Here is a 55,234-nt window from a genome sequence, read left to right on the forward strand (position 1 = left end):
GACTGGGACTGGGACTGGGACTGGGACTGGGACTGGGACTGGGACTGGGACTGGGACTGGGACTGGGACTGGGACTGCGACTGCGACTGCCAGGGCGGGAGGCAGGCAGCGGCAAAAGTCCCCTTCCGCCGCTGCCCCCTCTATCTATCATGCTTAGCTAAATAACCAGGGTTCCTGTTCCCGGCGCAGTTGTTCGTAAGCCTGGATCTGATCCATTTTTTGCTCTGTCACGCTGATATCGTCCAGCGCCAGCAGCAGGCGGTGGCGGCGTTCAGGCTCCACCTGGAAACGGATGTGCTGGTTGGGACCGATCAACATGCAGGCCTCCAGATTTACCGTCCATTCACCCCACGGATTTTGTGTAGCTGTGGTGAATAAACCATCAATTTGCTCCGTAGCCAGCTGGATGGGCAATATGCCGTTTTTAAAGCAGTTATTGCGGAAGATGTCGGCAAATGAAGGGGCGATCAGTACGGCAATGCCCAAGTCCTTCAAGGCCCATACTGCGTGTTCACGGCTGGACCCGCAGCCGAAGTTCTCGCGTCCGAGCAGAATCTGGGCTCCCTGGGCGTGCGGCTGATGCAGGCAGAAACTGTTGATTGGCTTACGCTCGTCCAGTGGTTTGCCGGGGTAGCCAATGTCCGCGTACCGCCAGTTGTCGAAGGCATATTGTCCAAAGCCAGTGCGCGACAAGGATGTCATGTACTGCTTGGGCAAGATAGCGTCGGTGTCTACATTGGCGCGGTCCAGCGCAATCAGGCGCGAGCGCACGGAAGTAAAAGGTGTGTTCATGCGGCGTCCCAGTTGCGGATATCGACAAGATGGCCCGCAATTGCAGCGGCAGCAGCCATGGCGGGGCTCATCAGGTGTGTACGCCCCAAGGCACCCTGCCTGCCTTCGAAATTACGGTTGGAGGTGGAGGCGCAGCGCTCGCCCGGGTTCAGGCGGTCTTCGTTCATGCCCAGGCACATGGAGCAGCCCGGCTCGCGCCATTCAAAGCCAGCTTGCGTGAATATCTGGTCCAGGCCTTCCTGCTCGGCCTGACGGCGTACCAGTCCCGAGCCGGGTACAACCAAAGCTTGCAGCACTGTGCTGGCCACGCGTTTGCCTTTGATCATGGCAGCGGCGCTGCGCAGGTCTTCAATACGGGCATTGGTACAGGAACCGATGAAAACCCGGTCTATGGTGATGCCTGCCAGCGGCTGGCCAGCCTGCAAAGCCATATAGTTCAAGGCGCGTTGGGAATCAGCTTGTTTGCCCGTGGCAGCGGCTAATGGATCAGGTACAAGCTGGTCGATGGCCGCCGCCATATCGGGCGATGTGCCCCAAGTGACTGTGGGGGCAACCTGCGTGGCGTCGATCAGCAAATGCTGATCGTATTGGCAGCCTTCATCGCTGATCAGCGTGCGCCAGTACTGCTCTGCCTTGTCCCATGCCTCTCCTTTTGGTGCCAAGGGGCGGCCGCGCACATAGTCCAGGGTCTTGTCGTCCACAGCGACCAGACCAATACGGGCCCCCGCTTCGATCGCCATATTGCACAAGGTCATGCGCCCTTCCATGGATAAGGCCCGGATGGCGGGGCCGGTAAATTCGATGGCACAGTCTCGCCCGCCATCCGCACCCAGGCGGGCAATGATGTGCAGGATCAGATCCTTGGCGGTGCTGGTGGCAGGCAATTCACCTTGCACGTCTACTTGCAGGCTGCGCATGCGTTTTGCGGCCAAGCATTGCGTGGCCAGAACATGCTCCACTTCGGAGGTGCCAATACCAAAGGCCAAGGCCGCAAACGCGCCATGCGTGCTGGTATGGGAATCCCCCGCCACGATGCTGGAGCCGGGCAAGGTCATGCCCTGCTCGGGTCCGATCACGTGGATGATGCCCTGGCGCTCGTCATCCAGGCCAAAGTAGCGCAGGCCAAACTCCCGGCTATTGATCTCCATCTGGTCGATCTGAGCCTGCGCCAACGGATCTTCCAGACGCTGATTGCGGCGGCGCGTGGGCACGTTGTGGTCCACCGTGGTCAGTGCGGTGTCCGGGCGACGCACATGGCGTCCGGCCAAGCGCAAACTCTCGAAAGCTTGCGGACTGGTGACTTCGTACAACAACTGGCGGTCTATGTAGATCAGATCATGCTCATCGTCTACCGTCGCAACGCGATGTGCATCCCAGAGCTTTTGAAAAAGGGTGCGGGCCGTGCTCATGGTTGGCATACCTTCAAGGCGTAGGCTGGTCCTGCTTTGTGCAGGCGACTTTGAATGGGCTCTTGCGTCAGGGCTGCGATTTCTTCGGCCAAAGGCTGGAGCGCTTCCAGATTCAAGCCTGTTTCCACACCGCTGATCTGGAACATATGCGCCAGATCTTCCAGGCTGGCATTGCCGCTGGCACCGGGGGCGTAAGGGCAACCGCCCAAACCGGCCAAGGCTGCGTCGAACCGACGTCCTCCTTCGCGATACGCGGCCCAGGCATTGGCCAGAGCCAGCCCGCGGGTGTCATGGAAATGGCCGGTGACGCCTTGTTCACCATACAAGCTCAAGGCAGCCTGGGTCAGACGTTCCACATCGGCGGGCGAGCCCATGCCGGTGGTATCGCACAGGCTGACGGAGCTGGCTCCCATGCGTTGCACTTGTTGCATCAGTGCAATCACGTGCGCGGGGGCGACGGCGCCGGTAAAGGGGCAGCCAAAAGCGGTGGACAGGGACACGTTGACTGGCGTTTTGCCCGCCGCTTCCAGCACTTGCTCCAGCTGGGCCAGTGATTGTGCAATATTCATGCGCAGATTGGCCTGGTTATGCGCTTCAGAGGCTGAAAATACAAAGTTCAGCTCGTTCATATGGGCTGCCAAAGCGCGCTGCGCACCGCGCAGATTGGGGACCAGTGCGGTGTAGCAAACCTGAGGGTCGCGTGTGGTCAGGCTGGCCAGCTCATCGGCATCCGCCAGGGATGGGATGGCTTTGGGCGACGTAAAGGACGTGAGCTCGATCTTGCGCACGCCGCATTGAGGCAGTGCTTGCGCGATACGCAGCTTGTCCGGCGTAGGCACCCAGCGTGGCACAATTTGCAGGCCGTCACGCAAGGTGACATCAGTTAATAACACGGTACTCATTCCACGATTCCTTGTTCACGCAGAGCTTGGCGGCGCTCCGGGCTCATGCCCAGTTCTTGCAGGATGCTGTCTGTGTGTTCACCCAACTCCGGCCCCAACCATTGGGTGGCACCGGGGCTGCGGCTTAGCTTGGGGACGATGCCGGGTATGGTCAGTTCCTGGCCGTCCTCCAAGGTGTGTTTCTCCAGCATGCCGCGGGCCTGGTAATGCGGGTCATCAAGAATGTCGGCGGCGGTGTAGATGCTGCCGCTGGGGACTTCAGCCTGATCCAGCACGCTCAGTACCTCTTCCAGACTGCGGGCGCCTGTCCAGTCGCCAATAGTCTGGTCCAGCATGGCGCTGTGCTCCACACGTCCGGCGTTGTCGGACAAGCGCGGATCGCTGGCCAGATCAGGACGGTTCATGGCCTGCATCAGACGGATGAAAATCGCGTCACTATTGGCGGCAATCACTACCCATTTGCCGTCGCCGGTGGGATAGGTGTTGGAGGGGGAGATACCGGGCAGGCTGGCCCCGGTACGTTCGCGCTGATGACCGTTCAGTTGATAGTCTGGAATCAGACTTTCCATGATGGCAAAGACAGATTCATACAAGGCCACATCAATCATCTGTCCCTGCCCGCCTTCCTGACGTAGATGGTGCATGGCCAGCAGCGCGCCAATAGTGCCGTATAGCGAAGCCAGCGTATCGCCCAGGCTGACACCGGCTCGCACAGGGGGGCGATCCGGATAGCCGGTACCATAACGCAGGCCACCCATACATTCTGCGATGGCGGCAAAGCCGGGGCGACGGTGGTAGGGGCCGTCCTGCCCATAACCGGAGACGCGCACCATGATCAGGCGTGGGTTCAGTGCGTGCAGCGTTTCCCAGCCCAGGCCCCAGCGTTCCAGCACGCCGGGGCGGAAGTTTTCAATGACGATATCGCTTTGCAGGGCCAGTTCACGAGCAATCTCCTGGCCTTCGGGCTGGCGCAGATCCAGCGCAATGGAACGCTTGTTGCGACTTTGCACGCGCCACCACAGGGAGGTGTCTTTGTGCAACTGCCGCCAGCGGCGCAGCGGGTCGCCCTTGCCGGGCGGTTCGATCTTGATGACATCGGCCCCGAATTGGGCCAGCAGGCTGCCGGCATAGGGGCCGGCAATCAAGGAACCCAGCTCCAGGACTTTGATGCCTTTGAGCGGGGGTTCGGTAAAGCTGTTCTTATCCATTTCTGTTTCCTCCAGTTATTGATTCTGGGATAGAAAAAGAAAGTAGAAAAGCAATCAAATATTATGCTGCCATCGTAAAAAACGTGGATGGAAAATTAAAAAAACCCGCATGAAGCGGGTTTTATTTTTTAAAGCGTTCTGGGTAACCAAAGAATGATTTCGGGGAAGATTGTCAAAATAACAATCGCCAAAATTTCCAGTGCCACAAAGGGCAGAGCCCCGCGTGTAATCTGCTGTAGCGATATTTGTGGGGCAATGCCCTTGATCACATACAGGTTCAAACCCACCGGCGGCGTAATGACGGCCATTTCGCAGGCAATAATCATCACAATGCCAAACCATAATGGATCGTAGCCCAGCGCCACAATAACAGGCAGTAAAACAGGTGTGGTGATCAGGATAAGAGAAACAATATCCAGGAACATGCCCACGACAATCAGGAACAACAGCACAAACAGGAGAATGACCCAGGCTGGCTGAGACGATGCCGTAATCAGGGCCACCAGCTTTTGCGGAATCATCAAGCGGGTCATGATGTAGCCAAACAGCAGCGCTGCGGCCAGAATCAGCAAAATCATGCCACTGGTGACGGCGGTGGAGCGCAGGATCTGCAAGGCCGTGCGCCAGTTCATTTCCTTGTAGGCAATGGCAATGATGAATGCCCCTGCAGCACCAATACCAGCGGCTTCTGTCGGGGTAGCAATGCCCAGATAGATCGTGCCCAGCACCAGCAAAATCAGCAAGGAAGCAGCCCAGATGTCTTTCAGGGCGGCCAGTTTCTGTGCCCAGGTAACGACTTCCGAATTGCGCGGTGCGGACTCTGGCTTGAATATCGCAACCAGAGCGACATAGATCACCATCATGACGGTGACCATCAAGGCGGGTAGCAAGGCACCAATGAACAGCTTGCCGATGGATTGATCCGCCATTTCGCCATACAGCACAAAGCCAATGCTGGGTGGAATCAGCAAAGCCAGGGCACCGGCCGCAGCAATCGTGCCGCCAGACAGGCTGGGCGAGTAACCACGCTTGAGCATTTCTGGGATGGCAAAGCGACCAATCGTGGCGGCACCCGCCACGCTGACCCCGCTCATGGCACCGAAAACGGCCGAGCTGCCCACACTGGCTACAGCTAAACCACCGGGCAGGCGGTTCAGCCACAGATAGAACAGCTGATACAGCTTGCCGCCAATACTGGTGCGGGCAATGACCTCACCCATCAGAATGAACAGCGGAATGGCGATCAGGGAATAGCTGGCCATGCCTCGGTGCAAAGTGGCGGGAATGACGTCCAGGCCGCCCAGGCCGGATTTCATCAGAATGCCGGAAATACTGGCAACACCCAGTGCGGCAAAAATGGGGGTGCCGATAACCATCAGGATGGCAAAGCAGGCCATCATCAGGCTGAAAATGAGCATGGAATCCATGTCAGAACTCCTTGATGCTGTCGTTGGATTCCACACTGTTCGGGATGAACAGCTGGCGCAGAGTAGCCAGGCCCAGCAAGGTGCCGCCCAGCGGGATCATGCCGTAGGCAATCCACAGGGGGAAACGCAGCATGGAGGCCGAGCGGTAGTTACGGGCAATCGCTGTTTCCACCACGGAAATACCGGCCCACAACAGCACCAGGCAGAAGAACAAGATGCACAGCTGCGAAATGCAGGTGGCCAGGCGCTGGCCGCGTGGCGAGAAGCGCATGTGGAAGGCTTCAACACTGACGTGGCGGTTTTCCAGGTGAACCCAGCCGATGGACAGCCAGGAGCAGACCAGCAGCAAGTACACGCACACTTCGGTGATATAGATGCTGGGGCTATTAAAGACGTAGCGTGCAATGACGCCGTAGGTGCAGGCAATCATCAGAGCGGCCAGTGCAACTTCGGCCACCAGAATGGCGAGCCGATTGCTACCGCGCGCAAATGCGCCCAGAAAATGAATAAGTGGATTCATGGTGTCTCCACACGAGGGATGCGCGCCGGTTTGTGGTCCGGCGCGCAGTCACGCGTGATCAGGGCTGGCGGGTTTTTTCGATCAGTTCCAGATAAGCGGGACCGTTCTCAACCTGCTTGCTCCATTCATCAATGGCGGCTTGGGTTTGCTGACGCATTTCGGCCAGTTGAGCGGGCTCAACACGGTTGATGGTCACACCGGCTTGCTCGTAGCGTTGCAGGGCCTGGCCTACAAAGGCGTTCACGCGCTCAAACTGTTCTTCGTCGCGCTGGCGGGCGGCCTTGCTGATGATCTCTTGCAGATCAGGTGGCAGGGATTCCCACTTCTTGCGGTTGATGGTCAGCACGGACACATCGATACCGAAGTTGGCGATGGACAGGTACTTGGCCACTTCATACAGGTTGCGGCCAATGCCGGTCAGCAAGGGACGTGGGGTGGCGTCGATCACGCCACGGTCAAAGGCCAGGTACAGCTCGGAAGATGGCATGCCGGTAGGCGAGCCCCCCAGCAGTTGCAGGGCGCGTGCGTCCATGGAACTGGTGGATGCCCAGACTTTGCCCTTGATGTCCGCGGCGGAGTTGATGGGTGCCTTGCGGCTGTAGAACTCGTACGGATCCCAAGGAGCCAGGCCCAGTACCACGGCATCGTGGGTGTCGCGCAGTTCCTGCTCGGCACCCAGCTTGAACAGACCTTGATCCAGGGCACGCTTCAGGTGGGCCGTGCTGTCAAACAGGAATGGCAGGGTAAAGATGTTCAGCGCTGGCACGGTGCCGCTGGGGTACGTGCTGGTCATGTTGACGATATCCACGTCACCGCGCGACAAGGCTGGCAGCTCCTCGTAGCCATCGAACAGCTGACCGGAATGGAACACGTTGATCTTGATGCGACCCTGGCTTTCTTTTTCCACGGTCTGAACGAAGTTCTCGATGGGTTTCCAGGCGTATTCGTAGGCCGGAGGTAAATAGGTTGAGAAAGTCAGCTCAACTTCTTGGGCTTGGGCGGGCGAGATGCCCAGCGCCAGGGTGCAGGCGGCCATCGCCGCTGTCAGGGCTTTTTTCATGAGAGTCTCCTGTGGTTTCTTTTTTTGTTGCGCGTTTAAAGCGTGTGTAGATGAGCGATCAAGTCTGCCGAGGGCAGGACTTCGGCGTACTTGCTGGCCATATCGATCAGATTGCTGCGATGTTGGGCTGCCGAGCGGTCAGCCACCGCATCTTCAGCCACGAACGGGGCAAATCCCGACTGCAAGCTGTCCACCACGCTGGCACGCACGCAACCGCTGGTGGTGGCACCGGCCACAATCAGCATGTCGCAGCCCTGATGGGCCAGCAAGGCGGGCAGCGGCGTGCCGTAAAAGGCGGAAGCCTGGGTCTTGTACAGGATGATGTCTTGTTCGGGGTCGTAGTCCAGCCGCGGGTCCAGCTCACAGGCAGGCGAACCACGCAGCAGGCAGCGCAAGGACGAGGCCTTGGTCAGCCACAGATTGGCGTCGGCCAGATGGGCTTCGTAGCCGATGATGGTGAAAATAACGCGACCCTTGCCACGCATGGCGCGAATCAAGGTGTTGGTTTGTTCGATCTGGCTGTCGCAGTTCGAGGCCAGTGGCGTCAAGCCAGGCTCAGTAAAGCCGCGTTGAAAATCGATAACGACCAAAGCCGGTTGTTGCCCCATGGGCAGGGTGCCGTCAAAGCCCCCTTTCAGATTGTCGCTGTCGCGCATCTTGTTTCTCCCCTCACTCTCTATTTCTGACTTAAATAATCAGGTTCCGTATTATGTGCGTAGTCTGTCATCGCTAATGACGTGAGTACAGCGTCAAATTGCGATGGTGCTATCGCAATTGATGATGGCAGAGTGCTTGTCGACCCGCCCTTCCTAGGATGGAATACTGGCTTATGAACATCGATCCCAAATCTTTACGGCTGTTTTTATTGGTGCTGGAACGCGGCACCATCTCGGGGGCGGCCGAGCAGTTTCATATTGCGCCTGCCGCGGTCAGCAAGCGCCTGAGCGATCTGGAGCAGCAACTAGGCGCAGCCCTGATCGAGCGCAGCAACAAGGGTGTGTATCCGACGGCAGCGGGCAAATCATTGGCGGCCATGTCCCAGCGCCTGCTGGACGACATGGATGCCATGGGCGCGCTGATGCGCGACTTTGCCGGCGGGGCCACTGGGCATGTGCGGATTGCGGCCAACCTGTCGTCCATCACGCAGTTTTTGCCGCAGGCTTTGAGCTCCTTTATGGCGAGGCATCCCAAAGTGCGGGTGTCGCTGGAGGAACGTATCAGTGCGGGAGTGGCCCAGGCGGTGGCCGATAACAATGCCGATCTGGGCGTGCTGATACGCGGTGTAGGCAGTGCGGAGGTGGAGTACTACGACTATCGCCAGGACGAGCTGGTGTTGCTGGTGCCCGCTACCCATCCTTTGGCAGGACGGGGAGAACTGGCCTTTGCCGACACGCTGGATTTTGACTACGTAGGTATGCATACCGGCAGTCACCCCAATCTGTTGCTGTTACGCGCCGCCAGCGAGCTGGAGCGCACCTGGCGTTGCCGCGTGCAGGTGACCAGTTACGATGCCCAGTGCCGCATGATTGAGGCGGGGCTTGGAATTGGCGTGTTGCCGCGTTCTGTGGCCGAATCCTATGTACAAAGCCTGGGCCTGGCCTTGTGCGTGATCAAGGAGCCCTGGACCTCACGCCGCGTGGCCTTGTGCGTGCGTAGCCGCTATAGCTTGTCGCCCGCCGCGCGCTTGTTGATGGACCATCTACTGCAGAATTGATGCGACTGTCGTTTTCAGACCAAGACCGCAAGGGCAGGCTGCAAGCCGTTTCCAAGGCGTTATCGGTGTAATACAGTTCTTAATGAGAATGACTCTTGATATTTTCAAGATTCTTGATAATAATGGTTCTCATGTTTATCTGCATATGTAACGCGATCACCGAGCGTCAAGTACAAGAAGCAGTACGTGGCGGCGCTTCCAGCCTGGCAGACCTGCAAGGTCAGCTTGGCGTGGCGTCTTGCTGTGGCTGCTGCGCGGAGACGGCTCAGGACTATTTGCCCGGCGGACGCTATGCCAATCAGACCATGATTGCCAGTCTTGAAACCGCCCGGGTGGATTACGCTGCCAACGACAGCCTGATTCCTGCCCCTGAGTTCGGCCGTCTTGTTTGCCGCGCCTAAGCGCGTGTTTTTGATCAGGATTTTCCATTCCCGCTATTGCTAGTGGGAATGATTGTTATTGGTCCTGTTACTAACCCAAAAGTGCAACGCTTTCTGGGTGTTTAGCTGTTTTTTAAGCCATGGCACATGCGTGCATGGTAGCCTGTCACATTCATCCCCCACTGTGTTTTTGCCTGCATCGCGCCTGCGTGCGATCTGTGGCGTGAGCAGCATTTGTGGGGGCTCGGCGGCTCCTTGGGGGGAGCGCCGTCAGATTTACAGGAGAACAGCATGTTTGGCGATAAAGTGGTAATTCAGCATCTGAACAAGCAGCTAAAGAACGAACTAACAGCAATCAATCAATACTTCTTGCACGCTCGCATGTTGAACCATTGGGGCTTTAACAAGCTGGGCAAACACGAGTATGACGAGTCCATCGGCGAGATGAAGCACGCCGATATGCTGATCGAACGTATCTTCATGCTGGACGGCCTGCCCAACCTGCAGGACATGCACAAGATCATGATCGGTGAGAACGTGCCTGAACTGCTGGGCTGTGACCTGAAGCTGGAACAGGCTGCCCGTCAGACCGTGGTAGAGGCTATCGAGTACTGTGAGTCCACCCGCGACTACGTGTCGCGTGATTTGTTCTTGAAGATTCTGGACGACACCGAAGAGCACATCGATTGGCTGGGTACACAGCTGGAGCTGATCGAAAAAGTGGGCCTGCAAAACTACCTGCAATCGCAGATGGGCGACCACGAATAAGTCTTTGTTTGGTCAGACCAAAAAAAAGCACCCGTTAGTAACGGGTGCTTTTTTATTGTCCTTGGCAGCTTCCTGCTCTGGAAACGAAGCCTTCAATTGCAAAGGCAGCGTAGCCTGGGAAGCGACTACAGACAGCTTAGAAGGACTTGCTTGGGCAGCCAGGCACCTTGCCCCAGGCATTGTTCGGACCGCAGTACTTGTTGCGAGCATCCCAGGAACAACTTGGGCGATCGAAAAAGCCTTTTTGGCTACAGGCATTCAACTCTTGCTGCAGTTGTGCCTGCCAGGCGCCGTTATTGTTGCCGGCCACTTGAATATCTTGTGGGGGCGGTGGTGGGGGCGTGCCTACATCTACCGGCTGGATAGGCTCGGAGCCGCCCAGGTTCACACGAGCAATCCCTTGCAACTCCCGGTTCTGCTCGGTCATGGCAATTTGAATGGCCTGCTCCAACGAAATGGACGTGGTGGCCAAGGCAATAGGTGGCTTTTCTTCCGTCAGCGTAGACGTGTCAATTTCCCAAGCGATCGGTGTGGGTGCTTGCGGCACTCCCAGGCGACCATTGGGTAAAGGCTGCGGCGGTTGCGCGGTAAAGGGTTTGCCATCGGCATCAAGCGTAGGCAAGTCTGACGGGTCGGGGGTGCTGACCGCCATGGACTTTTCAGGGCCGTGCGCGATTAGCCAGTTCCCCAGTTCCAGGCCGCCCCACACTGAAGCACCTGCGGCCAGCAGCAAGACAGCAATGATAAAACGCCAGGGCATAAGCGATGTCTCGGTTGAATCAGGGGCAATCCGGTCGGCCGGATGCGCGTAATTAAAAGAAAAGAGCCGTCATTGTAGCGAAATGTCGGCCCTGCTCTTGTGACAGAATTAGACGGCATCCCCGAAAACGTGTCCACCATGTTCACGTAATGCGTGGAATTCAATGCCTGGATTCAGCTCCTGAGCCACGCGCAACTGCGCAGGCGAGGTTGCTAAAAAGGCAATGGCCTCGACCACGTCGTAAGCAATATTGCCCGCGTTGGTCTCGATAAACTTCTTCATGTCCTTTGGGTCTTTGGCTGTTACCCAGCGAGCCATATTGAAGCGGCTGGACGACAGGCGCGCTTCCACACCGTACTCCGTTTTCAGGCGGTGGGCCACCACTTCAAACTGCAGTTGGCCAACCGCGCCCAGCAGCATCATGCCGCCTGCCATATGGGGACGGAACACCTGAATGGCGCCCTCTTCACCCAGCTGGGTCAGGCCGGTACGCAATTGCTTGGTGCGCAATGGGTCTTTGACCTCAATGGACTGGAACAGTTCGGGGGCGAAGAAAGGCAGCCCGGTAAATTGCAGGTTTTCGCCTTCGGTCAGCACATCACCCAATTGCAGGATGCCGTGGTTGGGCACACCGATAATGTCGCCAGCAAAGGCATCGTCCAGAAGTTCACGGCGTTGCGACAGGAAGGACACCACGTTATTGGGGCGGATTTCCTTGCCGGTACGCGACACTTTCAGTTTCATCCCGCGCTTGAAATGGCCGGAGCTGACGCGCACAAAGGCCACACGGTCGCGGTGGGCGGGGTCCATATTGGCTTGCACCTTGAACACCACACCACTGAACTTGGGCTCATCGGGCTGTACTTCGCGCTGCAAGGCGGCGCGTGGGCCTGGAGCAGGCGCCAGGTCAACCAGTGCGTCCAGCACTTCCTGCACACCGAAGTTATTGATGGCCGAACCAAAGAACACAGGGGTTTGCTTGCCTTGCAAGAACAGGTCCAGGTCGAATTCGGGCGCTGCAGCATTGAGCAGCTCGATTTCTTCCTGAGCCTTTGCAAAGGGCTCGCCAAAGCGTTCGGCAATCACGGGATTGTCCAGGCCGGGGATGATTTCATCCTCGCCATGACGTTCCTGACCGGGCTTGAACACACGCATATGGTTGGCGCGCAGATTGAACACACCGCCAAAGCGACGTGCCATCCCGATAGGCCAGGAAAACGGCACCACTTCCATGCCCAGGTGCGATTCGATTTCCGACAGCACATCCAGCGGCTCTTGAACTTCGCGGTCCAGTTTGTTCACGAAAGTGATGATGGGCGTATTGCGGGCCCGGCACACTTGCAAGAGGCGAATGGTTTGCGGTTCCACACCGTTGGCCGCGTCAATCACCATCAAGGCGGCGTCCACGGCGGTCAGCACACGGTAGGTGTCTTCGGAGAAGTCCTGGTGACCGGGGGTGTCCAGCAAGTTGATCACGCAGTCGCGGTATTCCATCTGCATGACCGAGGAGGCCACCGAAATACCACGTTGCTTTTCAATTTCCATCCAGTCCGAGGAGGCGTGACGGCTGGCTTTACGGGCCTTGACGCTACCTGCAATCTGAATCGCACCCGCGAACAGCAGCAGTTTTTCAGTCAGTGTGGTCTTACCCGCGTCAGGGTGAGAAATGATGGCAAAGGTGCGGCGTTTCTTGACTTCAGAGCGTATGTCACCGGACGACATTGAAAATCCTTGTGGCAGCGCCAGTCTGGCGCGTGGAAAACAGTGAGCGAATTATCCGTAAAGCAGGGCTTGGGGGCAAGCTGATGCGTGCACAAGGCTAACGCGACACGCTGGCCAATACCGTCCCTGCCAGAATAAATAGCGAACCGAACACGCGGTTCAGCAGCCGTACATGGCTGGCCTGACGCAGCAAATGCAACATGCGAGCGGCCAGCGACGTGTAGCAACCCATGGCCACCAGATCCGTAAAGCACAGGGTCATGGCGATCAGCAGGTATTGCAGCGGCATGGGCCGATTCAAGTCCAGAAACTGGGGCATGATGGCCAGCAAAAATACCAGACCCTTGGGGTTGGTGATATTGATCAGGCAACCCCGTATCAACAAATCGCGAATACGAAAGTCGCTGGGTTCCTGACCTGTGACCTGCACCGGCATGGCGTCGGTGCGCAATTGCTTCCAGCCCAGATAAATCAGGTAGGCGGCACCCAACCATTTAAGCGTGGTGAACGCCAGTTCCGAGCGCGCCAGGACTTGGCCCAATCCCAGGCTGATGATGAATATCTGGATCATGATCCCGATATTCAGGCCTATCGCCATCCAGTAGCCACGCTTGAAGCCGTATTTCAGGCCGGAGGACATGGAGGAAATCGCACCTGGGCCAGGTGAAAACGAAATAACCCAGGAAGCCGCGAAAAAGGCGAGCCAGGTGCTCAGTGCCATGGTGTGCTCGGTTCAAAGGCGGGCGCTGTGCCCGCCTTTGGCAGGCACAGCCCCTTTTCAGGGTTTAGGCTTTGGCTTGGGCAGAACTGCGGTTGCTGCGGTTCGGGCCGCGGCTGTCCTGACGGCCACCGGGGCGACCTTGGCCAGCACGGGCTGCGCCACCGCCTGCACCGCCAGGAGCGGCGCTGCGACGTGGGCGGTTGTCGTTGCCAGGACGGCGCGGACGGCTTTCGCCATTGCCACCACGGCCTTCAGCGGAGCGACCTTGACCACCACCGTTAGGGCGACGGGCACCAGGAGCACGAGCGCCAGGAGCGCTGTTGAAGCGGCGCTCTGCGTAGGTGTCTTCCTTGGCTTCTTCAGCCAGAGCAGCGCGCGAAGGAGGCGTCCAGCCTTCCACCACGATGCGTTCGATAGGATTGCGGGTCATGCGCTCGATCTGCTTGAGCAAACGCATTTCGCTGCGATCTACCAGTGACAGGGCCACGCCTTCGCTACCGGCACGGCCAGTACGGCCAATGCGGTGAACGTAGTCTTCAGGAACGTTAGGCAGTTCGAAGTTGACCACGTAAGGCAGTTGATCAATGTCCAGACCACGTGCGGCGATGTCGGTGGCAACCAGTACCACAACCTTGCCGTTCTTGAAGCCGGCCAGCGCACGGGTACGAGCCGCCTGGCTCTTGTTGCCGTGCAGGGCTTCAGCGGCCATACCGTCCTTGGACAGTTTTTCGGCCAAACGGTTGGCACCGTGCTTGGTGCGGCAGAACACCAGAACCTGGTTCCAGCCGCTTTCGCGAATGATGTGGCTCAGCAGATCACGCTTGTGTGCCTGGTCAGCCAGAATCACTTGCTGGGTAATCAGTTCGTTGGTGGTGTTGCGGGCAGCAACGGCCACTTCGTCAGGGTTGTTCAGCGAACCACGGGCCAGTTCACGGATTTCGTCCGAGAAAGTCGCCGAGAACAGCAGAGTCTGACGATCAACCGGCATCAGGCTGATGATCTTGCGAATGTCGCGGATAAAGCCCATGTCCAGCATGCGGTCGGCTTCGTCCAGCACCAGGATTTCCACGCCGGTCAGGTCCACGGTGCGTTGACGCACGTGGTCCAGCAAACGGCCAGGAGTGGCTACCAGAATGTCCAGGGGCTTGCGCAGCGCATGGAACTGGGGGTTGATGTTCACGCCACCAAACATGACCATCGAGCGCAGACGGGTGTGCTGGCTGTACAAACGTACCGATTCTTCAACCTGGGCGGCCAGTTCACGGGTAGGGGCCAGGATCAGCGCACGTGGGCGGCCTGGTTTACGGTTTTGCTGAGGGTTGTTCAGCAGACGGTGCAAGATAGGCAGGGTAAAGCCTGCGGTCTTGCCGGTGCCGGTTTGAGCGGCAGCCAACAGGTCGCCACCTTCAATGACCTTGGGGATGGCCTGGGCTTGAATAGGCGTGGGGTGGGTATAGCCTGCGTCGGTTACAGCACGCAACAGAGGTTCTGCCAGCTCAAGAGAGGCAAAAGTGATTTGAGAGTCCAAGAATTTTCCAGTGACTAGCCCAAAAGCCCTCTTTGGGGCCCTACCAATCCAGGCTAAGGTGTTTTGTTATGGCGACAATGCCACGGCAGGGGCAAGAACGCCGCCTGCTGCAAGAGGCGCAGTGATTGGTGCGCTGCGCAATCTGCCATTATAGCGTGAAATTAGTAAAAATCCTCATTGACCATCTTGTATCATTTTGAGCGGTAGCGTTAAAACAACCTGCTTCAAACGTAAACGGTCAGGCGGATTGCCCTGTCGGATTTGACAGAAATTGTTAAGCGCCGCCATAGACGTACTTGTTATGCTGCGGTACGCGGTTTACGCTTGGCGTGCACGGACCGCCGGGCTCTGTTTGGCACGTGCCCGAGCAAATGGGTCGTAACCCGTTTTTGTTGTTTATCTGCTTATTTTTGCAGGAAAAAAATCATGACATCATGGATACGATGGGTCTTTATCAGCAGCGTGGCGGTTTTGCTGTCTGGTTGTGGGTATAACGAGATCCAGCGCCTGGACGAGCAGGTCAAGGCCGCTTGGTCGCAAACCTTGAATCAATACGAGCGCCGCGCCGAACTGGTGCCCAAGCTGGTCAGCTCGGTCAATGCCTATATGGTGAACGAGCGCGCGGTGCTGACGCAGGTTACCGAGGCGCGCGCCAAGGTCGGCACCATTCAGATGAAAGTGGATGATCTGGACAACCCCGAAGTGATGGCTCGCTTCCAGGAAGCCCAGAATCAGTTGTCTTCGGCACTATCGCGTCTGATCGCCGTGTCGGAAAACTACCCGCAACTGAAAAGCGATGGCCTGTTCCGCGACTTGATGACGCAGCTGGAAGGCACGGAAAACCGTATTGCCACCGAACGTGGCCGCTATGTACAGACGGTGCAGGAATACAACCTGTTCATCCGTCAGTTCCCTACCCTGATTACCGCCAAGCTGTTTGGCTACAAGGTCAAGGAAAACTACGGTGTGGATCGTCAAAGCGAAATCACGCGTGACCCCGAGGTCAAGTTTGATATTCCTGCGACCCCCGCTCCTGCTGGGTATTGATTAATTCTGGAGGTGGAGTCATGAACGTGCACGATCTTGCACTGACTGCTGGGCCTGGGTCTGCACGTTCTGGCAGGCTGGCCTGGGCCTGTGGTTTGTTGATGGCCTTGTTATTGCTGTGCTGGCCCTGGACGCAGGCGCAGGCCAAACCTGAACCTGTTCCTGCCATTGCAGGGTGGGTAACGGATACCACGGGCACCCTTAGCCCGGATCAAAAAGACGCTCTGAACCAGCAGCTCAAAGCCGTGGAACAGGAAAAGGGCGCGCAGGTCGTGATTCTGATGGTACCTACCACAGGCGAAGAAACCATCGAACAATACGCGTTGCGTGTCTTTGATCAGTGGGAAATTGGCCGCAAGAAAGTGGACGATGGCATCTTGCTGCTGGTGGCCAAGGATGACCGCCGCATGCGTATCCAGACCGGTTATGGGCTGGAAGGCGCGGTGACGGACTTGCAGGCAGGCCGCATCATCCGCGAGCAGATGACGCCTCGTTTTATCGAAGGCAACTTCTATGCCGGTATCCAGGCCGCAGCCGATAGTCTGGTGGGTCTGGTCAACGGCGAAGAGCTTCCCCCTCCTCCTAAAAATGCCCCTGTCACCTCGTCGGGTGAAGAAGGCGTGTTCTGGGAGCCGTTGCTGGCTGTAGGCGCGATTGTATTTTTTGCTTCGCCTTTGTTTGCCGCCTTTGCTGCTGGTGTGTTCACGCTGGTGGTGTCGGGCAGTATTGGCCTGGCCCTGCTTGCCGCTGTTGTCGGTGCAGGCTTGAGCATGATTGGCCGACTCTTTGGGGCAGGCGGCAAGTCCAGTTCCGGGCGTGCCTCGCGCCGGGGTGGTGTCATTGGCGGCTTGGGTGGTTATTCCTCCGGTGGTTTTGGCGGGAATGGCGGCAGCAGCGGTGGTGGCTTCGGCGGTTTTGGCGGAGGCAGCGGCGGCGGTGGTGGCGGTAGCGGAGGCGGTGGCGCTTCCGGTAGTTGGTAAGGCCACAGGGGAGCGACATGAGTGTGAATTGGAAAGAATTGTCGGGTTGGGCATCGGTACAAGGCCAATGGCTGCGCCGTCGTCATTTCAATGCCGAAATGTTGGGCCATCTGGCTGAGCAGATCCGCAAGGGTGAAGAGAACCATAGTGGTGAACTGGTCGTGGCGATTGAAGCGGTTTTGCCCGCCCATGAAGCCGATAGCGCCCAGCGTGCCCTTGAAGTCTTCGGTCGTTTACGTGTCTGGGACACACCCTTGAACTCCGGCGTCTTGCTGTATCTGGCCTTGGGTCAGCGCCGTATCCACATCATTGCAGACCGGGGCATCAAGGCCGATCAGGCTCAATGGACACAGATCTGTCAGCAGTTGGAAAAAGATCTGGCCTCGCGTGAGTACTTGTCTGGTTTGCTGGCTGCTGTCAGCGCGATTGAAACCGTCTTGCAGCAAGGCGCTCCGGCGCAGACTCCAGGCGTGGCGGCAGTCAATGCCTTGCCTGACGAACCTGTACTTCTTTAAGTGATGGCCAGTGCCATGAAACCGTCTGAATCCGTCGGCTCCTGGCAGCAGCAAACTCTGGTTGAAGCCATACGTTTGCGCGAGACCCTGTGGGGGCCTGTTGAAGACCTGTCTGAATCGCGCCGTGCGCGGGCGGCCGGCGGCTCCTTTGCCCAACGTGTGTCGGCTCGGGCCTTGGCGCTGGCACGACGCGATGGGCTGGAACAAGCCTGGACGCGCTGGTGGCGTGTTGCCCGCCTTCTATTGATTGCCATGGCGGTGCTGGCTTTGCTGGCCGGGGCCGGGACAGCCGCGGGTGCATTGGGCGATGGCAGTCGAGCCGTGAATGTAGTGACGGCTTTGGGTGCGTTGCTGGGTCTGCACCTACTGACTTTTATTTTCTGGTTGTTCAGCCTGGCCTGGTCGGGCAAAAGTAGCGGCACAGGCAGTTGGGCCGGTGATGCCTGGTGGTGGCTCAGTCGCCGCTTCGTCAAAGGCGACGCCAGTCTGGTTCCCCAGGCTTTTGCCGCCGTGCTGGCGCGCCGGGGCAGCCAATCCTGGTTGGCCGGTCTGATCAGCCACAGCTTGTGGGTGTTGGCCTTTTTGTCGGCCCTGAGTACCCTGCTGCTACTGCTGGCCTCACGCCGCTATCACTTCAATTGGGAAACCACGCTTTTGACGCCGGATACCTTTGTCTGGCTGGTTGAAGGCCTGGGCGCCCTGCCATCCTTGTTGGGCTTTGCCCTGCCCGATACCCTCACCATACGTAGCAGCGATGGCCTGCAAATGCTCGATGCCCAGGCTCAGGCCCTGTGGTCCAGCTGGCTATTGGGTGCCGTGGTGACTTACGGTTTGCTGCCTCGTGTGCTGGCTTTGGGCTGGAGCCTGTGGCAATGGCGTAAGCACACGGCTCGTCTGAGTCTGGACGACAGCTTGCCGGGTTTGGCAGAGCTGCGTCCTCGTTTGATGCCCGTTAGCGAGCCGACGGGTGTGGATGAATTGGCGTCGCCCGACAGAGTGGCGCGCATGCAAAACCAGCCAAGCACGCCTTTGGCGGCCAATGCACTGTGTGTGGTGGGGTTGGAGCTGCCACCAGAACATAGCTGGCCCCCTGCTTTCATGCAGGCGCAGATGCAGGATCTGGGGCGGGTGGACTCGCGGGCCGAGCGTCTGGATATTCTGGGCCGCTTGCAGTCTGCCAGCCCTCGTCATTTGTTGATGGTCTGTGATGCCGCTCAGACGCCGGATCGCGGGGTGGTGGCAACGCTGGTTGAATGGGCACAATTGGCCCAGCAGTCCGATGTGGTGTTGCTGGATGAAGCCATGGCCGATCCGGATCAAACGCGTCGTCGTAGCTGGCATGAACGTTTAGTGGCGGCAGGCTTTGCGCCTGGGCAGATTCACGATCAATGGCCTGACTTGTCTTTGAAGGAGCCATCATGAGTGCTGCGGCTTTGACGCTGGCGGTGGTGGGTCACACCAATACGGGCAAGACCTCTTTGCTGCGTACTCTCACGCGAGATACGGAGTTCGGCCAGGTCAGCAATAGCCCTGGCACCACACGGCATGTGGAAGGCGCCAGGCTGACGGTGGACGGCGAGGCTTTGGTGGAGTTGTTCGACACCCCTGGTCTGGAAGACAGCATGGCCTTGCTGGACTTCATGGATCAGCTCAGCCAAGCCGGTGAACGTATTGATGGGCCAGAGCGGGTACGTCGTTTTCTGGAATCCCCAGCGGCACAGGGCCGTTTCGAGCAAGAAGCGCGCGTGTTGCGCAAGCTGCAATCCTGCGATGCAGGCTTGTATGTGGTGGATGCGCGCGATCCGGTCTTGAGCAAGCATAAGGACGAGCTGACCTTGCTGGCCTATAGCGGGCGGCCTTTGCTGCCTGTACTCAATTTCGTTCGTAGTCCGCAGGCGCGGGTGCAGGAATGGCGCAGTGCCTTGGCACGCTTGGGCCTTCATGCCTTGGCGGAATTCGATACGGTGGCACCGGCTTTGGATGGCGAGGCCTTGCTGTACGACAAGCTGGCGGTGCTGCTGGAGACGCATGCTGGGGTGTTGCAGCAGTTGAAGGTGGATTTGGCGCAGCAGGCAGTATTGCGGCGTCGGGATGCCTTGCGCTTGCTGGCAGAGCTGTTGATTGATGTGGCGGCCTGGCGTGTCAGTACACCCTCGGACAAGGAGTCCATGGAGCTGGCGGCACAGCAGCTAAGGGAGCCGGTGTTGGCCCGCGAGGCCAAGAGTGTGCAGGCTTTGCTCAAGCGCTACAGCTTTGGCCGTCAGGATGTAGTGGCGGATTTGCTGCATTTCGAGGGCGGCCGTTGGGGCATGGACTTGTTTGATCCCCAGGCTTTGAAGGAATTTGGCGTGCAGTTGGGCAAGGGTGTGGCCGCAGGTGCCATGGCAGGCGCCACGCTGGATGTGATGACAGGTGGCCTGAGCCTGGGAACCGGGACGGTGCTGGGCGCCTTGGCCGGTGGTTTGTGGCAAGGCGCGGATAAGTGGGGCCAGCGTTTGATGGGCAAGTTGCGGGGCGAGACGGAACTTAGCGTGGATGATGCCGTGCTGCGTTTGCTGGCTGTGCGGCAGCTAAGCTTGATTGCGGCTTTGGAGCGGCGCGGTCATGCCGCACAGACGCCGATTCGCCTGGGCGAGATTGATGCCGAGAATTTCGATCAGGCCTTGCAGCGGGAATTGAATGTCTGGCGGGCGCAAGGCCTGCCGGAGGAACTGGCGCAGGCACGGATACATCCGACCTGGTCTACCTTGCGCTCAGACTATGCGCCGGATTCGCGGCGGGAGACCTGTGTGCAGAGCTTGGTGCAGCGTTTGCTGGGGGCGCGTAATGGGCCGAATGCTAACGCTGTCGGGCAGGCGCAGGAATAACAAACCCCGGATTATTTCTTTTCATCTTTCATTAAGTGCGCATAGCAAACCGGCGAGCTGGGTTCATTGCCGTCGTGTATGCGATCTTCTTCAAGCAAAGCCTGAATCACAGCCTGTTTGAGCACCGTCAGGTACGAGGTTTGCGGGTCGTGGGTGGCGGTTAGCAATTGCAGTTCGCCTTTGCGAGCCAGCTTCATCAAGGAGAGCAAGGAATCAGGGTCGTGCTTGAGCTGTTCCTGATAGCGACGCTGGAATTGCTCGGGCGAAATATCGCCCTTATGAAAGCTTTTGCGTAATTCACTTGTGGGGCTGGCCTCGTGCAGCCACTGGATGTCGCCCAATTCGTCTTTGCTCAGGCCGCGTGGCCAGAGGCGGTCTGTGAGTACACGGGCCGCTTTGCCGGCAGGCTCATGGACGGCGTCGTAAATGCGACTCAAGGTGATGGTGTAGGGCATGACTGGCTCCGGGAGCGTCAGGCTTTTTGTGTTCACGCGCTGGCGGTCAATGACTTATTGCCTATTTTTTCTGTGGGTCAGAGTCGCGTATCGACAGGTATCGGCGAATCGAGCCTCATGCAGACTAGCAAATTGTTGTGTAGCAGCCTTGCAGCCGTGTGTGGTGAGGTTTCGGATCGCCAATCACATAAGCTGCAAGGCTGCTGTTTTGTATTTATACGGCGTTTTACGCTTTCTTGCTGACCAGTCCGTAGACAAACAGGACGATGATGGCACCCACAATGGAACCGATCCAGCCTGCGCCTTCACCAGGCACGTACCAGCCCATGGTTTGTCCCAGGTAGCCTGCGACAAAGGAGCCGACAATACCCAGGATGGTGGTCATTATCCATCCCATTTTTTGATCGCCAGGCATGATGGCTCGTGCCAGCAAGCCTACGATAAAGCCCACAATAATCATGGAGATAATACCCATCGTGCTACTCCTGTTCTGTGTTTGCCGGTCTGGGATTCGGACCGCTCTGCTTATCTTAGGTATGGAGTTTTTAGGCGTCTATCGTTTTGCGTTTTTGAAACAGTTAAAAACGTCAGGTTTTGTAAATGGATGGTGTGTAATCAGCTTTGCTTAAGTCAGCAAGGCAGGTTTACGCTTTTGCACCCACTGTGTGGCCTGCTCATAGGCGTAGGACAACTGCAGCACCGCCATATCGGCCTGGGCAGGGCCCATGATCTGCAAGCCCATGGGCAATCCGGCTTCGTTAAAGCCCGCAGGCACGTTCATGACGGGCAGCCCTGCCAGAGAGCCGCCGATCACGATTTCCATCCAGCGGTGGTAGGTGTCCATTCTGCGCCCGGCGATTTCGCCAGGCCAGTGGGTGGTGCCAGCAAAGGGGAAGACCTGGGCGGTAGGCAGCACCAGATAGTCGTAGGTCTGGAACAGCTTGCGCAGGCTTTCGTACCATTTGCTGCGGTTGATGGAGGCTTGATAGACCTGCGCCCCGCTCAGGTTCAGGCCCCCCGCTACTTCCCAGATCGCCTCAGGCTTCATTTGGGCGCGCAGTTCCGGTTTGGCGTACAGGCTCTGTGCGCTTCCGGCTACGGTGAAGTGGCGCAGCGTCAGCCAGGTTTGCCATAGCTGCTCCATGGAGTAGTCGGGCTGGGCCGCTTCAACGGTGCAGCCTATGGCTTCAAAGCTCTTCAATGCGCTTTGGCACAGGTCCATAATGCCGGCTTCCATAGGCAGATAACCGTTGTAGTCGCCCAGCCAGCCAATGCGAGTGCCTTTGAAGTCGCGTTGCAGTTTCCCGGCGAATTGTTGTGGGTCTTGACCGATGCTAAGCGGGGCGCGAGCATCGAAACCGGCCTGGGTGGACAGCAGCATGGCCAGGTCGGACACGGTACGGCCCATGGGGCCTTCGTAGCCCATTTGCTGGAAGAACACTTCGGAGGACGGGCCATAGGGCACGCGGCCTTGGGAGGGGCGAAAGCCGTAGACGTTGTTGAAAGCACCGGGGTTGCGCAGGGAGCCCATCATGTCGCTGCCATCAGCGACGGGCAACATGCGGGTGGCCAGGGCCACGGCGGCCCCGCCACTGCTGCCGCCAGCACACAGATCGGGCTGGTAGGCATTGCCGGTGGTACCGAACACGGAGTTGTAGGTATGCGACCCCAGGCCAAATTCCGGGGTATTGGTTTTACCGATCAGAATGGCACCGGATTGCCGCACGCGCTCCACGACAATGGCATCTTGTTTGGGCAGATAGTCCTTGAAAATCGGTGAACCGCTGGTGGTGACAATATCGACCGTGGCCGCCAGATCTTTGGGTGCCTGGGGCATGCCGTGCATCCAGCCCATGTACTGACCTGCTTTCAGTTGCTGATCGCGCTTGTCGGCCTGGGCCAGCAGGCCGCTGCGCTCTTGCAGGGACACAATGGCGTTGACCTTGGGGTTCACACGGTCGATGTGGTCCAGATAGGCCACCATCACTTCGCGGCAAGAGACTTGGCGTTGTGCGATCCAGCCCGACAGAGTCAACGCGTCGGCCATGATGATATCTTGAGCCGTGCCCGGACCGGGAGCGGTTTTTGCGAAGGCCTGACGTCCCAGGGAAGGGGCCATACCCGCCAGCGACAGCAGTCCGGTGGTTTTCAAAAAGCGGCGGCGTGTACCCAGCGGCGTTGGGGAATCAGTCATGTTTGTCTCCGGTATTTTTGTAGGGCCATCCAAGTGGCCAAGCCATTCTATGCAGGTACAATGCGCGGCTCAAACGCCAAAAAATCATCAAGTTGATGCGGTCTGTGCATAAGCCGGTTCAAGCGTCAGCAAGGGGACAAGCATGGACTTTCGCAAGCTACGGCACTTTGTGGCCGTTTGCGAACACGGTACGTTTCACCGGGCCGCGCAAGCTGTCCACTTAAGCCAGTCTGCCTTGAGCCGTAGCATTCAGGCTCTGGAGCAGGAGCTGGGTGTGCCGCTGTTTGATCGCAGCAGTCAGCGCATTTTCTTGACGCCTTATGGTCGGGTACTGCTGGAGCGAGCCCCCCGGGTTTTGCAGGAAGGCCGTGCCTTGCAGCGCGAGCTGGCCCTGCTTCAGGGCGAAGACGCAGGCAGCCTGCGTTTAGGCTTAAGTTCGACCCCCGCTGCGGTCTTGCTGCATCCGTGCATGGTGGCGCTGCTCGACGAGTACCCGCGTTTGCGTGTGGACGCGGTGATTGGCCGCACGCTGGAACTGATCGAAGGTTTGCGCCGGGAACGCTACGATATGGTGGTGCTGGACGTCAGCGCGGTGACTGATGTGCGTGGCCTGGATATTGAGTATTTGCCCGCCATGCAAGGCGATATGCTGGTACGCAAAGGCCACCCGCTGTTGCAGCTGGAGTCGCTGGACTTTGCTGCGATCAGCCAGTATCCCGTGGCCTGCTCCGTGATCAGTGATGATTTGACCGACCGTCTGATTGCCGAGTTTGGCGCCCAAGGCCATCCCGACAGCTTTGTACGCTTTTGTTGTGATAGCTTCAGCATTCAGCGCGATGTGGTGCTGGATAGCGATATGGTCTTGATGAGTGTGCTGGCGGCGGTACGGCGCGATATTGATGCTGGTGATCTGGTGCCGCTGGGCCTGTTTTCTTCATCCTTGTCCGGTCACTATGCCTTGGTGCGCCTGTCGGGCCGTACGCAATTGCCGGCTCTGGATATTGTGTACGATCTGGCGCGTCGCCTGTGCAGGGCCTAGGCTAGACGCCCCGCTTTCTGATCTGCCTTGTTTGAGGGTTTGCTGATGACGATTCCCTTGCCCATTCTGGACCTGAAGCAGTCAGGTGCCGAACACGTTTTTCGCGCTTTCATTGGCTGGTGGCCAGACGCGCAAACCCGCGCCTGGCTGGCGGAGCAGGCGCTGCACGCACATGCGATTTATGGCGGGCGGATGATGCTGCCTGATCACTTTCATTTGATCCTGGCGTTTCTGGACGGCAGCCGTGTGTCGGATCTGCAGACTTTGGCGACACAGATGGCGCAATGGACGGTGCCGCAGATCAAGTTGGATCTGACCATACGGGATGTATTCGAGAAGCCAAGGGTAGTGTGGGCCGGGCCGGACGAGTCGCAAACTCAGGCAATGGCCGCTTTGCAGCAGTGGCATGATGAGATCTGGGCCAAGCTGACTGCTTTGGGCTGGACGCAGCCGCCGCGTCGTTTTCGCCCGCATGTGTCCTTGTTGCGCCATGCGCGGATTGCCGCCGATCAGTCCCATTGCCATGCTTTGCCCACGCAGGCCTTTGTGGGTGATGGTGCCGGTCTGATCGTGTCCGTTCCCGCAGAGCTGCGTAGCCAATATCATCTGGCCGCCCTGATGAAGCCTGAAAGGACAGGTGCATGAATATCCGCTTTTTAGAAACCTTTATCTGGATTGCCCGTTTGGGCAGTTTCCGTGCGGCAGCGAACAAGCAGCATCTGACACAAGCCGCCGTGTCGGGGCGGATTGCAGCCCTGGAAGCCGAGTTCCAGAAAACCCTGTTCGAGCGGGGCCACCGCGATCTACGCCTGACTCCGGCAGGTCGAAAATTGATGCAGTACGCCGAGCAGATGCTGGGCATGGAGCACGATTTACGTGAAGCTCTGGCAGGTTCCAGCCGCTTGAGTGGTCGAGTGCGCCTGGGCGTGGTCGAGTCCATTGTGCATACCTGGTTCAAGGATTTGATTCGTCAGTTGCATGCGCTCTATCCCGAGCTGGAAATTGAGCTGACCGCCGAGTCCACCTTGCGCCTTCACGACTTGCTCAAGCGCGGCACCATTGATGTGGCCTTGCAGACCGACCCCATCATGGGGGACGGCATACGCAACTTGCCCATGGGCTCCATGCGCATGGGCTGGGTATGCATGGCCGATGAGTCCATGCCGGTACGCAGCGGTTTGCAGGAGCTGGTGCAACGCTGGCCTTTGGTGACCTTCCCTCGTGGTTCCCAGCCGCATCTGGCCTTGGTGCAGCTGCTTGAGCCCTTGCCTGTGGATCAGGCCCGGATTCACTACGTTTCTTCAATTGCCGCCAGCACGCAATTGATCGAAGCCCAGCCTTGCATTGCCACCTTGCCCCTGGCGGCAGTCAGCCGTCAGCTGGACAGCGGTCTGTACCAGGAAATTGTTTGCGAACATGCCTTGCCTGATTTGCGCCTGGTCGCCAGTTGGCGGCCCGACCCTTTAACGCAGACCGCTCAAGCGGTGATTGGCGTGGCGCTGGAGCGCATGCACCATTTTGCTGCCCAGCATCCTGGCCTGGCTTTACCCCCGCCAGACACGCGTGTCTTCGCGATTTAGCCTTTGAGGGTTTTCCCCTTGCCTGCGCATGTGTACTGAGCGTGGGCTTGCTTGATAATCTATATACCGCGCCATTCGCTTGATCTGATCGCTTTTTCTTATTGCCCCAGGCTGAAATAAACCGTTTGGAATCTGCTTGGCAGCCGTTGGACACTCCCACAAAGAGTGTGCAATGACCTTGATTCGGGAGGGCTGTCGTGTCTGCTACTTTTCGCACTGATCGTGATGCGCCGGGGGAACTGTTCATCTGGACAGACATCGCCCCAGAGCATGAGCAGGATTTCAATCAATGGTATGAGCGCGAGCACATGGCTGAACGCGCTGCCATACCGGGTTTTCAATGGTCGCGCCGTTATGTGCGCCAAGGCGCCGGGCGCAAGTATCTGGCCTTGTATCGCACCGAGTCCCTGCGGGTTTTTGGGACGGCAGAATACAAGAAGGCCTTTGAGCAGCAAACGGATTGGTCCAATACCAACTTTGCCCGCATGAGCAATACCCAGCGGCGCGTGATGGCGGTGTCCTTGCTGGGAGGGGTTGGTACCGGGGCTGTGGTCTTGCTGGTGCGTTTGCCGGAGGCAGCACAACTGGATGTGCTGGCAGCTCAGAGTTCAGCCTATCTGGAGCAAACCGATGGCCTGCTGGCCTTGCGTGTGCTGACGCCAGACCCAGAGCTTTCGACCCCTTTGCCGTCCGAGGATACGCAGCAGCGCAGCCTGGACCCCTACCTGGTGGCGGATCTGACCACCTTGAATGCTGCTCGTACCCTGGCTGCTCGTTTGCAGCAGGATCTGGGGGTGGCGACCAACGATGTATCCGAGTTTTCTTTGTTGTGGGATCTGCAGTTACGGGATCTGAATGCAAGCCGCTCATAAGGCGGCCATCACCTCAATTCTTGGGAGAAGCGACATCATGATCAAAAAACTACTTTCCATGGCTTGCGTTCTGGCGCTGGCTGGCACCGCGCAGGCGGCGACCAACTGGAACATGAGTACCGAGCAGCCTGATAACAACTTCCTGACGCAAAACGCGCGTGAGTTTGCGGCAGACATCAAGGCGGCCACCAACGGGGAACTGAATATCAACGTGCAATCGAACTCGGTGCTGCTCAAGCGCCCCGAGGTCAAGCGCGGTGTACAGCAAGGTGTGGTCCAGGCGGGTGAAATGCTGGTGGCGGCCATTGGCAACGAAGATCCTTTGTTCGAGGTCGATAGTGTGCCGTTCCTGGCCTCGTCCTTTGATCAGTCGGAAAAACTGTGGAAAGCCACTCGCCCCTTCCTGGCCGAGCGTCTGGACAAGCAGGGCATCGTCCTGGTCTATGGTTCGCCCTGGCCACCGCAGGGCATTTACACCAAAAAGCCGGTGGAACAGCTGTCTGATCTGGCCGGTGTCCGTTTCCGTGCCTACAGCCCCGCTACCAGCCGCCTGGTTTCCTTGATGGGAGCAGTGCCCACCACGGTGCAAACACCCGAAGTGCCTCAGGCGTTTTCTACCGGCATTATTGATGCCATGCTGACTTCGCCCGCAACCGGGGTGGATTCGCAGGCTTGGGACTACGTGAAGTATTACTACGACGCCCAGGTCTTCATTCCACAAAGCTTTGTGATCATCAATAAGCGCGCCTTCCAGCGCCTGCCTGAAACTGTGCAAAAAGCCGTGCTGGATGCGGGTGCACGTGCCGAGGAACGGGGTTGGGCCATGTCGCGCGAGCAAACGTCCAAGTTGACGCAAACCATGGCGGATAAAGGCATGGTAGTGGGTAATCTCAGCGAAAAACTGTCCAGCGAAATGCACGCGATTGGCCAAACCATGACCGAAGAGTGGCTGAAGAAAGCCGGTGCCGATGGTCAGAAGTTGCTTGACGCTTACCGTCAACCATAAGCAAGGGGTGCGTCCATGATCGTTCTGGAGCGTATGGCCAGAGTCTGCGGCGCACTGGCCGCATTCTTCCTGTGTTTGATCGGGGTTGTGGTGACTGCGCAGATTGTGGCGCGCCTGTTTTCCATGCAAATACCCGCCTCGGATGACTTTGCGGGTTGGTTTATGGCGGCGTCTATTTTCTTGGCACTGCCTTATGCCATGTTGCGCGGGGATCATATCCGCGTCACGCTTTTGCTGCAGGTGATTCCCGAGCGTTTGCATCGCCCGTACGAGCTGCTGGCCACCACGATTGGTCTGGTGCTGGCCGCCTGGTGCACTTGGGAGACGGCTCATTTTGTTTATGAGTCCTTTATCTACAAGGAAGTGGCCCAGGGCATGGTGGCGGTACCGCTGTGGATTCCGCAACTGGGTATGCCGATTGGTCTGGGATTGTTGACCTTGATGCTGTTGCGGCGCTTGCTGCACGCGGCGCAAGGTCAAACACTGGAGGCAACTGAACATGGCTGATTTATCTCAGGCAATAGTGCTGTTTGTGGTTCTGCTTGCCTTGCTGGCCAGTGGCGTGTGGGTGGCGCTGGTTCTGATCGCTTGCGGTATCTTGTCCATCATTTTGTATGCCGATGCACCGGCGGGCATTATCTTTGCCACCAAGGCCTGGGACTCTTCGGCCAGTTGGGCCTTGACGGCCTTGCCCCTGTTTATCTGGATGGGGGAAATTCTGTATCGAACGCGGTTGGCTGAAGACATGTTCAGCGGCCTGGGGCCGTGGGTACAGCGTTTGCCTGGGCGACTGGTGCACGTGAACACGTTTGGTTGCGGTATCTTTGCCGCGGTCAGTGGTTCCTCGGCGGCAACGGCGGCGACCATCGGGCGCATCTCCTTGCCCGAGCTGAAAGCGCGTGGCTATGACGACAGCATCAGCATTGGCTCCCTGGCCGGAGCAGGGACCTTGGGCCTGCTGATTCCACCGTCCATTGTGATGATTGTGTATGCCGTTGCTGCTCAGGTTTCCATCATTCGCCTGTTTGTGGCGGGGGTGCTGCCCGGCATCATGCTGATGTGCCTGTTCTCGCTGTACATCGCGATCTGGTCCTTGCGTCACCCGGACCGTGTGCCTGCTGATGTCGAAACCTTGACCTGGGGCGAGAAAATTCGCCGTCTGCGCTTGCTCTTGCCCGTGGTGCTGCTGATTATGGCGGTGATCGGCTCTATCTACGGCGGTATCGCCACCGCCACCGAAGCCGCGGTGCTGGGTGTGATCGGCTCTTTGGTCATCGCTGCGTTTGGACGATCGCTTAACTGGAAGAATTTTGTGGAGAGTTTGCTGGGGGCGGCACGGACCTCCTGCATGATTTCTTTCATCCTGATCGGCGCCGCTTACCTGACCAGTGCCATGAGCTTTACCGGACTGCCTGCGAATCTGGCCGCCTGGATCGGCTCCCTGGGTCTGAGCCAGTACGCGCTGATTGCAGTGCTGACGGTGTTCTTCATCATTCTGGGGGCATTCCTGGATGGCATCTCGATTGTGGTCTTGACCACATCGGTCTTGCTGCCTGCCGTGATCGCTGCGGGTATTGATCCAATCTGGTTTGGTATTTACCTGATCTTGACAGTGGAGATGGCGCAGATCACCCCGCCTATCGGCTTTAACTTGTTCGTGATTCAGGGCATTACCGGGCGCAACTTGTTCGAGCTGGTGCGCATGGCCTTCCCCTTCTTCCTGGTGCTGGTTCTGGCCACGGTGATTGTGACGATATTCCCGCAAATCGTCATGGTCTTGCCCAACGCCATGTAAGGGGGATGGGAGATGGCAATGGCTTACGTAACTCTGGGTTCTCAGCGCTACAAGGTAGAGCGCGCCTGGACTCAGGCGGACATCAGCAGCATCACCAGTGTGGCGGTGCTGGTTGATGGGCGCATCGCGGCCTTGCTGCGTCGCCCGGCCTGCGTGCTGGTGCTTGGTCCGGATGGGCAGGTGTCGGCGCGCTGGTCCCTGGAGGAAATTCTGTGTCCGCACCATATCAGCGCCCGGCCGCAAGGTGGGGTGCTGGTCACGGATCTGGACGGGCATCAGGTTCTGGCGCTGGACGCCCAAGGCAATGAGCAATGGCGTTTGGGCAAACCCGAGCAGCCTCGCTGGCAAGAGCCTTTCAACCATCCCACGCATGCGGTCGAGTGCGCCGACGGGGGCTTATGGGTCACTGATGGCTACGGCAATACGGTGGTCCATCGCTTTGACCCGCAACGCCAATGGCTGGCGGCATTAGGCGCGCCGGGCTCTGGTCCCTTGCAGTTCAGCACCCCCCATATGCTGGCCTGTGCCGCCGACGGCTCGGTCTGGGTGGCTGACCGGGAGAACAACCGTGTCCAGCATCTGGATGGGCAAGGCCGTTATCTGGGTGAGCTGCGCCCCATGCACAAGCCCATGGCGGTAGCTGTGCAAACAGACGGTGCGGTGCTAGTTAGTGACCAAACGGCCAGTCTGTCCTTGTTCGACCCGGATTCGGGCACCTTGGTGGGACGTTGCCGGGTACAAGGCGTGTACGGGCACGGCCTGTCCGCCGGTTTGGATGGGCGTATTTATATAGCGGAAATGTTGCCGGATTGTTTGACCTGCTTACAGCCTGCTTAATTGTCCACAAAGCAGAAGCAGTAGTCGGCGCTATGGAGGCTCTCAGGGTAATTTCCCTTGTTCGTAAGGACGTAGTGTAGAACGCGGCTCTGCTTGTCCGATCTGTTGAAAGAAGGATTGCACTATTTTCGCGATCTTGTTGGCCAGGAGAGGTGGGACTGCATTGCCTACCTGATGATATTGCTGAGTCCTGTTGCCTTGGAAGAAGTAGTTATCCGGGAATGTTTGCAGACGGGCTGCTTCCCTGACTGTTAGGCTGCGGCATTGGCTGGGATCGAAATGAATAAAGTAATGCCCGTCTTTAGATATATGGCTGGTTACGGTGGTAGCAGGCAAGTTTCCAAGTTGCACACGGAAGCGATCAGCGAATTTTCCGCTTTCCCAGTTGTCATGATTAGGACGTAAACCGTCGAGTGTGAAGTCCTGATGTCCTTTTGGCGACCGCCCGACTCCCTCAGCAAAAGCAGCAGCGTATACGTATCTGCGCAGATCACTCGTCATATGGCTACGCGCCTCGTGATTGAGCCATACAGTGAGATGCTCGTCCTCATACCAGCGATCGAGTTCTGATCGATCGGTACATGCTGATGAACGTTTGGGCACTCTCAGACCTCCTCGGGGAAGGACCTTGAGGGTCTGGGATGTGCGTTTGAGTGCTTCCCTGATCCGGGTCATTTTTGGTCCTTCAATCAAGGACGCTGCATGTTCCAGCTCGACGAGGTGTTGGACGACAGTTTTTTTCCATTGTTCCGCATTATCTGTTTGCCTGCTTAAAGCGCTACGCAAGGGCGGCAAGTTGCCAATCGCATCCGAAACCGAAACGGGAGGTTCGACTACCAAGCAGTCCGGCTGTATACCGAGTTTCAGAATATCTTCACGAATCCCCATGAGAATGACGCGATGTCGAGCCTGTGGAATTCCATGCTCTTCTGCCTTGACCACAAAGTCATGAGCGTTGATGGATGCAGGGTCGTCACCTCGACCGAAGGTTGTCTGACAGGACAGGGAGTAAATTCGATAGCCTTGGCCGGAGCATGGGGATTTCAATGCCGAGTCCGGATCCGTCAAGTCTTGCAGGATGGAGTGAAAGATCCGCTGCCCACCAACAGAGGAAGAAAGTATGCCCTTGACATTTTCCATGATGAAGACGGCAGGGCGATGTTTTTGCAGGATCCGCAGGTATTCCTTATAGAGAAAATGACGATGGTCCTCCTCTGGTATGTAGTCTACCTCTCCCCGATTTCGAGCTCTTCCGACAAGCGAGTATGCTTGACAGGGAGGGCCTCCTATCAGGACCCATGGTGTGCGCGAATCAATGCCCGCCTTGCTGATTTGCTCATCTAGCTTTTGATTATCGGCAGGATTGCCAAGCGTCAGCCGCTGTGCTTCTGTTCCCGCTTCATCCCATATGTCCCGATTGCTAGCATCATAGGGAAGTGGCGTCAGCCCATGACAATATTGATAGTATGACTGCAGAAACTGGTCAGATTGCCGTCGCTTTAATAGACGGAAGAATGCCCTCAGTCTTAGTGTCGAGTGTGCTGCTTCATCCATTTCAGCGGACACCGCAATTCGGAATGGCTCGTCGGGCAGCGATGAAAAGCCTTCGCCCAAGCCGCCCGGGCCAGCAAAAAGGTCAACGATTGGAATTGGTTTTGTAAGTTTTTCGAAGTTCACTACAGTCTGCTTTGCTAAATGGATACCACAAGAATTTATCCAGGATACCAGGAACCATGGATGTAGTCGATGTTGCTACCCGTTCAAGAATGATGGCGGGGATACGCTCAAAAAACACACGGCCGGAAGTTCGCCTGCGGCGATTTCTGCACGGAAGAGGTTTTCGATACCGTTTACATGCCAGGAATCTGCCTGGAAGTCCTGATATTGTGCTCTCCAAATACCGGGTTGTGATTTTTGTACATGGATGTTTTTGGCACCAGCATTCAGGGTGCAAGTACGCAACAATGCCACACACTAATAAGGAAAAGTGGCAAAAAAAATTTGCGGACAATGCTGTGCGTGACCAGAGAAATATGGATGACCTGATCGCGGCGGGCTGGCGCCCGATTGTAGTTTGGGAATGCGCGGTGCGAAACAAAGTCCCGGATCAGGATCTAGAGTGGATTATTGCCGAAATTCTGGCTGGACCGTGGAACTGAGCAGCTCCGTGCATGGTATCGATATTGGAAAGCTTTCATGCAAAGCATGAAAAAGTAGCCGGCGCTATGGAAGCTCTCAGAGCAAATCCATTAGACTATGCGCATGAATACGTCCGTGCCTCTGTATGTTCGTACAGATTCCTCCGGCCAGCTGCAATTGCTAGGCGATTGGTCCTTGCGTCACTACGAAGCGCTACAAAGCAGTTTGCGCTCGCTCAGTGACAAGCAGGGCCGTTGGTCTTTGGATTTCAGCGAACTGAAGTCCCTGGACACCACGGGAGCTCAAGTTCTGTGCGAATGGCTGGGTGCCGAGCGTGTGCAGGCGGCGCTGGACAGTGCGCAAGGCTTGTCCAAAGAGCGCCATCAATTATTGCAAACCGTTGCCAAGGCGATGAGCCGCATGGACCATGAGCAGTTGGTTCCGGCGCGTTGGGGCATTACAGATTTGTTCGAACGCGTGGGCCTGTCCATGGTCCACATTTCGCGCAATGTGCGTGAGCTGTTGGGTTTTATCGGCCTGACGCTGGAAACCCTGATTCTGAACATGTTGCGGCCCAGCCAGTGGCGCGTTACGTCGATTGTGGCGCAGCTGGAAGAGACGGCCTTTAACGCCGTCCCTATTGTGGCCTTGCTGACTTTTCTGGTGGGCGCGGTGATTGCGTTTCTGGGGGCGACGGTGTTGGCGGACTTTGGTGCCACCATTTACACCGTAAACCTGGTCGGCTTTTCCTTTTTGCGTGAATTTGCAGTGCTCTTGACCGCCATCCTGATGGCAGGCCGCACCGCCAGTGCCTTTACCGCGCAGATCGGCTCCATGAAAGCGAACGAGGAAATCGACGCTTTACGCGCCCAGGGCTTGAATCCCATGCTGATTCTGGTCATTCCGCGTGTACTGGCCATGTTGCTGGCCATGCCTATTTTGACCTTTGTGGGTATGGTGGCCGGGATCTTTGGCGGTGGGCTGGTCTGCGCCCTGATTCTGGATATTTCACCCACCATGTTCATCAATATCTTCAATCAGGATATTGATTTGCGGCACTTTGTGCTGGGTATGGCCAAGGCCCCGATCTTTGCCTTTTTGATTGCCGTCATCGGTTGTCAGGAAGGCTTCAAGGTGACCGGTAGCGCACAGTCCGTGGGTGAACACACGACCTCGGCGGTGGTGCAGTCCATCTTTATCGTGATCCTGATTGATGCGCTGGCCGCGCTGTTCTTCATGGAGATGGGATGGTAGACACCGCCGCTCGTCCCATTATTCAAGTACGTGACCTGGACAATCGCTTTGGCGATCACGTCGTGCACGAGCATCTGGATATGGATGTGTATCCCGGTGAAATCGTGGGCGTGGTGGGCGGCTCCGGCACGGGCAAGTCCGTGCTGCTGCGCTCCATTCTGGGATTGCGCCCACCTACTGGCGGCACAGTACGCATTTTTGATCAGGAAATAGGCACGTTGTCGCCCGAAGCCCGTTCGCGGCTGGAGCGTCGTTTAGGCGTGCTGTTCCAGCAAGGGGCTTTATTCTCCTCGCTGACGGTGGTGGAAAACATTGCCATGCCCCTGATCGAGCATATTGGATTGTCCCGGTCTTCTGCAGAACATATCGCCGCCATGAAAATGTCTCTGGCGGGTTTGCCGGCCAACGCGGCCACCAAATATCCGGCAGAGCTGTCCGGTGGCATGATCAAGCGTGCCGCTCTGGCACGTGCTCTGGCACTGGACCCGGAAATTCTGTTTCTGGACGAACCCACTGCCGGGCTGGACCCGGTCGGTGCGGGGGATTTTGACCAGCTTATTTTGACCTTGCGCGATGCGCTGGGATTGACCGTGTTTCTGGTTACACACGATCTGGATACGCTCTACACCATCTGTGACCGGGTGGCCGTGCTGGCGCAAAAGCGTGTGCTGGTTAACGACACATTGGCGCGTGTAGAGCAAGTTGATAACGACTGGATCCGGGAGTATTTCCACGGTCCACGGGGACGGGCCGCCGAACAGGCCCAAAACCGTCGTCAGGAGCATAGTTAATGGAACCGCGTGCCCATCATGTATTGATCGGGGTCTTTACCTTGGTAGTGGCTGTGGCTGCTGTCCTGTTCTCGCTTTGGCTGGCCAAGGCGGGGCAAGATGCCGAGACCCGCGATTACGATATTGTCTTTCTGGAAGGTGTGCGTGGTCTGTCTCGTGGCAGCGCCGTGCAGTACAACGGCCTGCGGGTTGGTGAGGTGCGCTCGCTGCGCCTGGACCCGAACGACTTGCAGCGTGTGCGTGCGCAAGTGTCAATTCAGGCCGCCATCCCTATTCACGAAGATACCCAGGCTCGCCTGGCACTGGCTGGCATTACCGGCCAATCCGTGATCGAACTTAGCGGGGGGACACCGAACAGCCCCTTGCTGGAAGCCACCGGCGATAGCCTGCCCATGATTGTGGCTTCGCCTTCCCCTCTGGCCCAGTTGATGGCCGGTGGTGAAGAGTTGATGACGCAAATTTCCAAGCTGCTGGAGAACGCCAATACCTTCTTGTCGTCCGAGAACTCCAAGTCCCTGTCCGCCAGTTTGCAAAAGCTGGAAGCCTTGATGGGCCAGCTCTCGACCGCTAGCGAAGGCGTGCCATCCTTGGTCAAGGAGTTGTCCCAGGCCAGCCAGCAAGCCACCACCCTGCTGTCGTCTACACAAGGTCTGGTAGACCGTCAGGGTACGCAAGCCATGAATGCCATCCAGAAATCCATGGAGGATTTCAGCCGTGCCACACAAAGCTTGAACAAGCTGTTGGAGCAGAATTCGGCCGCTATTGGCCGGGGTGCTCAGGGTCTGACCGAGATCGAACCCGCCTTGCGTGAATTGCGTCAGGTGCTGGCCGGTTTCCGTGCCGTCACCTCCCGTCTGGAAGATAATCCAGCCGGCTACCTTTTGGGTCGCGACAAATTACAGGAGTTCACACCATGATGCCCACTGTTGTGCGTCGTTTCTTGCAGGTATCGCTAGTCGGTCTGGCCGTCTTGTCCACCGCCTGCTCGGTCCTGCCTCAGGCCGAATCCCTGACGTATTATCAGCTTCCCGCTACCAGTTTGAAGGCCCAGCAAGCGCCCGCTTCGCATAAGAGCCTGATTATTCAGGTGAACCGGCCCCACGCCGAGCGCCTGCTGGCCAGCTCGCGCATTACGGTTCTGCCTCAAGGTAACGAGCTAAGTGCCTACAAAGGCGTACGCTGGGGTGACGATGTGCCCGCCTTGTTGCGTAATCGACTGGCCGATGCTTTGCGTGACTCGGCTCAGTTCCGGGCGGTGGTGCTGGATACCGAATCTGTCATTGCTGATGTGGAAGTGGGCGGGACGCTGGGAGCCTTCCAGGTCGAATATATTCAGGGCGCCCCACGGGTGCGGATTCAGTTTGATGCGCTAGTACGCGATCAGCGCTCGGGTCAGTTGATTCAGACCCGTCGCTTTGTCGCTCAACAGGATGTTGTCGGCACGGCCGTGCCACAGGTGGTTGAAGCATTTGGGCAGGCCACGGATGCCTTGTCCTTGCAGGTCAGCCAATGGTTAGCTTCTTTAACGGTCCAGGCTAATACTCTTTAATGACATGTACGAGTCACGTGATGAGCCCCTGATTACGGGGTGGCAATTTGCCAAGCGCCTGTTGGCGCATGTCCTTATCGGCATTGTTTTCGTGGCCTTTTCTCTGATGCTGGGTGCATTGGGCCATATGTGGTTTGAAGAGAATGTGCACTGGCACGATGCGGCCTTGAATGCTGCCATGATGGTCGGTGGACTGGGGCCGATGGCCTTGCCTGAAACATGGGCTGGCAAGGTATTCTTTGCCATTTATGGCGCGTATATCAGTCTGGTACTGGCCGCGACTTTCGGTCTGATTATTGCCCCTGTGCTGCATAGAATTTTGCACACCTTCCATCTGGAAGACTAGGCAACAGAAAAAAGGCCCCACACTACGCTTTTCGGTTTGCTGCCGCCCGAGGGGGCTTTTTATTGGCGGCACCGAGTCTTAAGACGGTCTGGCGGCAAAAAAGGCGCTGTGTTTTGAGCAGTTCCAAAAGGTGGGATCTCCCTCTTTTGAAGAAACTGCCTAAAACACAGTGCCTTTTCTATTGTTTCGCTGTGAATCAGCTTTGTACCCGTTCCTGCTCCAACTTGGCGATCAAAGCGGGTAGCTCGTCCATGCGGCGGAAGGTGTCACGCACACCCAGGCGGCGCAATTCCTCCTCCTTATCAGGAACCGGGCAGTAGCCCAGCACCGTGGCGCCTGCGGCCAGGCCTGCACTTGCGCCAGTCACGCTGTCTTCCACGACCAGGCATTGTTGCGGGTCAACGCCCAACCCTTGAGCAGCGGCTAGATAGACATCCGGGTAAGGCTTGTTGCGTGGCGTTTCAGCGCCGCTATAGATATGGGTGCCGAAGTAATCCAGCAGGCCGGTCTGGCCTAATTGCAGCACCAATTTGGCGCGGTCTGCGCCGGACGCGCAGGCAATCATGCCGGGTTTGTCGCGCAAGATCGCATCCAGCGTGTCCTGAATACCGGGAATGGCCATGACTTCATTTGTCAGGGCGTGGTTGCGGCGCATGCGAAAGGCCATCACCCATTCCATATCCAGATCTTTACCTGTCATCTTGCGCACGGTGGGCAGCTCGTCGGGTAGCGCCTTGCCAATGAACCAGTCATAGCACTGCTCATAAGTCATCACCCAGCCTTCTTCTTGCAACATATCCCGCAGTACACGAACCGTGATTGGCTCGCTGTCTACCAGCACACCGTCACAATCAAACAGCACAGCGGAAAATGTCATGGGTAATACCTTTTAAGCCAACAAAACTAGAAGTCTGTGATGATACAGCAGGCCGTCCGCATACAGAATTCAGGTGCAATATCGGCGCCAGACCTTATGGGCCCGTAGCGCGCTTAGTGAAAACCCCGACTTATAAATAATTGATTATTGATATATTTATATCTAAACTAAAATTTCATAACAAACATTTCTGCGGAAGTTCCGTCATGGTGAATAAAACAACTCGGGTGGTGGCAGCGGCCTTGCTGGCTTTGGGAATGGCTGGCGCGCAGGCAGCGGAAGTAACGCTGAAAGCGGTATCTGTCTTTACGATGGACACCTTCTTTACCAAGCGCTTCAAACAGTTTGTGGACAAGGTCAACACGGAAGGCAAAGGCTTGGTGCAGATCAACGTGATTGGTGGTCCAGAGGCCATTCCTCCTTTCGAGGTAGGTAATGCGCTGCGTTCCGGCGTGATTGATTTCGCCAATACCACAGCCGTATTCCACGCCAATCTGGTGCCTGAAGCACTGGCTTTGACGCTGACGGAAAAACCCATGAGCGAGCTGCGTCAGAACGGCGGCTACGAGCTGATGGACAAGATTCACCGCGAGAAAGCCAACATCACCTGGCTGGCTCGTACGACAGATGGTTTGCAATACCACATTTACACCAACAAGCCTGTGACCTCGGCAGATCTGTCGGGCTTCAAGCTGCGTGGCGTGCCCGTGTACCTGTCTTTCTTCCGCGAAATTGGCGCAACGCCGCTGCAGATTCCACCAGGCGAGGTCTACACCGCGCTGGAACGCGGCGTGGTTGACGGCTATGGCTGGCCTTCCGTAGGCGTGATGGAAATGGGCTGGCATGAAAAGACCAAATACCGTGTCGAGCCAGGCTTCTACAACGTGGAAGTGGGTTTCTTCATGAACCAGAAGAGCTGGGAAAAACTGGACGAAGACCAGAAAGCCTTCATGCGTAAGCAAATCGAGTGGATGGAGTCGCAGAACGTGACTGAACACCAGATGGCAATTGATGAAAAAGCGGCCACCGAACAAGCCGGTGTGCAAGCCTTGGTTCTGGAACCTGAAGTGGCTCGTGCCTTGCGTACCAAGGCTTACGAAGCAGGCTGGGCCGGTATCGATAAATCCAGCCCCAAATACGCCGCGCAACTGCGTGAACTGTTTGGTGGTTATCAGCCTTAAACAAGATTGCTGATTACGTAGTTTTTGACAGTGGACATTGCGCCCTTGGGGACAGTGTCCACTTTTTGATGGTGCCATACGGGCGGCAAGATGCCCGCCCTTTCAGTGACTTTGATCTGCGGAGAAGACGCGATGTCTGCTGCAACTGCCCCGGAAGGCCAGCCTTCCAACACGACCTGGGGGCGTCCTTACGCCCTGTTAATGAACGCTTGCGGAGCCGTTGCGGCGCTGACTTTCGGGCTGATGAGCCTGCTGGTTTGTGCCGACGTGGTGCTGCGCAACCTGGGTTACGACGCGCTGTCCACCAGCGTGGAAGTAACCGAATACATGCTGATCATTGCCACCTTCGTGGCAGCGCCGTGGGTGCTGTACCTGGGCGGCCATATCCGTATCGACGTGCTGTTCAACAATCTGCCCACGCCTGTCCAGCGCTTGCTGGACCTGATCTCCAACCTGCTGGGCCTGGTGGTTTGTAGTGTGCTGGCCTGGCAATGTGCCGTCGTTGCTCTGGATGCTCACGAGCAAGGAGCCATGGTATTTAAAGCCCTGGTGTTCCCGGAGTGGTGGCTGAATCTGCCTTTGCTGTTTGGCGCATCCATGTTGGCGCTGGAATTCCTGCGTCGTCTGATTTCCCGTCCTGTTGAGCAAGGAGTCTGAGCATGGAATGGCACATGGCCTTGATCCTGCTGCTGGGATCACTTTTTCTCTTGATGGCCATCGGCACACCGGTGGTCTTTGCCTTCTTGTCCGTGAACTTGCTGGGCGCGTGGCTGTTTCTGGGTGAAGCGGCTGGTTTGGCCCAATGGGCGCGCAACACCACCGCCTCTATTGGCAGCTTTTCCTTAACTCCCATCCCATTATTCGTCCTGATGGGCGAGGTGCTGTTCCACACTGGATTGGCCTTCAAAGCTATCGACTCCATCGAGCGCATGATCTCGCGCGTGCCGGGCAAATTGTCCATCGTCAGCATTCTGGGCGGTACGACCTTCGCTACCTTGTCGGGTTCGTCCATTGCCAACACGGCCATGATGGGCGGTGTGATGCTGCCAGAAATGCTGCGTCGCGGCTATCACCCCACCATGGCCATGGGACCCATCATGGCCGTAGGCGGTATCGCCATGCTGATCCCACCTTCGGCTCTGGCCGTCATGCTGGGTAGCCTGGCCGGCATCTCCATCGAACGACTACTGATTGGCGGTATCCTGCCCGGCATGTTGATGGCAGCAGGCTTTCTGGCCTACGTGGTCGTGCGCAGCCGCCTGCGTCCGCAAGACGCACCCATGAGTGACGAAGATCCAGCCACTCGTCTGAAAGGCTGGGCCTTGTGGAAACCCTTCGTGTTCAACGTCGTGCCATTGCTGGGTATCTTTATTGCGGTGGTTGGCTCGATGCTGGCCGGTTGGGCATCGCCCACTGAATCGGCCGCGATCGGTGTGGTGGCTTCGGTAATCGCCACCATCGCCTACCGTGCCCTGACCTTGAAAGCCTTGTGGAAAAGCCTGATCGAAACCGCCAAAGTCTCGGTTGTGATCTTGTTCATCCTGGCTGCGTCCACCACCTTTGCACAACTGCTGAGTTTCTCCGGTGCCAGCGCAGGCTTCCTGGGCATGATCAAGAACTACAACCTGTCGCCTTTCGAACTGGTTGTGTGCATGTTGCTGGTCCTGCTGGTCATCGGTACCGTTCTGGACCCAATCTCCATGATGATGATCGCCTTGCCCTTCTTCATGCCTTTGGCTCTGGCCGCTGGTGTGGATACCGTCTGGCTGGGTGTAATGATCCTGATCGCACTGGAAATTGGCTTGCTGACGCCACCGTTTGGTCTGTTGCTGATCGTGATGCAAAGCGTGGCACCCCCGTCCATCCGTTTGCCCCACATCTACCGAGCCGCTGTGCCTTTTCTGGTCATAGAAGTTGGCATCCTGGCCCTGGTCTTGTTCGTTCCCTGGATTGCCGTGGGCCTGCCAGGACTGATCGGCTAAGACAGAGCAGGCAGTTTGAAAGCGGGACAATAAGGATGTTGTCCCGCGAAGAAAGCTAGAGTCTGGAAAAGCTTTCCAAAACAAAAAAACCTCAGTTTGGCATCTGCCAAACTGAGGTTTTTTTATGCTCGATAGCGTTGATCACTTTTTGCCGCATATCTATGTGCAACAAAGTGATTTATGTGGGAGCGGCGCATAAGAACTTTAACGATCTTTCTGCCTGTTGCTGAGATCGATTTTGGAGGTGAGCAGGACGCAGGTTGTGTGCGTACCGACAGCGTTCAAGTCAGCTTTTAAGGCTTAAGCGCATAAGCCGCTACGTTTTTAACCTGTATGTATTAAAGCGTACTCAGACATTGGCAAATACGGGCTTAGGACAGCGACTGTCTACTCCTATCTTTCCAAGTAATCCCTTTCATCAAGCAGCTCTACGATCAATCATTTCTACGATCAGCGATCCCGTTAAGAACACTAAGTCGAAGCATTCAAACCCCAATCAACAATCGTCCGATAAAAGATGCTGTGAGCTGATTGAGGGGCTGTCCCGGTGTTGGGGCGGATCAGGTGACTAGCCGCAGGCAGATAATTGCGCAGGGGTGCAAGCACCTTGCTGTTTGAGTCCGACGCTTGTGGTTTGTCCGGGGGACAAACCACCGGACGAGTTCAAGGTGCGCCCGTAGCGATTATCTGACCAGGGTACCGGCGCATAGCGCCGGCAAGTTGCCAGCCCCAACACCGGGACAGCCCCTCAATCAGCGTCTTATAGTCACCTTCTTCATCGCGTCGAACAGTTGCTGACTCCAAGCCTTGCGTCATCCCGATCTCTACACGCTGGGCATCTAAACCCAACCCCATCCAATCGAGCCATTCCAAAGAAAGCTGTTGAGAACGTGCCTTTACTCTCGCACAGGATCAGCATAGATCCCGCCATCCCGCAAAGCCAAAGCGACCTTATCTCCCCGCTGTACTGCTTCATCCAGCACACGAGCAATCAACACCGGCCCTGCATCGCTGGTCACCGTTGCCAGCATATACACGCTTGGCTCCTCGCCAGAGATGGCACTACGCGTCAGTTCTGTGACCACACCAGACGCACACGTCTGCGCCTCAAACTTATCCCCATGACACCTCGGACACAAGAACCGCGCCGGAAACACCCGATGATCACACTGCACACAACGAAATACAGAAGGGCTCATCACAAGGCCTCCAAAACAAGCGCCGTCGAACACATGCCATAGCGATACTCCACCATGCCGTATCCCGTGACCAAACCGTAACGGGCCTGCGCCACCTGACGCTCCCCCGCCTGACCGCTCAACTGACGCATCACCTCCACCAGTCCATGCAGACTGCAAGCAGCCCCGGCCTGCCCAGCCGACAATTGCCCGCCAGAGGTATTCAAAGGCACACGTCCCGTTGCAATCGACTCGTGAATAAACTGCTTGGCGTTATCAGCCCGAAAGAAGCCCAAATCCTGCAATTGCGCCAGAACCATGACGGGGTAGTCATCATAAATACTGAGGACATCCATATCAGCCGGACTCAGCCCCGAATCCGCCCACAAAGCCGGAGCCAAAGCCGCCAAACCCGTGCTCAAGCCATCGCCTTGCTGATCATCAATATTATGAAAACTGCGTAAAACCTTTACCGTAATCGCAGGCTGATTCTGCGCCGCCGGATGATCCGCGCGCATCACAATCAAGGCATTGGCTCCATCCACTACCGGCACGCAATCCAGTCGCGTCAAAGGATCCGCCACTTGAGGCGCATTCAAATAATCATCCAGACTCATGGGACTGCGATACACCGCACCCGGATTCATGCCGGCCCACAAGCGCTGACGCATCACCAAGGTCGCATAATCCGCCCGCTCCAAACCCAGCTTGCGCATTTGATTCGCCGTCAGCATGGCAAAGCGATGATTCGGACTGCCCGCCCCTAAAGGGCGCAAATGATCGTAAGTTGTCTGGTTATAGTTTTCGACCAGTTGCTGGAAGTCCTTGGCCTGAAAATGATCCCCGGCCACAATCGCAATACAGCGGGCATCACCCGCCTGAACCGCACGAATAGCGTGCTGCAGAATATTAAGACCACTGGCGCCGCCATTGCTGTCATCCATGATCCAGCCCACCTTCAAGCCCAGCTTCCAGGCCAGATCAATAGCCCGATCCGGTGCATGGGTAAAGGAGGCTACCCCCAGACCATCAATGTCGCTGGCCTTCAGACCTGCTGCGGCAAGAGACTGCTTGAAAGCCTGGGCCAGCAGCTCGGAGGTGCCAAGTTGACCACGCCGGGTGTAGGTGACCTCGCTTGCGCCCAGCAGGCGCACCGTGTCCAGATTGAAATTAGGCGTCATATTGAATTCCTGTGGCAGCCATCAGCGGCGAACCTGATAGCCTGCTTTTTCTCTATCCCAGGTGTCGGGACCAATGCCGCGATCACGCAGGGCAAACTTCTGAATCTTGCCATTTTCCGTGGTGGGCAAGACCTGGGCAAACTCAATAAAGCGCGGCACCGCAAAGTAGGGCAGACGGCGCTCGCAATGCTGCAGCAGATCCTCGCAGCTGACCGTGCAATCCGGACGCAACACAATCATGGCCATGACCTCGTCTTCGGCCAGCTCGGACTTGGCGGCATAGACAGCAACCGTATGGACCGCAGGATGGCTGGCCAAAGCCTGCTCGACTTCGTAGGAGGAAATGTTCTCACCACGACGGCGAATCATGTCCTTCAGGCGGTCCACAAAGCGGTAGTAACCATCCGCATCGCGCACGACGCGGTCACCCGTGTGGAACCACAGGTTTTTCCAGGTTTCGACTGTCTTGTCCGGTTGACCGTAGTATCCCAGCGCGAAGGCGTAGGGTTCATCGGCGCGCAATAACAGCTCGCCCACTTCACCGTCTGGCAAGGGATTGTCGTGCTCATCCACGACCAGCGCCTCAAAGCCTTCAGAGACGCGGCCCATATAGCCATTGCGCTGTTCCTGAATGCCACGGCCCATGACATAGTTAGTCTCGGTAGAACCAAAGCCATCCAGCAGATGCATGCGGCAGCGCTCCAGAAACTGGCTATGAAATTGCTCGGGAACCCCCGGGCCTAATGCTATGCGCGTCCTGTGCAGCTTCTCTGCCGCCGTCTCAGGTTTGGACAGCAAGATAGGCACCATTGCGCCTAGCAGATAGGTAATCGTGGCGCCGGTTTCATACAGATTGTCGAAGAAACGGCTGGCCGAGAAACGCTTGTCCACCACCATGCAGGCGTCGCTGACCAGAGCCTGGAAAAACGTGTTCAAGGCATTGGTGTGGAACATGGGCAGGCAGGTGTACAACACATCATCGGGCTTCATGCCCAGCTTGCTGGCAGTGTAAATGCCCCACCAGTAGAACTGGGCGTGCGGGCACTGAACGCCTTTGGAAGGGCCCGAGGTGCCGGAGGTGTACAGAATGGCCAGCGTATCGCCGGGGCCTATATCGGCAGGCTCGCAGTAATCGCCCAAAGCAGGCAGATCGCAGGTGCTCACCGCCAGTGTTTGTGCCGCTTCCTGGCCTTGAATCAACCAGGCTTGCTGGACGGCGGTAGCGCCAAGGTCCACATCGGCCAGCAGCGGCGTCAGATCCGTTTCCACTACCAGCAAACTGGCCTGGCTATTGCACAAGATGTGTTGCAACTGCGCCCCACGCGAAGCGGTATTGATAGGCACCACAATCGCGCCCAACCAACCACAACCCAGAACCATATCCAGGAATTCGTGACGGTTGGTACATAGCAGGGCAACGCGGTCGCCACGTTTGATACCAGCGCGGCTCAATCGGCTGGCACTGGCAGCGGCCCTGTGCAAGGTTTGCTGGCCGGTGTAGTGAGTGTTGCGGTCTGAAAACAGCGGAGCATCACCCATGCGCTCTGCGCGCAGGCGCAACAGGGCGGGTACCGTGCGTTGCGTGGCAGGTATTGAAAACAGCGGCAATTCAGAAGCTGGAATGGAATGGGCGTGCATGATCTATCTGTCTCCCGGCCAACGCGCGATCAAGGCGGCAAGCCGATATGCATGGGTGAAATTACTAATATCCTGCAAACAGTATACTGCAATATATTATTTTGAAATTCCTGTCCTTCACCGGAAAAACCCGAAGTAGCAGAGCTCACCAGGCAGTGGTATTTCGCGCAAACCAGGGGCGGAGCAAGGACAGAAAAGGGGGCGTTTTGCAGGCCGGAGCAGGATAGCCAGCAAGACGGTTGATCAGGTTTATGGACGACAGTCGATCAGCAACAAGCAGGCCAGGCTCACGTGTTTGAGCCAATGTGCTTCACAATGACTTTGAATAAGCCCACAGGGGCAACGGGGATAGAACAATGAAGGTATGGCTTAAATTGGCAACGTGTTGTGCGCTGATGTTGGGTGCACAGGCCCATGCTCAAAACAAGAATGTGACGCTGGTTGTGCCTTACCCACCGGGCGGTGCGGCTGACCAGTTGGCGCGGGTGATTTCTCAGGAAATGGGCACACGCTTTGATCAGAAAGTCATCGTGGAAAACCGTCCGGGTGCGGGTGCCCAGGTTGCCATGAACGTGGTGAAAAACGCCAACCCGAGCTCCTTGGGTACGGTGTTGTTCCTGGCCGATAGCGGTGCTTACTCCTTGAACCGCCACCTGTACCAACGTCTGAATTACGACGTGGCTACCGACCTGATTCCCATGACGCTGGCTGCCAAGGCACCTGTGTTCCTGCTGGTCAATAAAGACAGCCCCTTCAAGACGGTTCAGGATCTGGTTGCAGCTGGCCAGAAGCAGGAGCTGACATACGGTTCGCCTGGTATGGGTACGGGCACTCATCTTTTGGGCGAGATGCTGCGCAAAGAAACCGGCGCTCGTCTGGTGCACGTGCCTTACAAGGGCGCAGGCCCCGCTTTGATTGATGCCGTCAGCGGCCAGATCGACTTTATCTTTGACGTGCTGACGGGCAGCCGTGGCTTCCTGGAAGATGGCCGCCTGCGCGCGATTGCCGCAGCGACAACGGAGCGCAGCCCTCTGCGTCCAGATGTGCCTACCATTGCCGAAGCCGGTATCCCCAATGTGGCATTCACCATCTGGTGGGGTATTTCGGCCAAAGCTGGTACGCCTGATGAAGACGTAGCCCGCCTGACCGAGCAACTGACGGCTGTCCTGAAAGAGGATGCAGTAGTCAAGAAATTCGTGGACTTCGGCATCCAGATTGAGCCTTCTACTCCCAAAGAGTTTGCTGATCTGATCGAGCACGATGCTCAGGCCATGGGACCAACCATCAAGGCCCTGGAAATCACGCTGGACTAAGACGTGATGGTTTGAAGAAAAAAGGCGCTACGGCGCCTTTTTTTGTTGTGCGTGGGCTGTTCCGGAACCAAGAGGGGACACTGTCTTCAGCACACTAGACAGTTGCTTGGGCTGACGGGCTAAACCTTGTATATGGGTTACAGCCGGGGTTTTATATTGCCGGTGATTGAGCAGGAAGCATCGGCGGCGGCAATCACCGCCTGCCTTGCAGCTTCCTGCTTATGCTGAATCATTAAGCCAGCAGCTCCGCCTGCTTGAGGCAGTAAGCCGAGCAGCAAATGACCAGATTTTCCATAATCAGATGAGCTGCCTGCTCTTCCTGACGCTCACTGAAGGCCTGACAAATCCCCTTGGCCCGCTGCATGGTTTCCAGACGGAATTGAGGGTCTTGCAAGCAGGCAATCCGGGCCTGATCGGCCTGGTCATGCAGGCGCGCCATCGTATCGACCAGTTGCTTGTTGGGCACCATGCTGATCCAGGCGCTGCGGAACGCCCAGTTGGCCTGAATATTGTCGATAGGGTCGCCCTGCTGATGCGTGGCTTCAATGCGGCTCAGGGCCTGTTCCATGGCCAGCATGCCCACTCTGCTTTGATTGACGCAAGCCAGCTTGGCGGCAGGCGGTTCCAGCAACAGGCGCACCGAGAAAATATCTTCAATATCCTGGGCGGTGTAGACCCGCAATACAAAACCGCGCGAAGTTCCTTCCAGCACCCCTTCGTTTTTCAGTTGCAGCAAGGCTTCGCGCACCGGCATGCGTGAGACATTCAGGCTGGCGGCAATTTCGTTATCCACCAGCCGCACATCAAAGCCGATTTTGCCCAAGGCAATGTCCTGGCGCAGCATGCCGTAGACTTGTTCACGGATATTGGGTTCGCGTTTTTTATAAGGATTGGCAGCCATAAGCTCGCCCGGCGCCTGGCGCACGGCAAAAGACTCAAAGGGCTATAGGATACCAAGTAAGCCATGGGGGCTGACGCGTTTTATGTCAGGCCAAGTTGCAGGATAATAAGTTGTTTTCAGACCAGCACGCAGCAGGAGGGCCAGTCGATGCGGTGGCGGCATGTAGAAATTTTTGATGCGATTTGCCGTGGCGGCTCGTTGACGCAGGCCGCGCAGCTGCTGCATATCTCTCAGCCAGCGGCCAGCAAAATGTTGGCGACTGCAGAAATGCAGCTGGGCTTTCGATTGTTCGACCGTGTGCGCGGTCGCCTGATCCCGACGCGTGAGGCCAGCATTCTGGCTCCCTACGTTGCGCGTCTGCATCAGAATCTGGATGACGTCAGCCGCTTGGCGCGTAATCTGCGCTCCCACCATGAAGGCTTGTGGCGTATTGGCAGCAGCCCGGCTTTTGGTTTGGAGCTATTGCCGGTGGCCTTGAGCCGTTGTCGTCGGGCTCACCCGGCCATGAGTTTCGAGCTGCGCACACACCACAGCGGGGAGCTCTTGCAAGCTCTGGAAACGCGCGACCTGGATATGGTGATGAGCTTTGATCAGGGCGAATCTTCCGGCGTGCAACAGCAGGTGCTGGCCCATACCGAACTGGTGCACGTTACCTTGCCGGGCGTTGCGCCTTTGCGTCATTGGGAGGAGATGGCCGAGCGTGCTTTCATCGCTTTGGACGCTGACGATCCCGTTGGCGCGATGGTGGAAGATCTGCTGCAAAGCTATGTCCCCGATGTTGCGCCCTTCATGCGTGTGCAGACCCATTACGTGGCTTGTGGTCTGGTTTTACAACAGGTGGGCGAGGCTCTGGTGGATCTGGTTACGGCCCGTGCCATGCAGGGCCGAGGCCTTGCCATACACCGCCTGCCCGAGCCTTTGCCAATTCCAGTCAGCATTTTGACGGCTCACGACGATGCCGGTTCTGGCTCGCGTGAACGTGTGTTGGACCACATCCGGCAGGCTCTGCTGGAATGCCGTTTTCCGGATTGAGTAGAACGCTGATTCCATAACCCAGGGTTATGGAGTGCGCCAACTATTCATTGGCGCTCTGCAGCGACCCCCAAGACAATAGAGGCCAGTTATTGGGGGTATTTCCATGCATGTATGTATTATCGGCGCCGGTGTCATTGGGATGAGCACCGCGTTCATGTTGCGCCAGAAAGGGGTGAAGGTCACGGTACTGGAAGCCGGTTCGCAAGTAGCCGGACAGACCAGCTTTGCCAACGGCGGACAACTGAGCTACAGCTATGTGGCCCCCCTGGCCGATCCCGGTGTGTTCAAGGATTTGCCACGCTGGTTATTGAATAAAGACTCGCCCCTGCGCTTCAAGCCTGCGTTGAGCCCGCAGCAGTGGCGCTGGCTGCTGCATTTTCTGAAAGCCTGCCGAGGCGATGTGGTGCGCCGTACTACCGCGCAGATGCTGACCTTGTCCTATCTGAGCCGCGATATCCTGCACGACTGGCAAGAGCGCTTCAATCTGGAGTTTGCCCATCAAAACAATGGCAAATTGATTGTGTTCCGCAGTCCCGGCCCGTTCCAGCATGCGCGTGAACAGGCGCAATTGCAGGCGGATATGGGATCGTCACAACAAGTGCTGGAAGCAGCCCAAGTGCTGGAGCTGGAACCTTCTTTGCAGGCGTTGGGCTCGCGCTTGCAGGGGGCGATATACACACCTAGCGAAGAAGCGGGCGATGCTTATCTGTTTTCCGTGGCCTTGCATGAGCGCATGCAAAACGATAGCGACTACCAGTTGAAGTTGAACACGCCGGTGCAGCGCTTCGTGATGGAAGGGCGTGATATTCGTGCGGTGCAAACCGCTGAAGGCGAGATACAGGCGGATCAGTTTGTTGTGGCCAGCGGTATGGGCACGGTGCCTTTGCTGCGTCAGCTGGGTGGCCGTCCCCTGATCTACCCCTTGAAGGGTTATAGCTTGAGCCTACCTCTGGAAGGCTTGAATCAGGCCGTGCCGGCTATCAGCGTGACCGACTACGAACAGCGCATTGTGTACGCCCGTCTGGGTGAAGTGCTGCGTATGGCAGCGATGGTAGATATTGGTTTTGATGGCCTTGATATTCCCGCTGCCCGTATGGCAACTTTGAAGCAACAGGTGAAGGATCTATTCCCTGGCCTGCCGCTGGAGCAGGCGCAGACCTGGGCCGGTTTGCGCCCTGCTACGCCTTCGGGCAAGCCCGTTGTGGGGGCCAGCAAGCTGGCCGGTCGCTTGTGGGTGAATGCAGGCCACGGCGCATTGGGATTTACCTTGGCTTGCGGCAGCGCGGCGATTCTGGCGGCTCACCTGACAGGCGAGGCTTCGCCTATTGATGATGCTCCATTTCGTCCTTAGACCTTGAAGCGGATGATGGGTACGTGGCAATCAATTGTCCGTGGCCGGTCATGGGTTTACGGTAGCAGGGCGTGGTATTGAACGTTTGGCGCTGGGTAATTGGCCGCTAGTAATCAGTAGCGATGATTGCGTACCAGTAGATGGAGATGGGCAAGTTTTCCCTTGGAAGCTTGCCCATTTTTTTTGACGTATTTGTTTTTAGACGGTTGCCCGCAAAACCGGCGTCGCTTTGAAGCCCGCCGTCAGCAACAGGGATAGCCCATAAATAGCTACCGCCAGCACCGGAATCGACCACAGCGCATTGAAATCCAGTGCCGTGAACAGGTAGCGGTACATCAGGTCGATCAGCCAGGGGTGGATCAAATACACCCCCAAGGTCAGCTCCGCCAGATGGGCGCTGATACGCGAATTGATCAAAGGCTGATCCCAGTCACGCAGCAGCAGAATCAGCGCGATGGACATGGGGATGACGGTGATGCTCAGGTAATCATAAAAGTACGCACCCGTTTGTCTATCGTGCGTGATAGCCAGTGCATAAAAGCCCCAGGCCGTTGCCACGATACTGCCCAGCAGCACCGTGATAGTCAGCCAGCGGGGCACATTCACCGGCACTTTGCGCAGCAGGTAACCGAGCAGGAAATAGGGCAGATAGGACAGGAACCAGGTAAAGAAGGGCGCAGAGTGAGTGTTCAAATCCGGATTACTGAGGGTGCTAAGGGCGGACAGCACAAACGCCGCTCCGGTCAGCGCAGCCAGCTGCTTCAAGTTGGTGTTCTGAACCATGCGACGCAAAAAGGGCGTGAACAGGTACAGGAACACAATCATGTACAGAAACCAGAGATGGAAATAAGGCCGACCCTGTAGCAGCCGCTCCAGATAGGGATAGGGGTCCGCGTCCGGCGTCCACCAATGCTGCTTGAAGGCCGTCCAGCCCAGATAGAAAGCGGTCCAGAACAGCAGCGGCAGCAAGACTCGCGATGCTCGCTTCCGATAAAACAGCTTCATGCCTTCCTGGGGACGAGGCTCCAGCAAGAGCGCACCGCTGACCATGACGAAGACAGGCACACACCAGCGGGTGGCGGCATCGTAGAGATTGCCACTCCACCAGTTGGCGGTGCCCAACTCGGCATTCAGGACGGCGTAGGCGGCGATATGCAGGCAGACGACAGAGAAAATCGCCACGATCCGTGCATTGCTGATCCAGTTCATGACAAGACATAAAAATCAGAGACCTCCCCATCCTAACGAGCAGACGTTTCTGATTTGTCCCCCAAATACGGGATTTAGCGTCCAGTTTTATCTGGATGTGACTGCATGGCTGCAGGTTTCCTGTGGATGCAGGCTGGATGGAAACATCCCGCTCTCTTTCGAAGAAGACTGAAAAAGGGTGTATAAATTACCAGCGTTATACGGTTAAATAGCAGGCTTAGCCAGACAGACCAGCCAGGGCATTCCTGTGCGGGCGGCGCTGGGCAGGAGTACGGTGGATGGAGCTGGATGTGAGGGGCTTGGATGTGCTGATTGCCCTGGTCGCCTTGGCGCTGGGTTTGCTGATCGGGCTGTGGCTGCGGGCGCGCATGAGTGCGCCTGTCGAGCAGGCCTTGGCGGATCGCTGCGCACGTCTGGAACAAGACTTGGCCCATGCACAGGAGCAGACTCAGGATGCGCAGGACCGGGCAGTGGAGCTGGACAAGGAACTGATACGCCGCGATGCCCAGTTGCAGGCTCAGGAAATGCGCAATCAGGCCATACAAGAGGACCTGGAGCATAGCCGCGAGCAGATGCGTTTGCAGTTCGAGTCCTTGGCTCAGCAGATTCTGGAGGCCAAAGGACAGACCTTGCGTCAGGATAGTCAGCGCACTTTGGATGAAATGCTGCGACCATTCCGGGAGCAATTGGCAGGCTTCCAGCTGCGCGTGAATCAAGTGCACGATGAGTCCGTCAAAGGTCAGACCGCTTTGAATCTGGAACTGCAACGCATGCAGGAAATGGGCCTGCGCATGAGTGCCGAGGCTCACTCACTGGCGGTGGCTCTGAAGGGCGATAAAAAGACCACCGGCAACTGGGGCGAAACGCAGCTGGAAAAAACGCTGGAAGTGGCCGGTTTGGTGCGAGGCGTCCACTTCGATACACAATGGCAGGCCCGCGACGAGCAAGGCCGCTTGCGATACCCCGACTTCGTCGTGCACCTGCCGCAGGACAAGCATCTGGTGCTTGATTGCAAAGTATCCCTGGTGGATTACGACCGCGCTATCCGCGCTGAGACTGACGAGGAACGCCAACAAAGCCTGCAAGCTCATGTGCAAGCGCTACGCAATCATATTGATGATCTGGCCTCCAAGGATTACAGCGCCTTGGCAGGCTTGAACAGCCCCGGCTTCGTGTTCATGTACGTGCCCATTGAAGCGGCCTATATGCAGGCTTTGCAGCATCATCATGGCCTGTTTGACTACGGCCTGGGCAAGAACGTCCTGATGGTCTCGCACACAACCTTGCTGCCTATTTTGCGTACCGTAGCCAATATCTGGATGATGGTGCGCAGCAACGAGCAAGCCCATGAATTAAGTCAGCGCGCAGGTGATATCTACAACCAGGTATCCATCCTGGCCGAGCGCCTGAAAAAGCTGGGTGAAACCTTGGGGCAGGCGGGCAAACACTACAACAGCACGGTGACTGCACTGGCCGGCCAGCAAGGCTTGTACGGCAAAGTCAGCCGCTTTGCCGAGCTATCGGCCAGAGCCAAACGTACCCAGCCCGGCATTGAGCCCTTGCATACGGATATAGAGCACGAACGGCTGGATTGGGTCTTGCCGGAAGAGGCAGAGCCAGTTCAGGACAAAGAGCCAGATACCTAATCTGGAGCAGGCTTGAGGATATAGGGTAGATTGCAGGCCGAAAAAGCACATGGCGTCCGAGTACGCCGTGTAGCTCACATCGATTTATTGTTTATTCCGCGCGTCGTCGCTCAGGCATGAGCAGGTCCATGAAAGGACACGACTTTGGGCCTTGGCTTTTGCTCTGCCTGCCAAAGATCGTAGTGGGACTGCATGTTGATCCACATTTCGGCACTGGTTCCAAGGGCGTCGCGCAGGCGTAAGGCCATGTCTGCCGAAATACCGGCAGAACCATTGAGAATGCGCGATAAGGCTGCACGCGTTACGCCAAGGCGGGATGCCGCCTCAGTGACACTGAGTTCGCCCAAGTATTCCCGCAAGACTGGGCCGGGGTGGGATGGGTTGTGCATACGCATAATGTTTTCCTAGTGATAGTCCTGGTAGTCCACCAAAACAGCGTCTTCGCCTTCAAAGTAAAAGGTTAGACGCCAGTTTCCGCTAACCGATATTGTGTAGTGATCTTGTACAGATTGGCCTTTGGGGTTTTTGCCAGATAACTTGTGGAGCTTCCATCCGGGGGCGTTCATATCTTCCGCTTGAGTAGCAGAGTGCAGGGCCGTTAACTGAATCTGAAGGCGAACAGCATGCTTGGCTTGAATGCCGGATTTGGAGCCGGTTTCAAAGTAAGCCTGAAGACCCTTGTGTCGGAAGCTCTTAATCATTTGTATAGTGTATATGATCGCTATACGATATGCAAATATTGACGTTATTCTTGGCCTATTTGCTGTTTCGCCTGGGGTTGAGTTTTTGAACTGGCTGAGGGGAGTTGAGGCTGGTTTAGTGCGGTCGATGGCTTTTATGGTTGAGCGCCATCATCCTGCTCAATAAGCTCCAGCCACTGCTCCACCAATTGCGGTGCGCTGAACAGATAGCCTTGCAGTGCATGGCAGCCGCGACGCAGCAGAAATTCTTTTTGCTGCTCGTTTTCCACGCCCTCGGCCACGACATGCAGGCCTAGCTGTCTTGCCATCGCCAGAACGGTGCGCACAATGGCGTTGGCTTCCTGCTCCATGGGTACGCCCAGAATCAGGCTGCGGTCCATTTTCAGCTCGTACAGAGGCAGGCGGCGGATGGCGGCCAGGTTAGAGTAGCCTGTGCCAAAGTCGTCCATAGAAAAGCGGATACCCAGGTCTTTCAGCTCGCGCATCATGGTGTTGGCGGAGGAAAAGTCTTCCATCAGTACGCCTTCGGTGATCTCAAAGATCAGGCGATGGGCCGGTGCGCCGCTGGTCTCCAGGATCTGGCGTGTACGGCGGGCAAAGTCGGGTCGACGGAACTGAATCGGGCTGACGTTGATGGAAATGGGGAAGCTGCATTCCTGGGTCTGCAGCAGCAGATCACAGACGGATGCCATGATCCAGTCGCCCAAGGGGGTGATCAAGTCCGTGCTTTCGGCCAGCGGAATGAACAGGTTGGGTGTCAGCATGCCGCGTGTCGGGTGCAGCCAGCGCAGCAGCACTTCGGCCCCGCTGATGCGGTTTTGCTTGTCGTACTGGGATTGGACAAACAGGCGCAACTGATCCGAACCAATGGCAAATCGCAGGTCGTGCTGTAGGCTCAGGTGTTCTTCAAGCGCCTCTTGCATGCCAGGTTCGTACAAGGTGATCTGGTTGCGGCCATTCTCCTTGGAGCGATACATGGCGGTGTCGGCCTGACGCATCAGGTCCTCAGAGGTCAGGGTGCTGTCGGTAATCAGCGCCAGGCCAATACTGCTGCTGCTCAGGTAGGAGTGGCCTTCGATGCTGTAGGGCTCTTCCAGACGGGTGCGTACCAGTTCGGCAAACTCCAGGGCCTCCTTGTAGCAGTCACGCACAGTGCCGGGATGCAGGATTTTCAGGATGACGAATTCGTCTCCGCCCAGGCGGGCCACGATGTCCTGGGGATCAATCATCAAGGACAGACGGCGCGCGACTTTGCGCAGCAAGGCATCGCCAATCGCGTGTCCTCGTGCATCGTTAATGTGCTTGAAGCGGTCCAGATCCAGGAAGTACAGCGCACCGGGTCGTTTGTACGGTTCTATGGTCTGCAGGTGACGTTCCAGACGCTGCAGCAGCAGGCGGCGGTTGGGCAGCTCGGTGAGCGGGTCATAGAAAGCCAGCCGGTAGTTCTCTGACTGCGTGGCTTTCAGGGCCGAGATATTCGTGGAGATACAGTACAGACTGGTCTGCCGGGTCTCGGGGTCTTTGACCGGCATTTTGATGGAAAAGAATGTCGCGCGGATATCGCCTTTCCGGTCGCGTACCACTTCTTCCACGGCCAGGCGTTCACCGCTGTACAGCACCTGCTCGTCGTTATGGCGAAACTCGTTAATAGTCTGCTTGTTAGCGTACAAATCCTGGTCGGTTTTGCCCACAATGCTGACGGTCGTGTAGTTCAGGTCTTCGCACAGCTTGCGGTTGGCGTACTGATAACGAAACTGATCGTCCTTGATGTAAACGTACGCATCAATCGCATCCAGTACCGTATGCAGATGGTGTTCGGTACGGACCAGCTTCTTGCGTTGACGACGCAGGCCAATGCGCATCAGGGTGACAGTCAACAGGGCAATGGTCAGCAAGACACCCAGTGTCAGCAAGGCGGGGATAATCCAGGGCTTGGTCGGTTTCTCGATCAGGCGCAGGCCCCATTGGTTCAGTGTTTCTGTGTAAAACGGGTCGTTGTTGTCTTGCCATTGCTTGATGTGGGTATCAATGGCAGCCAGCAGGTCCAGGTGGCGGTCCTTGGCCGTGACAAAGTAGGTATTGGTTGGCTCCAGCCGGATGGGGGCGGTTTTCAGGCCGTGCTCGCCCGCATGGCGCACTCCAAATAAATGGCCGACTACGGCGGCGTCGGCCTGTTTGCTTTGGACAAGTTTCAGGGCGTTGTATTGGGAGTCAGTAATGACCAGCTTGGAACCCAGCTCCAGTTTTTGCAAAATATTGTAGAGCTGGGTTAGTTGCAGGGTGCCGCTCATGACAGCAATGCGCTTGCCATTCAAGTCGTTCAGTGCACCGATATGGGTGGTTTTACCTGTGAAGATCTGGGACCAGTCCTCCAGCACGGCGCGACTGTGAAAGCTGTACAGGGCGGCGCGCTCAGGGGAATAAGCCAGGCCGGGCACAATGTCCAGCAAGTCATTTTGCAGGGCATTCAAGCATTGCTGCCAGTCGCATTGCACGGCTTCCAGAGTCCAGCCTTCACGCTTGGCAATCTCCAGCAGTAGCTCGCCCATGATGCCGCCGGGCCTGGCTTGGCTGTCCAGCAGCAGTTTGGGTGGGTTTTCGTAAATACCCACGCGCACAATATGCTGCTGGGAATGCGGTGCAGCATGGGCGGCGGGGGCGATGAACCCCAGAGCGGCCAGCATGCCTAGCACGTACATTGCCCTGCGCAGCGATAGAGTAAAAAGGCGGGGCAAATTCATAGGGTAGAGGCTGCACAAAGCAGGTAAGCGGGGGCGGGTGCGGTCATGCAACAATGATGCGACTAATTTAACTGAATATTGAGATGCGGGGCGGATGCTGCCACATTTCGGGCACAAATAGCA

General features: G+C 57.1%; 54 protein-coding genes. 29 read left to right on the forward strand and 25 right to left on the reverse strand.

Features of this window, described 5'->3' with window-relative positions:
• Nucleotides 1-153 precede the first annotated feature (153 nt).
• The 8 genes from leuD to ACLPGZ_RS15255 form a co-directional block, all read right to left on the reverse strand.
• Entirely contained in the window at nt 154-792 is a 639-nt protein-coding gene (gene leuD, locus ACLPGZ_RS15220; RefSeq protein WP_137431064.1) for a 3-isopropylmalate dehydratase small subunit, read from the reverse strand.
• Nucleotides 789-2,201, reverse strand: coding sequence for a 3-isopropylmalate dehydratase large subunit (leuC, locus tag ACLPGZ_RS15225; protein ID WP_137431063.1), 1,413 nt, complete (start codon nt 2,199-2,201; stop codon nt 789-791). The genes leuD and leuC overlap by 4 nt, the downstream gene beginning before the upstream one ends.
• Complete coding sequence (locus ACLPGZ_RS15230; protein ID WP_137431062.1) at nt 2,198-3,103, reverse strand: hydroxymethylglutaryl-CoA lyase; 906 nt, start codon at nt 3,101-3,103, stop codon at nt 2,198-2,200. The genes leuC and ACLPGZ_RS15230 overlap by 4 nt, the downstream gene beginning before the upstream one ends.
• The gene (locus ACLPGZ_RS15235; protein ID WP_137431061.1) at nt 3,100-4,311 is read right to left on the reverse strand and encodes a CaiB/BaiF CoA transferase family protein; all 1,212 of its coding nucleotides are present in this window, start codon (nt 4,309-4,311) and stop codon (nt 3,100-3,102) included. The genes ACLPGZ_RS15230 and ACLPGZ_RS15235 overlap by 4 nt, the downstream gene beginning before the upstream one ends.
• Before the next feature lie 128 nt (nt 4,312-4,439).
• The gene (locus ACLPGZ_RS15240) at nt 4,440-5,738 is read right to left on the reverse strand and encodes a TRAP transporter large permease (RefSeq protein ID WP_060186550.1); all 1,299 of its coding nucleotides are present in this window, start codon (nt 5,736-5,738) and stop codon (nt 4,440-4,442) included.
• A 1-nt stretch (nt 5,739) separates the two neighbouring features.
• The gene (locus ACLPGZ_RS15245; protein ID WP_026483845.1) at nt 5,740-6,258 is read right to left on the reverse strand and encodes a TRAP transporter small permease; all 519 of its coding nucleotides are present in this window, start codon (nt 6,256-6,258) and stop codon (nt 5,740-5,742) included.
• A gap of 58 nt (nt 6,259-6,316) precedes the next feature.
• Nucleotides 6,317-7,318, reverse strand: a complete 1,002-nt coding sequence (locus tag ACLPGZ_RS15250; protein WP_060186549.1) for a TRAP transporter substrate-binding protein — start codon at nt 7,316-7,318, stop codon at nt 6,317-6,319.
• A 35-nt stretch (nt 7,319-7,353) separates the two neighbouring features.
• A complete protein-coding gene (locus tag ACLPGZ_RS15255) occupies nt 7,354-7,974 on the reverse strand; it encodes an isochorismatase family protein (RefSeq protein ID WP_026483844.1) in 621 nt (206 codons plus the stop codon).
• Between the two features lie 173 nt (nt 7,975-8,147).
• On the opposite strand from ACLPGZ_RS15255, the gene ACLPGZ_RS15260 reads away from it, so the two are divergent.
• The 3 genes from ACLPGZ_RS15260 to bfr all read left to right on the forward strand — a co-directional run bounded on the left by ACLPGZ_RS15260 (nt 8,148) and on the right by bfr (nt 10,180).
• On the forward strand, nt 8,148-9,032 hold the full coding sequence (locus ACLPGZ_RS15260; protein WP_026483843.1) for a LysR family transcriptional regulator: 885 nt from the start codon (nt 8,148-8,150) through the stop codon (nt 9,030-9,032).
• 131 nt (nt 9,033-9,163) lie between these two features.
• Nucleotides 9,164-9,433: a (2Fe-2S)-binding protein gene (locus tag ACLPGZ_RS15265; protein WP_009460253.1), complete on the forward strand. Its 270-nt coding sequence runs from the start codon at nt 9,164-9,166 to the stop codon at nt 9,431-9,433.
• A gap of 270 nt (nt 9,434-9,703) precedes the next feature.
• Nucleotides 9,704-10,180, forward strand: coding sequence for a bacterioferritin (gene bfr / locus ACLPGZ_RS15270; RefSeq protein ID WP_009460252.1), 477 nt, complete (start codon nt 9,704-9,706; stop codon nt 10,178-10,180).
• A gap of 136 nt (nt 10,181-10,316) precedes the next feature.
• Here bfr and ACLPGZ_RS15275 read toward each other — a convergent pair whose 3' ends face one another.
• From ACLPGZ_RS15275 to ACLPGZ_RS15290, 4 genes are all read right to left on the reverse strand, one after another.
• The gene (locus tag ACLPGZ_RS15275; RefSeq protein WP_009460251.1) at nt 10,317-10,940 is read right to left on the reverse strand and encodes a hypothetical protein; all 624 of its coding nucleotides are present in this window, start codon (nt 10,938-10,940) and stop codon (nt 10,317-10,319) included.
• A 108-nt stretch (nt 10,941-11,048) separates the two neighbouring features.
• Complete coding sequence (locus tag ACLPGZ_RS15280) at nt 11,049-12,662, reverse strand: peptide chain release factor 3 (RefSeq protein WP_035268647.1); 1,614 nt, start codon at nt 12,660-12,662, stop codon at nt 11,049-11,051.
• Between the two features lie 97 nt (nt 12,663-12,759).
• Entirely contained in the window at nt 12,760-13,383 is a 624-nt protein-coding gene (locus ACLPGZ_RS15285; protein ID WP_009460249.1) for a LysE family transporter, read from the reverse strand.
• A 64-nt stretch (nt 13,384-13,447) separates the two neighbouring features.
• A complete protein-coding gene (locus ACLPGZ_RS15290) occupies nt 13,448-14,911 on the reverse strand; it encodes a DEAD/DEAH box helicase (RefSeq protein WP_009460248.1) in 1,464 nt (487 codons plus the stop codon).
• A 426-nt stretch (nt 14,912-15,337) separates the two neighbouring features.
• Here ACLPGZ_RS15290 and ACLPGZ_RS15295 point away from each other — a divergent pair, with 426 nt between their 5' ends.
• From ACLPGZ_RS15295 to ACLPGZ_RS15315, 5 genes are read left to right on the forward strand one after another with little or no spacing between them, the layout of a single operon-like run.
• Nucleotides 15,338-15,958 carry a LemA family protein gene (locus tag ACLPGZ_RS15295; RefSeq protein WP_009460247.1) on the forward strand — a complete coding sequence of 207 codons (621 nt, stop codon included), beginning with the start codon at nt 15,338-15,340 and terminating at the stop codon, nt 15,956-15,958.
• 20 nt (nt 15,959-15,978) lie between these two features.
• Nucleotides 15,979-16,938 carry a TPM domain-containing protein gene (locus ACLPGZ_RS15300; protein ID WP_239054975.1) on the forward strand — a complete coding sequence of 320 codons (960 nt, stop codon included), beginning with the start codon at nt 15,979-15,981 and terminating at the stop codon, nt 16,936-16,938.
• A gap of 17 nt (nt 16,939-16,955) precedes the next feature.
• Nucleotides 16,956-17,453, forward strand: coding sequence for a TPM domain-containing protein (locus tag ACLPGZ_RS15305; RefSeq protein WP_035268642.1), 498 nt, complete (start codon nt 16,956-16,958; stop codon nt 17,451-17,453).
• A 15-nt stretch (nt 17,454-17,468) separates the two neighbouring features.
• Nucleotides 17,469-18,875, forward strand: a complete 1,407-nt coding sequence (locus tag ACLPGZ_RS15310; protein WP_239054976.1) for a DUF2868 domain-containing protein — start codon at nt 17,469-17,471, stop codon at nt 18,873-18,875.
• The gene (locus tag ACLPGZ_RS15315) at nt 18,872-20,320 is read left to right on the forward strand and encodes a DUF3482 domain-containing protein (protein WP_254500088.1); all 1,449 of its coding nucleotides are present in this window, start codon (nt 18,872-18,874) and stop codon (nt 20,318-20,320) included. Before ACLPGZ_RS15310 ends, ACLPGZ_RS15315 begins: the two co-directional genes overlap by 4 nt.
• Before the next feature lie 11 nt (nt 20,321-20,331).
• On the opposite strand, the gene ACLPGZ_RS15320 is transcribed toward ACLPGZ_RS15315, so the two are convergent.
• The 3 genes from ACLPGZ_RS15320 to ACLPGZ_RS15330 all read right to left on the reverse strand — a co-directional run bounded on the left by ACLPGZ_RS15320 (nt 20,332) and on the right by ACLPGZ_RS15330 (nt 22,969).
• Complete coding sequence (locus ACLPGZ_RS15320; protein WP_083055238.1) at nt 20,332-20,775, reverse strand: DUF488 domain-containing protein; 444 nt, start codon at nt 20,773-20,775, stop codon at nt 20,332-20,334.
• 226 nt (nt 20,776-21,001) lie between these two features.
• Entirely contained in the window at nt 21,002-21,250 is a 249-nt protein-coding gene (locus ACLPGZ_RS15325) for a GlsB/YeaQ/YmgE family stress response membrane protein (protein ID WP_026483834.1), read from the reverse strand.
• Nucleotides 21,251-21,400: 150 nt separating this feature from the next.
• Entirely contained in the window at nt 21,401-22,969 is a 1,569-nt protein-coding gene (locus tag ACLPGZ_RS15330) for an amidase (protein WP_429641636.1), read from the reverse strand.
• A gap of 142 nt (nt 22,970-23,111) precedes the next feature.
• Here ACLPGZ_RS15330 and ACLPGZ_RS15335 point away from each other — a divergent pair, with 142 nt between their 5' ends.
• The 8 genes from ACLPGZ_RS15335 (at nt 23,112) to ACLPGZ_RS15370 (ending at nt 30,098) form a co-directional block, all read left to right on the forward strand.
• Nucleotides 23,112-24,008 carry a LysR family transcriptional regulator gene (locus tag ACLPGZ_RS15335; RefSeq protein WP_009460224.1) on the forward strand — a complete coding sequence of 299 codons (897 nt, stop codon included), beginning with the start codon at nt 23,112-23,114 and terminating at the stop codon, nt 24,006-24,008.
• A 45-nt stretch (nt 24,009-24,053) separates the two neighbouring features.
• Nucleotides 24,054-24,653: a 2'-5' RNA ligase family protein gene (locus ACLPGZ_RS15340; RefSeq protein ID WP_429641638.1), complete on the forward strand. Its 600-nt coding sequence runs from the start codon at nt 24,054-24,056 to the stop codon at nt 24,651-24,653.
• Entirely contained in the window at nt 24,650-25,588 is a 939-nt protein-coding gene (locus ACLPGZ_RS15345) for a LysR family transcriptional regulator (protein ID WP_009460222.1), read from the forward strand. The genes ACLPGZ_RS15340 and ACLPGZ_RS15345 overlap by 4 nt, the downstream gene beginning before the upstream one ends.
• 197 nt (nt 25,589-25,785) lie before the next feature.
• Nucleotides 25,786-26,460, forward strand: a complete 675-nt coding sequence (locus tag ACLPGZ_RS15350) for a hypothetical protein (protein WP_429641640.1) — start codon at nt 25,786-25,788, stop codon at nt 26,458-26,460.
• A 37-nt stretch (nt 26,461-26,497) separates the two neighbouring features.
• A complete protein-coding gene (locus ACLPGZ_RS15355; protein ID WP_009460211.1) occupies nt 26,498-27,466 on the forward strand; it encodes a TRAP transporter substrate-binding protein in 969 nt (322 codons plus the stop codon).
• A 15-nt stretch (nt 27,467-27,481) separates the two neighbouring features.
• Nucleotides 27,482-27,973: a TRAP transporter small permease gene (locus ACLPGZ_RS15360; protein WP_035268627.1), complete on the forward strand. Its 492-nt coding sequence runs from the start codon at nt 27,482-27,484 to the stop codon at nt 27,971-27,973.
• Nucleotides 27,966-29,261 (forward strand): TRAP transporter large permease, encoded by a 1,296-nt coding sequence (locus ACLPGZ_RS15365; protein WP_035268625.1) that lies wholly within the window; start codon nt 27,966-27,968, stop codon nt 29,259-29,261. Before ACLPGZ_RS15360 ends, ACLPGZ_RS15365 begins: the two co-directional genes overlap by 8 nt.
• Nucleotides 29,262-29,279: 18 nt before the next feature.
• Entirely contained in the window at nt 29,280-30,098 is an 819-nt protein-coding gene (locus ACLPGZ_RS15370) for an NHL repeat-containing protein (protein ID WP_239054979.1), read from the forward strand.
• A 42-nt stretch (nt 30,099-30,140) separates the two neighbouring features.
• Here ACLPGZ_RS15370 and ACLPGZ_RS15375 read toward each other — a convergent pair whose 3' ends face one another.
• Nucleotides 30,141-31,775, reverse strand: coding sequence for a DNA cytosine methyltransferase (locus ACLPGZ_RS15375; protein ID WP_239054980.1), 1,635 nt, complete (start codon nt 31,773-31,775; stop codon nt 30,141-30,143).
• Nucleotides 31,776-31,831: 56 nt separating this feature from the next.
• Between ACLPGZ_RS15375 and ACLPGZ_RS15380 the strand changes: the two genes are divergently transcribed.
• From ACLPGZ_RS15380 to ACLPGZ_RS15405, 6 genes are all read left to right on the forward strand, one after another.
• Nucleotides 31,832-32,257, forward strand: a complete 426-nt coding sequence (locus ACLPGZ_RS15380) for a very short patch repair endonuclease (protein WP_239054981.1) — start codon at nt 31,832-31,834, stop codon at nt 32,255-32,257.
• Nucleotides 32,258-32,354: 97 nt separating this feature from the next.
• The gene (locus ACLPGZ_RS15385) at nt 32,355-33,491 is read left to right on the forward strand and encodes an ABC transporter permease (protein ID WP_009460199.1); all 1,137 of its coding nucleotides are present in this window, start codon (nt 32,355-32,357) and stop codon (nt 33,489-33,491) included.
• Nucleotides 33,485-34,282 (forward strand): ABC transporter ATP-binding protein, encoded by a 798-nt coding sequence (locus tag ACLPGZ_RS15390; protein WP_035268622.1) that lies wholly within the window; start codon nt 33,485-33,487, stop codon nt 34,280-34,282. Before ACLPGZ_RS15385 ends, ACLPGZ_RS15390 begins: the two co-directional genes overlap by 7 nt.
• Nucleotides 34,282-35,199, forward strand: a complete 918-nt coding sequence (locus tag ACLPGZ_RS15395) for an MlaD family protein (protein WP_239054982.1) — start codon at nt 34,282-34,284, stop codon at nt 35,197-35,199. The genes ACLPGZ_RS15390 and ACLPGZ_RS15395 overlap by 1 nt, the downstream gene beginning before the upstream one ends.
• Entirely contained in the window at nt 35,196-35,831 is a 636-nt protein-coding gene (locus ACLPGZ_RS15400) for an ABC-type transport auxiliary lipoprotein family protein (protein ID WP_035268616.1), read from the forward strand. Before ACLPGZ_RS15395 ends, ACLPGZ_RS15400 begins: the two co-directional genes overlap by 4 nt.
• Before the next feature lie 4 nt (nt 35,832-35,835).
• Nucleotides 35,836-36,177: a hypothetical protein gene (locus tag ACLPGZ_RS15405; protein WP_239054983.1), complete on the forward strand. Its 342-nt coding sequence runs from the start codon at nt 35,836-35,838 to the stop codon at nt 36,175-36,177.
• 196 nt (nt 36,178-36,373) lie between these two features.
• Here ACLPGZ_RS15405 and ACLPGZ_RS15410 read toward each other — a convergent pair whose 3' ends face one another.
• Entirely contained in the window at nt 36,374-37,054 is a 681-nt protein-coding gene (locus ACLPGZ_RS15410; RefSeq protein WP_035268613.1) for an HAD family hydrolase, read from the reverse strand.
• A gap of 206 nt (nt 37,055-37,260) precedes the next feature.
• On the opposite strand from ACLPGZ_RS15410, the gene dctP reads away from it, so the two are divergent.
• The 3 genes from dctP (at nt 37,261) to ACLPGZ_RS15425 (ending at nt 40,217) form a co-directional block, all read left to right on the forward strand.
• Complete coding sequence (gene dctP / locus ACLPGZ_RS15415) at nt 37,261-38,235, forward strand: TRAP transporter substrate-binding protein DctP (RefSeq protein WP_239054984.1); 975 nt, start codon at nt 37,261-37,263, stop codon at nt 38,233-38,235.
• A 132-nt stretch (nt 38,236-38,367) separates the two neighbouring features.
• Complete coding sequence (locus ACLPGZ_RS15420; protein ID WP_239054985.1) at nt 38,368-38,892, forward strand: TRAP transporter small permease; 525 nt, start codon at nt 38,368-38,370, stop codon at nt 38,890-38,892.
• Between the two features lie 2 nt (nt 38,893-38,894).
• A complete protein-coding gene (locus tag ACLPGZ_RS15425; RefSeq protein WP_429641644.1) occupies nt 38,895-40,217 on the forward strand; it encodes a TRAP transporter large permease in 1,323 nt (440 codons plus the stop codon).
• An 896-nt stretch (nt 40,218-41,113) separates the two neighbouring features.
• Here the strand turns inward: ACLPGZ_RS15425 and ACLPGZ_RS15430 are convergent.
• The 3 genes from ACLPGZ_RS15430 to ACLPGZ_RS15440 all read right to left on the reverse strand — a co-directional run bounded on the left by ACLPGZ_RS15430 (nt 41,114) and on the right by ACLPGZ_RS15440 (nt 44,214).
• Complete coding sequence (locus ACLPGZ_RS15430; RefSeq protein ID WP_157667183.1) at nt 41,114-41,254, reverse strand: hypothetical protein; 141 nt, start codon at nt 41,252-41,254, stop codon at nt 41,114-41,116.
• A 161-nt stretch (nt 41,255-41,415) separates the two neighbouring features.
• Nucleotides 41,416-42,576 (reverse strand): thiolase family protein, encoded by a 1,161-nt coding sequence (locus tag ACLPGZ_RS15435; RefSeq protein WP_239054986.1) that lies wholly within the window; start codon nt 42,574-42,576, stop codon nt 41,416-41,418.
• A 21-nt stretch (nt 42,577-42,597) separates the two neighbouring features.
• Nucleotides 42,598-44,214, reverse strand: coding sequence for an ATP-dependent acyl-CoA ligase (locus ACLPGZ_RS15440; protein WP_239054987.1), 1,617 nt, complete (start codon nt 44,212-44,214; stop codon nt 42,598-42,600).
• A gap of 356 nt (nt 44,215-44,570) precedes the next feature.
• Here ACLPGZ_RS15440 and ACLPGZ_RS15445 point away from each other — a divergent pair, with 356 nt between their 5' ends.
• A complete protein-coding gene (locus tag ACLPGZ_RS15445) occupies nt 44,571-45,527 on the forward strand; it encodes a Bug family tripartite tricarboxylate transporter substrate binding protein (RefSeq protein WP_026483815.1) in 957 nt (318 codons plus the stop codon).
• Nucleotides 45,528-45,759: 232 nt separating this feature from the next.
• Here ACLPGZ_RS15445 and ACLPGZ_RS15450 read toward each other — a convergent pair whose 3' ends face one another.
• Nucleotides 45,760-46,428, reverse strand: coding sequence for a GntR family transcriptional regulator (locus ACLPGZ_RS15450; RefSeq protein WP_239054988.1), 669 nt, complete (start codon nt 46,426-46,428; stop codon nt 45,760-45,762).
• A gap of 147 nt (nt 46,429-46,575) precedes the next feature.
• On the opposite strand from ACLPGZ_RS15450, the gene ACLPGZ_RS15455 reads away from it, so the two are divergent.
• Both ACLPGZ_RS15455 and ACLPGZ_RS15460 read left to right on the forward strand, forming a co-directional pair.
• A complete protein-coding gene (locus ACLPGZ_RS15455) occupies nt 46,576-47,460 on the forward strand; it encodes a LysR family transcriptional regulator (protein WP_026483813.1) in 885 nt (294 codons plus the stop codon).
• A 106-nt stretch (nt 47,461-47,566) separates the two neighbouring features.
• The gene (locus ACLPGZ_RS15460; RefSeq protein WP_083055250.1) at nt 47,567-48,814 is read left to right on the forward strand and encodes a D-amino acid dehydrogenase; all 1,248 of its coding nucleotides are present in this window, start codon (nt 47,567-47,569) and stop codon (nt 48,812-48,814) included.
• Between the two features lie 198 nt (nt 48,815-49,012).
• Here ACLPGZ_RS15460 and ACLPGZ_RS15465 read toward each other — a convergent pair whose 3' ends face one another.
• Entirely contained in the window at nt 49,013-50,023 is a 1,011-nt protein-coding gene (locus ACLPGZ_RS15465; protein ID WP_042484652.1) for an acyltransferase, read from the reverse strand.
• 278 nt (nt 50,024-50,301) lie between these two features.
• Between ACLPGZ_RS15465 and ACLPGZ_RS15470 the strand changes: the two genes are divergently transcribed.
• Complete coding sequence (locus tag ACLPGZ_RS15470) at nt 50,302-51,669, forward strand: DNA recombination protein RmuC (RefSeq protein WP_239054989.1); 1,368 nt, start codon at nt 50,302-50,304, stop codon at nt 51,667-51,669.
• Nucleotides 51,670-51,779: 110 nt separating this feature from the next.
• Here ACLPGZ_RS15470 and ACLPGZ_RS15475 read toward each other — a convergent pair whose 3' ends face one another.
• The 3 genes from ACLPGZ_RS15475 to ACLPGZ_RS15485 all read right to left on the reverse strand — a co-directional run bounded on the left by ACLPGZ_RS15475 (nt 51,780) and on the right by ACLPGZ_RS15485 (nt 55,069).
• Nucleotides 51,780-52,064, reverse strand: a complete 285-nt coding sequence (locus ACLPGZ_RS15475) for a HigA family addiction module antitoxin (protein ID WP_026483809.1) — start codon at nt 52,062-52,064, stop codon at nt 51,780-51,782.
• Nucleotides 52,065-52,073: 9 nt separating this feature from the next.
• A complete protein-coding gene (locus tag ACLPGZ_RS15480; protein WP_035268575.1) occupies nt 52,074-52,370 on the reverse strand; it encodes a type II toxin-antitoxin system RelE/ParE family toxin in 297 nt (98 codons plus the stop codon).
• A 134-nt stretch (nt 52,371-52,504) separates the two neighbouring features.
• Nucleotides 52,505-55,069 (reverse strand): EAL domain-containing protein, encoded by a 2,565-nt coding sequence (locus tag ACLPGZ_RS15485; protein ID WP_429641649.1) that lies wholly within the window; start codon nt 55,067-55,069, stop codon nt 52,505-52,507.
• Between the last annotated feature and the right edge of the window lie 165 nt (nt 55,070-55,234).

Source organism: Alcaligenes sp. Me129 (genome assembly GCF_050487245.1).
GTDB lineage: Bacteria > Pseudomonadota > Gammaproteobacteria > Burkholderiales > Burkholderiaceae_B > Alcaligenes > Alcaligenes phenolicus.

Excerpts from the sequence above, each read along its gene's own strand:
- ACLPGZ_RS15485 (WP_429641649.1), bottom strand. The coding sequence starts at position 55,069 with ATGTACGTGCTAGGCATGCTGGCCGCTCTGGGGTTCATCGCCCCCGCC.
- ACLPGZ_RS15380 (WP_239054981.1), top strand. The coding sequence starts at position 31,832 with ATGGATGTAGTCGATGTTGCTACCCGTTCAAGAATGATGGCGGGGATA.
- ACLPGZ_RS15330 (WP_429641636.1), bottom strand. The coding sequence starts at position 22,969 with ATGACTGATTCCCCAACGCCGCTGGGTACACGCCGCCGCTTTTTGAAA.
- ACLPGZ_RS15305 (WP_035268642.1), top strand. The coding sequence starts at position 16,956 with ATGAGTGTGAATTGGAAAGAATTGTCGGGTTGGGCATCGGTACAAGGC.
- ACLPGZ_RS15480 (WP_035268575.1), bottom strand. The coding sequence starts at position 52,370 with ATGATTAAGAGCTTCCGACACAAGGGTCTTCAGGCTTACTTTGAAACC.
- ACLPGZ_RS15450 (WP_239054988.1), bottom strand. The coding sequence starts at position 46,428 with ATGGCTGCCAATCCTTATAAAAAACGCGAACCCAATATCCGTGAACAA.
- dctP (WP_239054984.1), top strand. The coding sequence starts at position 37,261 with ATGGTGAATAAAACAACTCGGGTGGTGGCAGCGGCCTTGCTGGCTTTG.
- ACLPGZ_RS15465 (WP_042484652.1), bottom strand. The coding sequence starts at position 50,023 with ATGAACTGGATCAGCAATGCACGGATCGTGGCGATTTTCTCTGTCGTC.
- leuD (WP_137431064.1), bottom strand. The coding sequence starts at position 792 with ATGAACACACCTTTTACTTCCGTGCGCTCGCGCCTGATTGCGCTGGAC.
- ACLPGZ_RS15235 (WP_137431061.1), bottom strand. The coding sequence starts at position 4,311 with ATGGATAAGAACAGCTTTACCGAACCCCCGCTCAAAGGCATCAAAGTC.
- leuC (WP_137431063.1), bottom strand. The coding sequence starts at position 2,201 with ATGAGCACGGCCCGCACCCTTTTTCAAAAGCTCTGGGATGCACATCGC.
- ACLPGZ_RS15240 (WP_060186550.1), bottom strand. The coding sequence starts at position 5,738 with ATGGATTCCATGCTCATTTTCAGCCTGATGATGGCCTGCTTTGCCATC.
- ACLPGZ_RS15460 (WP_083055250.1), top strand. The coding sequence starts at position 47,567 with ATGCATGTATGTATTATCGGCGCCGGTGTCATTGGGATGAGCACCGCG.
- ACLPGZ_RS15245 (WP_026483845.1), bottom strand. The coding sequence starts at position 6,258 with ATGAATCCACTTATTCATTTTCTGGGCGCATTTGCGCGCGGTAGCAAT.
- ACLPGZ_RS15265 (WP_009460253.1), top strand. The coding sequence starts at position 9,164 with ATGTTTATCTGCATATGTAACGCGATCACCGAGCGTCAAGTACAAGAA.
- ACLPGZ_RS15410 (WP_035268613.1), bottom strand. The coding sequence starts at position 37,054 with ATGACATTTTCCGCTGTGCTGTTTGATTGTGACGGTGTGCTGGTAGAC.
- ACLPGZ_RS15475 (WP_026483809.1), bottom strand. The coding sequence starts at position 52,064 with ATGCGTATGCACAACCCATCCCACCCCGGCCCAGTCTTGCGGGAATAC.
- ACLPGZ_RS15335 (WP_009460224.1), top strand. The coding sequence starts at position 23,112 with ATGGACTTTCGCAAGCTACGGCACTTTGTGGCCGTTTGCGAACACGGT.
- ACLPGZ_RS15395 (WP_239054982.1), top strand. The coding sequence starts at position 34,282 with ATGGAACCGCGTGCCCATCATGTATTGATCGGGGTCTTTACCTTGGTA.
- ACLPGZ_RS15355 (WP_009460211.1), top strand. The coding sequence starts at position 26,498 with ATGATCAAAAAACTACTTTCCATGGCTTGCGTTCTGGCGCTGGCTGGC.
- ACLPGZ_RS15285 (WP_009460249.1), bottom strand. The coding sequence starts at position 13,383 with ATGGCACTGAGCACCTGGCTCGCCTTTTTCGCGGCTTCCTGGGTTATT.
- ACLPGZ_RS15445 (WP_026483815.1), top strand. The coding sequence starts at position 44,571 with ATGAAGGTATGGCTTAAATTGGCAACGTGTTGTGCGCTGATGTTGGGT.
- ACLPGZ_RS15320 (WP_083055238.1), bottom strand. The coding sequence starts at position 20,775 with ATGCCCTACACCATCACCTTGAGTCGCATTTACGACGCCGTCCATGAG.
- ACLPGZ_RS15295 (WP_009460247.1), top strand. The coding sequence starts at position 15,338 with ATGACATCATGGATACGATGGGTCTTTATCAGCAGCGTGGCGGTTTTG.
- ACLPGZ_RS15420 (WP_239054985.1), top strand. The coding sequence starts at position 38,368 with ATGTCTGCTGCAACTGCCCCGGAAGGCCAGCCTTCCAACACGACCTGG.
- ACLPGZ_RS15315 (WP_254500088.1), top strand. The coding sequence starts at position 18,872 with ATGAGTGCTGCGGCTTTGACGCTGGCGGTGGTGGGTCACACCAATACG.
- ACLPGZ_RS15280 (WP_035268647.1), bottom strand. The coding sequence starts at position 12,662 with ATGTCGTCCGGTGACATACGCTCTGAAGTCAAGAAACGCCGCACCTTT.
- ACLPGZ_RS15435 (WP_239054986.1), bottom strand. The coding sequence starts at position 42,576 with ATGACGCCTAATTTCAATCTGGACACGGTGCGCCTGCTGGGCGCAAGC.
- ACLPGZ_RS15405 (WP_239054983.1), top strand. The coding sequence starts at position 35,836 with ATGTACGAGTCACGTGATGAGCCCCTGATTACGGGGTGGCAATTTGCC.
- ACLPGZ_RS15390 (WP_035268622.1), top strand. The coding sequence starts at position 33,485 with ATGGTAGACACCGCCGCTCGTCCCATTATTCAAGTACGTGACCTGGAC.
- ACLPGZ_RS15370 (WP_239054979.1), top strand. The coding sequence starts at position 29,280 with ATGGCTTACGTAACTCTGGGTTCTCAGCGCTACAAGGTAGAGCGCGCC.
- ACLPGZ_RS15345 (WP_009460222.1), top strand. The coding sequence starts at position 24,650 with ATGAATATCCGCTTTTTAGAAACCTTTATCTGGATTGCCCGTTTGGGC.
- ACLPGZ_RS15300 (WP_239054975.1), top strand. The coding sequence starts at position 15,979 with ATGAACGTGCACGATCTTGCACTGACTGCTGGGCCTGGGTCTGCACGT.
- ACLPGZ_RS15425 (WP_429641644.1), top strand. The coding sequence starts at position 38,895 with ATGGAATGGCACATGGCCTTGATCCTGCTGCTGGGATCACTTTTTCTC.
- ACLPGZ_RS15310 (WP_239054976.1), top strand. The coding sequence starts at position 17,469 with ATGAAACCGTCTGAATCCGTCGGCTCCTGGCAGCAGCAAACTCTGGTT.
- ACLPGZ_RS15255 (WP_026483844.1), bottom strand. The coding sequence starts at position 7,974 with ATGCGCGACAGCGACAATCTGAAAGGGGGCTTTGACGGCACCCTGCCC.
- ACLPGZ_RS15230 (WP_137431062.1), bottom strand. The coding sequence starts at position 3,103 with ATGAGTACCGTGTTATTAACTGATGTCACCTTGCGTGACGGCCTGCAA.
- ACLPGZ_RS15385 (WP_009460199.1), top strand. The coding sequence starts at position 32,355 with ATGCGCATGAATACGTCCGTGCCTCTGTATGTTCGTACAGATTCCTCC.
- ACLPGZ_RS15275 (WP_009460251.1), bottom strand. The coding sequence starts at position 10,940 with ATGCCCTGGCGTTTTATCATTGCTGTCTTGCTGCTGGCCGCAGGTGCT.
- ACLPGZ_RS15325 (WP_026483834.1), bottom strand. The coding sequence starts at position 21,250 with ATGGGTATTATCTCCATGATTATTGTGGGCTTTATCGTAGGCTTGCTG.
- bfr (WP_009460252.1), top strand. The coding sequence starts at position 9,704 with ATGTTTGGCGATAAAGTGGTAATTCAGCATCTGAACAAGCAGCTAAAG.
- ACLPGZ_RS15440 (WP_239054987.1), bottom strand. The coding sequence starts at position 44,214 with ATGCACGCCCATTCCATTCCAGCTTCTGAATTGCCGCTGTTTTCAATA.
- ACLPGZ_RS15360 (WP_035268627.1), top strand. The coding sequence starts at position 27,482 with ATGATCGTTCTGGAGCGTATGGCCAGAGTCTGCGGCGCACTGGCCGCA.
- ACLPGZ_RS15250 (WP_060186549.1), bottom strand. The coding sequence starts at position 7,318 with ATGAAAAAAGCCCTGACAGCGGCGATGGCCGCCTGCACCCTGGCGCTG.
- ACLPGZ_RS15455 (WP_026483813.1), top strand. The coding sequence starts at position 46,576 with ATGCGGTGGCGGCATGTAGAAATTTTTGATGCGATTTGCCGTGGCGGC.
- ACLPGZ_RS15365 (WP_035268625.1), top strand. The coding sequence starts at position 27,966 with ATGGCTGATTTATCTCAGGCAATAGTGCTGTTTGTGGTTCTGCTTGCC.
- ACLPGZ_RS15340 (WP_429641638.1), top strand. The coding sequence starts at position 24,054 with ATGACGATTCCCTTGCCCATTCTGGACCTGAAGCAGTCAGGTGCCGAA.
- ACLPGZ_RS15470 (WP_239054989.1), top strand. The coding sequence starts at position 50,302 with ATGGAGCTGGATGTGAGGGGCTTGGATGTGCTGATTGCCCTGGTCGCC.
- ACLPGZ_RS15400 (WP_035268616.1), top strand. The coding sequence starts at position 35,196 with ATGATGCCCACTGTTGTGCGTCGTTTCTTGCAGGTATCGCTAGTCGGT.
- ACLPGZ_RS15260 (WP_026483843.1), top strand. The coding sequence starts at position 8,148 with ATGAACATCGATCCCAAATCTTTACGGCTGTTTTTATTGGTGCTGGAA.